Source organism: Pseudomonas graminis (genome assembly GCF_013201545.1).
GTDB lineage: Bacteria > Pseudomonadota > Gammaproteobacteria > Pseudomonadales > Pseudomonadaceae > Aquipseudomonas.
The window spans coordinates 950172-1007842 of the sequence record NZ_CP053746.1 but is presented as its reverse complement, the minus strand read 5'-3'; the positions used below and the strand labels follow the sequence as shown (position 1 = coordinate 1007842).

48 protein-coding genes (2 of these 48 cut by a window edge) are annotated in these 57671 nt (G+C 58.1%); 26 read left to right on the top strand and 22 right to left on the bottom strand.

Annotated features, from left to right (window positions below):
- The 3 genes in view from hemL to FX982_RS04545 are tightly spaced (at most 57 nt apart) and all read right to left on the bottom strand, a layout consistent with a single transcriptional unit that may run on beyond the window.
- Positions 1 to 550, bottom strand: partial view of a glutamate-1-semialdehyde 2,1-aminomutase gene (gene hemL / locus FX982_RS04555; RefSeq protein WP_172609810.1) — the start only. The gene continues 734 nt to the left of window position 1, outside the view; the window shows 550 of its 1284 coding nt (coding positions 1–550); the start codon lies at positions 548 to 550; its stop codon lies off the left edge, out of view.
- A 57-nt stretch (positions 551 to 607) separates the two neighbouring features.
- The gene (gene thiE, locus FX982_RS04550; protein ID WP_065988356.1) at positions 608 to 1234 is read right to left on the bottom strand and encodes a thiamine phosphate synthase; all 627 of its coding nucleotides are present in this window, start codon (positions 1232 to 1234) and stop codon (positions 608 to 610) included.
- Between the two features lie 23 nt (positions 1235 to 1257).
- Positions 1258 to 2055 (bottom strand): hydroxymethylpyrimidine/phosphomethylpyrimidine kinase, encoded by a 798-nt coding sequence (locus FX982_RS04545; protein WP_172609809.1) that lies wholly within the window; start codon positions 2053 to 2055, stop codon positions 1258 to 1260.
- A gap of 518 nt (positions 2056 to 2573) precedes the next feature.
- On the opposite strand from FX982_RS04545, the gene FX982_RS04540 reads away from it, so the two are divergent.
- The 4 genes from FX982_RS04540 to FX982_RS04525 all read left to right on the top strand — a co-directional run bounded on the left by FX982_RS04540 (position 2574) and on the right by FX982_RS04525 (position 8595).
- Positions 2574 to 4541: a sensor histidine kinase gene (locus tag FX982_RS04540; protein ID WP_172609808.1), complete on the top strand. Its 1968-nt coding sequence runs from the start codon at positions 2574 to 2576 to the stop codon at positions 4539 to 4541.
- A 145-nt stretch (positions 4542 to 4686) separates the two neighbouring features.
- Complete coding sequence (locus FX982_RS04535) at positions 4687 to 6333, top strand: acyl-CoA dehydrogenase family protein (protein ID WP_172612981.1); 1647 nt, start codon at positions 4687 to 4689, stop codon at positions 6331 to 6333.
- Between the two features lie 93 nt (positions 6334 to 6426).
- Entirely contained in the window at positions 6427 to 7890 is a 1464-nt protein-coding gene (gene amn / locus FX982_RS04530) for an AMP nucleosidase (protein WP_122536909.1), read from the top strand.
- A gap of 72 nt (positions 7891 to 7962) precedes the next feature.
- Complete coding sequence (locus tag FX982_RS04525; protein WP_254074876.1) at positions 7963 to 8595, top strand: rRNA large subunit pseudouridine synthase E; 633 nt, start codon at positions 7963 to 7965, stop codon at positions 8593 to 8595.
- Between the two features lies 1 nt (position 8596).
- Here the strand turns inward: FX982_RS04525 and FX982_RS04520 are convergent, their stop codons facing one another.
- The 3 genes from FX982_RS04520 to FX982_RS04510 all read right to left on the bottom strand — a co-directional run bounded on the left by FX982_RS04520 (position 8597) and on the right by FX982_RS04510 (position 10153).
- Positions 8597 to 8803 (bottom strand): DUF2788 domain-containing protein, encoded by a 207-nt coding sequence (locus tag FX982_RS04520; protein WP_172609807.1) that lies wholly within the window; start codon positions 8801 to 8803, stop codon positions 8597 to 8599.
- A 23-nt stretch (positions 8804 to 8826) separates the two neighbouring features.
- Entirely contained in the window at positions 8827 to 9306 is a 480-nt protein-coding gene (locus FX982_RS04515; protein ID WP_074893299.1) for an Lrp/AsnC family transcriptional regulator, read from the bottom strand.
- Between the two features lie 409 nt (positions 9307 to 9715).
- A complete protein-coding gene (locus FX982_RS04510) occupies positions 9716 to 10153 on the bottom strand; it encodes a hypothetical protein (protein ID WP_438826316.1) in 438 nt (145 codons plus the stop codon).
- A gap of 75 nt (positions 10154 to 10228) precedes the next feature.
- Between FX982_RS04510 and FX982_RS04505 the strand changes: the two genes are divergently transcribed.
- A complete protein-coding gene (locus tag FX982_RS04505; RefSeq protein WP_172609806.1) occupies positions 10229 to 10912 on the top strand; it encodes a DUF6515 family protein in 684 nt (227 codons plus the stop codon).
- A gap of 740 nt (positions 10913 to 11652) precedes the next feature.
- Here the strand turns inward: FX982_RS04505 and FX982_RS04500 are convergent.
- Together FX982_RS04500 and FX982_RS04495 are read right to left on the bottom strand one after the other, a co-directional pair.
- Complete coding sequence (locus tag FX982_RS04500) at positions 11653 to 12558, bottom strand: cation diffusion facilitator family transporter (protein ID WP_172609805.1); 906 nt, start codon at positions 12556 to 12558, stop codon at positions 11653 to 11655.
- A 25-nt stretch (positions 12559 to 12583) separates the two neighbouring features.
- Positions 12584 to 13009 (bottom strand): polyribonucleotide nucleotidyltransferase, encoded by a 426-nt coding sequence (locus FX982_RS04495; protein ID WP_172609804.1) that lies wholly within the window; start codon positions 13007 to 13009, stop codon positions 12584 to 12586.
- Between the two features lie 144 nt (positions 13010 to 13153).
- Here FX982_RS04495 and hrpB point away from each other — a divergent pair, with 144 nt between their 5' ends.
- On the top strand, positions 13154 to 15685 hold the full coding sequence (hrpB, locus tag FX982_RS04490; protein WP_172609803.1) for an ATP-dependent helicase HrpB: 2532 nt from the start codon (positions 13154 to 13156) through the stop codon (positions 15683 to 15685).
- Between the two features lie 579 nt (positions 15686 to 16264).
- Positions 16265 to 17254, top strand: coding sequence for a hypothetical protein (locus FX982_RS04485; protein WP_172609802.1), 990 nt, complete (start codon positions 16265 to 16267; stop codon positions 17252 to 17254).
- Positions 17255 to 17336: 82 nt separating this feature from the next.
- Here FX982_RS04485 and FX982_RS04480 read toward each other — a convergent pair whose 3' ends face one another.
- The 3 genes from FX982_RS04480 to FX982_RS04470 form a co-directional block, all read right to left on the bottom strand.
- Positions 17337 to 18947, bottom strand: a complete 1611-nt coding sequence (locus FX982_RS04480) for a diguanylate cyclase domain-containing protein (protein ID WP_254074875.1) — start codon at positions 18945 to 18947, stop codon at positions 17337 to 17339.
- A gap of 84 nt (positions 18948 to 19031) precedes the next feature.
- Positions 19032 to 20126, bottom strand: coding sequence for an endonuclease/exonuclease/phosphatase family protein (locus FX982_RS04475; protein ID WP_172609801.1), 1095 nt, complete (start codon positions 20124 to 20126; stop codon positions 19032 to 19034).
- A gap of 4 nt (positions 20127 to 20130) precedes the next feature.
- Positions 20131 to 20784 (bottom strand): YciC family protein, encoded by a 654-nt coding sequence (locus tag FX982_RS04470; protein ID WP_122624023.1) that lies wholly within the window; start codon positions 20782 to 20784, stop codon positions 20131 to 20133.
- 190 nt (positions 20785 to 20974) lie between these two features.
- Between FX982_RS04470 and FX982_RS04465 the strand changes: the two genes are divergently transcribed.
- The 10 genes from FX982_RS04465 (at position 20975) to FX982_RS04420 (ending at position 31712) form a co-directional block, all read left to right on the top strand.
- Entirely contained in the window at positions 20975 to 21784 is an 810-nt protein-coding gene (locus FX982_RS04465; RefSeq protein ID WP_172609800.1) for a DUF2076 domain-containing protein, read from the top strand.
- 286 nt (positions 21785 to 22070) lie between these two features.
- Positions 22071 to 22550 (top strand): NYN domain-containing protein, encoded by a 480-nt coding sequence (locus FX982_RS04460; protein WP_108121635.1) that lies wholly within the window; start codon positions 22071 to 22073, stop codon positions 22548 to 22550.
- Positions 22551 to 22623: 73 nt separating this feature from the next.
- Positions 22624 to 23250, top strand: a complete 627-nt coding sequence (locus tag FX982_RS04455) for a 3'-5' exonuclease (protein WP_172609799.1) — start codon at positions 22624 to 22626, stop codon at positions 23248 to 23250.
- A gap of 618 nt (positions 23251 to 23868) precedes the next feature.
- Positions 23869 to 24759: a drug/metabolite exporter YedA gene (gene yedA / locus FX982_RS04450; RefSeq protein ID WP_172609798.1), complete on the top strand. Its 891-nt coding sequence runs from the start codon at positions 23869 to 23871 to the stop codon at positions 24757 to 24759.
- 69 nt (positions 24760 to 24828) lie between these two features.
- Positions 24829 to 26166, top strand: a complete 1338-nt coding sequence (locus FX982_RS04445) for a DEAD/DEAH box helicase (protein ID WP_172609797.1) — start codon at positions 24829 to 24831, stop codon at positions 26164 to 26166.
- A gap of 196 nt (positions 26167 to 26362) precedes the next feature.
- Positions 26363 to 27439, top strand: coding sequence for a dTDP-glucose 4,6-dehydratase (gene rfbB / locus FX982_RS04440; RefSeq protein ID WP_122536924.1), 1077 nt, complete (start codon positions 26363 to 26365; stop codon positions 27437 to 27439).
- Complete coding sequence (rfbD, locus tag FX982_RS04435) at positions 27436 to 28341, top strand: dTDP-4-dehydrorhamnose reductase (protein ID WP_172609796.1); 906 nt, start codon at positions 27436 to 27438, stop codon at positions 28339 to 28341. Before rfbB ends, rfbD begins: the two co-directional genes overlap by 4 nt.
- The gene (gene rfbA, locus FX982_RS04430; protein ID WP_122536926.1) at positions 28338 to 29228 is read left to right on the top strand and encodes a glucose-1-phosphate thymidylyltransferase RfbA; all 891 of its coding nucleotides are present in this window, start codon (positions 28338 to 28340) and stop codon (positions 29226 to 29228) included. Before rfbD ends, rfbA begins: the two co-directional genes overlap by 4 nt.
- Positions 29229 to 29259: 31 nt before the next feature.
- Entirely contained in the window at positions 29260 to 30168 is a 909-nt protein-coding gene (locus FX982_RS04425; RefSeq protein ID WP_172609795.1) for a glycosyltransferase family 2 protein, read from the top strand.
- A gap of 167 nt (positions 30169 to 30335) precedes the next feature.
- On the top strand, positions 30336 to 31712 hold the full coding sequence (locus FX982_RS04420) for an FAD/NAD(P)-binding protein (protein WP_172609794.1): 1377 nt from the start codon (positions 30336 to 30338) through the stop codon (positions 31710 to 31712).
- Between the two features lie 146 nt (positions 31713 to 31858).
- On the opposite strand, the gene FX982_RS04415 is transcribed toward FX982_RS04420, so the two are convergent.
- Positions 31859 to 32923, bottom strand: a complete 1065-nt coding sequence (locus FX982_RS04415; protein WP_172609793.1) for an acyltransferase family protein — start codon at positions 32921 to 32923, stop codon at positions 31859 to 31861.
- A 529-nt stretch (positions 32924 to 33452) separates the two neighbouring features.
- On the opposite strand from FX982_RS04415, the gene FX982_RS04410 reads away from it, so the two are divergent.
- Together FX982_RS04410 and FX982_RS04405 are read left to right on the top strand one after the other, a co-directional pair.
- The gene (locus FX982_RS04410) at positions 33453 to 34448 is read left to right on the top strand and encodes a glycosyltransferase family 2 protein (protein WP_122536930.1); all 996 of its coding nucleotides are present in this window, start codon (positions 33453 to 33455) and stop codon (positions 34446 to 34448) included.
- Positions 34445 to 34783, top strand: a complete 339-nt coding sequence (locus FX982_RS04405) for an EamA family transporter (RefSeq protein WP_122536931.1) — start codon at positions 34445 to 34447, stop codon at positions 34781 to 34783. The genes FX982_RS04410 and FX982_RS04405 overlap by 4 nt, the downstream gene beginning before the upstream one ends.
- A 142-nt stretch (positions 34784 to 34925) precedes the next feature.
- On the opposite strand, the gene FX982_RS04400 is transcribed toward FX982_RS04405, so the two are convergent.
- The 4 genes from FX982_RS04400 to FX982_RS04385 all read right to left on the bottom strand — a co-directional run bounded on the left by FX982_RS04400 (position 34926) and on the right by FX982_RS04385 (position 40538).
- The gene (locus FX982_RS04400) at positions 34926 to 36212 is read right to left on the bottom strand and encodes a hypothetical protein (RefSeq protein WP_172609792.1); all 1287 of its coding nucleotides are present in this window, start codon (positions 36210 to 36212) and stop codon (positions 34926 to 34928) included.
- Positions 36213 to 36376: 164 nt separating this feature from the next.
- Positions 36377 to 37645, bottom strand: coding sequence for a glycosyl transferase (locus FX982_RS04395; RefSeq protein ID WP_122536933.1), 1269 nt, complete (start codon positions 37643 to 37645; stop codon positions 36377 to 36379).
- Positions 37642 to 39285: a glycosyltransferase gene (locus FX982_RS04390; protein WP_172609791.1), complete on the bottom strand. Its 1644-nt coding sequence runs from the start codon at positions 39283 to 39285 to the stop codon at positions 37642 to 37644. The genes FX982_RS04395 and FX982_RS04390 overlap by 4 nt, the downstream gene beginning before the upstream one ends.
- Entirely contained in the window at positions 39282 to 40538 is a 1257-nt protein-coding gene (locus tag FX982_RS04385) for a sulfotransferase family protein (RefSeq protein WP_172609790.1), read from the bottom strand. Before FX982_RS04385 ends, FX982_RS04390 begins: the two co-directional genes overlap by 4 nt.
- Before the next feature lie 960 nt (positions 40539 to 41498).
- Between FX982_RS04385 and cysC the strand changes: the two genes are divergently transcribed.
- On the top strand, positions 41499 to 42092 hold the full coding sequence (gene cysC, locus FX982_RS04380; RefSeq protein ID WP_172612977.1) for an adenylyl-sulfate kinase: 594 nt from the start codon (positions 41499 to 41501) through the stop codon (positions 42090 to 42092).
- Positions 42093 to 42820: 728 nt separating this feature from the next.
- Here the strand turns inward: cysC and FX982_RS04375 are convergent.
- The 4 genes from FX982_RS04375 to FX982_RS04360 form a co-directional block, all read right to left on the bottom strand.
- Complete coding sequence (locus tag FX982_RS04375; RefSeq protein ID WP_172609789.1) at positions 42821 to 44164, bottom strand: ABC transporter ATP-binding protein; 1344 nt, start codon at positions 44162 to 44164, stop codon at positions 42821 to 42823.
- Entirely contained in the window at positions 44154 to 44972 is an 819-nt protein-coding gene (locus tag FX982_RS04370; protein WP_172609788.1) for an ABC transporter permease, read from the bottom strand. The genes FX982_RS04375 and FX982_RS04370 overlap by 11 nt, the downstream gene beginning before the upstream one ends.
- A 179-nt stretch (positions 44973 to 45151) precedes the next feature.
- Positions 45152 to 45697, bottom strand: coding sequence for a dTDP-4-dehydrorhamnose 3,5-epimerase (rfbC, locus tag FX982_RS04365; RefSeq protein ID WP_172609787.1), 546 nt, complete (start codon positions 45695 to 45697; stop codon positions 45152 to 45154).
- A 298-nt stretch (positions 45698 to 45995) separates the two neighbouring features.
- Positions 45996 to 46973 (bottom strand): glycosyltransferase family 2 protein, encoded by a 978-nt coding sequence (locus FX982_RS04360; RefSeq protein WP_438826315.1) that lies wholly within the window; start codon positions 46971 to 46973, stop codon positions 45996 to 45998.
- A 248-nt stretch (positions 46974 to 47221) separates the two neighbouring features.
- Between FX982_RS04360 and FX982_RS04355 the strand changes: the two genes are divergently transcribed.
- The 6 genes from FX982_RS04355 to FX982_RS04330 all read left to right on the top strand — a co-directional run bounded on the left by FX982_RS04355 (position 47222) and on the right by FX982_RS04330 (position 56547).
- Complete coding sequence (locus tag FX982_RS04355) at positions 47222 to 48997, top strand: type I secretion system permease/ATPase (RefSeq protein WP_172609786.1); 1776 nt, start codon at positions 47222 to 47224, stop codon at positions 48995 to 48997.
- A gap of 13 nt (positions 48998 to 49010) precedes the next feature.
- Positions 49011 to 50336, top strand: coding sequence for an HlyD family type I secretion periplasmic adaptor subunit (locus FX982_RS04350; protein WP_172609785.1), 1326 nt, complete (start codon positions 49011 to 49013; stop codon positions 50334 to 50336).
- Positions 50333 to 51724, top strand: a complete 1392-nt coding sequence (locus FX982_RS04345) for a TolC family outer membrane protein (RefSeq protein ID WP_172609784.1) — start codon at positions 50333 to 50335, stop codon at positions 51722 to 51724. Before FX982_RS04350 ends, FX982_RS04345 begins: the two co-directional genes overlap by 4 nt.
- A gap of 222 nt (positions 51725 to 51946) precedes the next feature.
- A complete protein-coding gene (gene lapG, locus FX982_RS04340; RefSeq protein ID WP_420793034.1) occupies positions 51947 to 52642 on the top strand; it encodes a cysteine protease LapG in 696 nt (231 codons plus the stop codon).
- Between the two features lie 8 nt (positions 52643 to 52650).
- Complete coding sequence (gene lapD, locus FX982_RS04335; protein ID WP_172609783.1) at positions 52651 to 54597, top strand: cyclic di-GMP receptor LapD; 1947 nt, start codon at positions 52651 to 52653, stop codon at positions 54595 to 54597.
- 802 nt (positions 54598 to 55399) lie between these two features.
- Positions 55400 to 56547, top strand: a protein-coding gene (locus FX982_RS04330) for an IS3 family transposase (RefSeq protein ID WP_172609322.1) whose coding sequence is annotated in 2 segments (ribosomal slippage) — positions 55400 to 55655 and positions 55655 to 56547 — 1149 coding nt in all. Because the reading frame shifts where the segments join, the coding sequence is not laid out codon by codon here.
- A 271-nt stretch (positions 56548 to 56818) separates the two neighbouring features.
- Here FX982_RS04330 and FX982_RS04325 read toward each other — a convergent pair.
- Together FX982_RS04325 and FX982_RS04320 are read right to left on the bottom strand one after the other, a co-directional pair.
- The gene (locus FX982_RS04325; RefSeq protein ID WP_122536948.1) at positions 56819 to 57157 is read right to left on the bottom strand and encodes a tryptophan synthase subunit beta; all 339 of its coding nucleotides are present in this window, start codon (positions 57155 to 57157) and stop codon (positions 56819 to 56821) included.
- Between the two features lie 83 nt (positions 57158 to 57240).
- A protein-coding gene (locus FX982_RS04320; protein WP_172609782.1) for a retention module-containing protein crosses the window boundary here: on the bottom strand, positions 57241 to 57671 show its 3' end. It continues 9868 nt past the right edge of the window; 431 of the gene's 10299 nt are visible here — the last part of the coding sequence; the start codon falls outside the window, past its right edge; the stop codon is at positions 57241 to 57243.

Genomic DNA, 57671 nt, shown 5'->3' with positions numbered 1-57671 from the left:
TGTCGTTGAACGGCAGGGTCAGCGTGTGCTTGGCGAACGCCGCCGGTACGCCGGGCGAACTCGGCACGCCAAGGGTCAGCGCGCCCGAGCCGGCTTTCACCAGCAGGCTGTCGGAGTGGCCGTGGTAGCAGCCTTCGAATTTGATAATGCTGTCCCGGCCGGTAAAACCTCGGGCCAGGCGAATCGCGCTCATGGTCGCTTCGGTGCCGGAGCTGACCATGCGCACCATCTCCATCGACGGCACGATCGAGCAGACCAGATCGGCCATCTCGGTTTCCATTGCGGTCGGCGCGCCGTACGACAGCCCGTGCTCCAACTGCTTGCGCACGGCATCCAGCACGTCCGGGTGGCTGTGACCCAGAATCATCGGACCCCACGAGCCGACGTAATCGACATAACGCTTGTCGTCTTCATCGGTGACGTAAGCGCCCACCGCGTGTTTGAAGAACAACGGCGTGCCACCGACGCTTTTGAAAGCGCGGACCGGCGAGTTGACGCCGCCGGGGATGTGTTTCTGGGCGTTGGCGAACAGGGTTTCAGAACGGGACATGATGAGGTCTCTGTTTGAATCGGGAATGAATGAGTGCGTAACCGGCCTGATCAAAAATCAGGCGGGCTTGAACAAATCGTTGAAAGCCCGTGCGCGGCGGGTGACTTCCTGAGTGGTTTCAGCGCCGAACAGCCCGTGCACGACGGCCAACAGATCGGCGCCGTGGGCCACCAGCGGCGCGGCGTTATCCAGGGTAATGCCACCAATCACCGCGATGGGCAGATTGATGCGCTTGCGCGCCTGGCTGAGCAGGTCGAGGCTGCAGGTGGGCGCGCCGGGTTTGGTCTGGGAATTGAAGAAGCGTCCGAAGGCAACATAGGTGGCGCCGTCGGCCTTGGCCTTGTCGGCCAGCTCCAGTTGCGCGTGGCAGGTCGCCCCGACAATGGCTTTGTGACCGAGCAGGGCACGGGCGTCCGGCAGTGAGCCGTCGGTTTGCCCAAGGTGCACGCCAACGCCCAGGCGCGCGGCCACTTCGGCGTCGTCGTTGATGATCAGGCGGGTCTTATAGCGCTCGCACAGCTTGAGCAGCGCCGAGGCCTCACGCAGGCGGCGGGTCTCGTCACCGGATTTGTCGCGGTATTGCAGCAGGGTCACGCCGCCATCGAGGGCGGCTTCGACGTAAGACAGGAATTTGCCGGCCAACAGCTGGCTGTCGGTCACGGCATACAAGCCACGTAATCTCATCAAGGTGCCTCTTTTTCGTGGCGTTACGAGCAGAAATCCAGCGGCAGGCGGCGCGGAACGAATTGTCCCCGGCCCAGCTGTTCGGCATCGCGCAGCGTGCGCCAAGTGTAGTCCAGCGCCATTTGCACAGCACCGATCAGGTCCTGACCCAGCGCCAGTCTTCCCGCCAGCGCGCTGGCCAGTGTGCAGCCGGAGCCGTGATAACTGCCCGGCAGGCGCTGGCAAGTAAAGGTGCGTGAATGCCCGCCGCGGATGTACAGACGGTTGTGAACTTCGTGCTCATCGCCATGACCGCCGGTGATTAACAAGTGCTCACAGAACGGCAGCAGCTTCTCGGCACATTCGTCGGCAGTGCCTTCGGGGAGCTCGGCGAGGATGCGCGCTTCCGGCAGGTTCGGCGTGGCGATGGTGGCGAGGGGCAGCAGACGCTCGCGCATGGCATAACCCACCTCGTCCTTGCCCAGTCGACCGCCGCCACCGGCGCGCAACACCGGATCGCAGACCATGGGCAGATGCGGATGAGCGGCCAGCAGTTCGACGATAGTTTCGACCATCTCCAGCGAACCCAACATCCCCAGCTTCACCGCCGCGACGGTGGAATCGTTGAGCACGGCATTGGCTTGCGCCAGCACCCACTCGCGATCCAGCACCCGAAAGTCAGTGACATTCACGGTGTCCTGAACGGTCAGGGCAGTAACGGCGGGAGCGGCGTGGCAACCCTGGGCGAGCAGGGCTTCGATATCTGCCTGCAAGCCGGCGCCGCCACTGGGGTCGTGGCCGGAGAGACAGAGGACAACAGGGCGGGAGCTATAGATATTCATGGTGCGCGAGCTTACCACTAAAGTTTTTGCCAGTGGGACCAGCTTCAGCCGGGAAGACGCCAGTACAAACACGATCAATTTTGCGGTGAGACATCCGACGCTTTCCCGGCTAAAGCCGGTCCCACTAAGTGAATTGCGTTCAGCCTGTACCACCAAGCAGTTTTCCGGCTAACGCCGTTTCTACTATGTGTATGCGGTATTTTTAGTAGGACCGGCTTCAGCCGGGAAGAGGCCGGTGCAAACACCATTGATTTTGCAGCGAGACATCTGACGCCTTCCCGCCTAAAGCAAGTCCTGCATGTGAAAGAGCCAGTCCCATCCAATGCACAGATTTAGATGGTGTCATCGAGCTATCAGTCGCTATCCTGTGGCGCTTGATCTGTTCCGCCAAAAGAGTAAATGCAAGTGCGTTGCCCGCTGACCCCCTCGACCGATACAACGGTCGCTCGCAGAATTGTGAAGCCGACCCACGATTCCACGGCGGCTCACGCCCTTCATCAGCGACGAGGGGGTGTCCCATGCGTCTGGTGCTGATCACTCTCCTCTGCCTGTTGCCGATGTTCGCCAGCGCCGTCGATTTCAATGAGAACACCCGCAGCCTGGCATTGGGGCGCGACACCCAAGTGTTCGAAGACCCCACCGGCGATGCCACCATCCAGCAAGTCTCGTCCCCCGAGGGCGCCGCGCGTTTCCGCCCCCTCGTCGGTCCGTCGCTCAACGCCGGTTACTCGCGCTCCGCCTTCTGGCTCAAGGTGCGACTGACCTATCGCCCCGCCAACCCAATGGCATCCGCCGACTGGTTACTGGAACTCGCCTATCCGCCCATGGACCACGTCGATCTGTACCTCGGCGACGGCGATGCGCGCCCCAGTCTGGCCTGGCAGACCGGCGACATGCTGCCGTTTGCCAGTCGGCAGATTAAACAGAACAACTACGTGTTCGATCTGAACCTGAACGCCCACGAAACCAAGACCGTTTACCTGCGCGTCGCCAGTCACGGCTCGGTGCAGGCGCCGCTCAATCTGTGGGCCAGTCACGCTTATATAGAAGAGCAGCCGTCGCGCCTGTACATCCTCGGCATGATTTACGGCGTGCTGGCAGTGATGCTGGTCTACAACCTGTTCATCTACCTCAGCGTGCGTGACACCGCGTATTTGCATTACATCCTCTACATCAGCTTCTTCGGCCTGTATCAGGTGTCGGTTAACGGCGCGGCGATCGAGTATTTCTGGCCGAACAATCCGTGGTGGGCCAATACCTCAACGACATTTCTGATTGCCGCCGCGATCCTGTTTGCCAGCCAGTTCACCCGAAGATTTCTGCAGACGCCCAGCCTGGGTCGCTGGCTGGACGTGCCGTTGCTGGTGATGATGGTTTGCGCTGCGGTGATCATGGCGCTCGCATTGAGCACGGATTACGGTGTCGCGCTGCGCCTGGTGACCGGGCTGGTGCTCCTGTTCACGCCGGTCGTGCTGTTGATCGGGGTGGCGGCGTGGTTCAAGGGGCGGCGGGTCGCGCGGTATTTCATTATTGGCTGGTCGGCGTTCCTGGTCGGCGGAGTGGTCAACGCGACCATGCTGCTCGGGCACCTGCCCAACAACTTCTGGACCATGTACGCCAGCCAGATCGGTTCGGTGATTGAGGTGGCGTTGCTCTCGCTGGCATTGGCCGACCGCATCAACGCCATGCGCGAGCGCGAGGCGCAGATCATGGCGGAATCGCAGCAGGGGCTTGAGACCCTCAACCAGCAACTGGCTGTGAGTAACCGATTGAAAGACGAGTTTCTCGCCACGCTGACCCATGAACTGCGCACGCCCATGAACGGCGTGATCGGTTCGCTGGAATTGATGCAGATGGACGCGGCGCAGAGCGAGATCGAGCTGTATCGCCAGACCGCCGCCGATTCCGCGCAAAACATGATGGGCATCGTCAACGGCATCCTCACCCTGACCGAACTGCAAGCCGGGCGGATCACCGTGCGCAACGAGCCGTTCAGCCTGCGTCATGTGCTGTTTCAGCTTCGCAGCGGCTTCGAACCGCTGGCCCGCAACAAGGCGCTGGCGCTGAGTGTTGAGCTGGACGAGACGCTGCCGGACAGCCTCGAAGGTGACGGCGTGAAGTTGCGCCAGTGCCTGGAGTGTCTGCTGGACAACGCGATCAAGTTCACCAAGACCGGGTCCGTTAGAGTCCGCGTCAATGGCCAGCGCGCAGACGCTGAACACGCACGGCTGGTGATCGACGTCATCGACACCGGCATCGGCTTCAGCCGTCTTGATGAAGAAACGCTGTACGCCAATTTCTTCCAGGTGGATGGCTCGACGACGCGGGAATACGGCGGGCTAGGCATCGGTCTGGCGATTTGCCGACAGTTGATTGAATTGCAGGGCGGGCGCCTGAGCCATCAATCCGAGCCGGGCAACGGCAGTCAGTTCCGCTTGAGCCTGGATGTGAAGGTGGAGCGCCACCCCGGTCACTCCTACAGTTGATTTGCGAGGCCATGCGTCGACAAGTCAAAACCGCCGTGATTTCGTCTTCTATGGCGCTGTCGCCGGGGCGGGGTGCGTGATTCACTAGGTCAACTGCACGACCGCCGCGTGCTGCCCGGACCGGAGGCGCCTCATGGACCAGCGCATCAATCTGCATCAGTTTGCCGAGACCCACGAGGTCACCAATCAGCCGCCGTCCCTGGACGGCACCAACCTGTACCGCATCGACCTGCCGCTGCAAGAGTGGTCGCGGCGCTTCGGTGCTGGCTGGGCCCAGGACCGAATCGACGCCTATGGCGCGTTGGCCGGCGGCCCGCTGATGGAAGCGGGCTTCCTCGCCAACCAGAACAAGCCGGTGTTTGCCAGCCATGATCGCTACGGCCATCGGATCGATCTGGTGGAGTTTCATCCGGCGTATCACCAGCTGATGCAGACAGCGGTCGAACACGGCATCCCGTCGCTGCCGTGGACCGCCCCCCGCGAAGGCGCCCATGTTGCCCGCGCGGCGATGAGCTATTTGCACACCCAGGCCGAAGCGGGCAGCGGTTGTCCGCTGACCATGACCTTCGCCAGCGTGCCAGCCCTGCGCCTGCAACCGGACCTGGCCGAGACCTGGCTGCCGAAGATCCTCGCCACCCACTACGACCCGCGCAACGTCGGGATCGCGCACAAGGCCGGCGCCACCATCGGCATGGCCATGACCGAGAAACAGGGCGGCACCGACGTGCGTGCCAACACCACGCGGGCCTATCCGGTGGGCCAGCCCGGGCCCGGTCAGGCCTATGAACTGGTCGGGCACAAATGGTTTTGTTCGGCGCCCATGTGCGACGCCTTCCTCACTCTGGCGCAGACCGACAAGGGCCTGACCTGTTTCCTGCTGCCGCGTCATCGCCCGGACGACACCCGCAACGCGTTCTACATACAGCGACTGAAGAACAAACTGGGCAATTGGTCCAACGCCTCCAGCGAAGTGGAATTCCGCGGCGCCCTGGCGTGGATGGTGGGCGAGGAGGGGCGCGGTGTGCCGACCATCATCGAAATGGTGGCCATGACTCGCTTCGATTGCATGACCGGTTCCAGCGCACTGATGCGTCAGGCCCTGACCCAGGCCGCGCACCATTGCGCCCACCGCAGCGTCAGCGGTCGCTTGCTCAGCGAGCAGCCGCTCATGCAGAACGTGCTCGCCGATTTGGCGCTGGAAAGCGAAGCGGCCCTCGCCTTGAGCCTGCGCATGGGGCGCTCGCTGGAGCGTCTGGATGACGGCCACGAAGCCCGTTTCGCACGGCTGGTGACGGCGGTGGGCAAGTACTGGATCTGCAAGCGTGCGCCGGCAATGATCAACGAGGCGGCGGAATGCATGGGCGGTACAGGGTATGTGGAGGACACGATTCTGCCGCGCCTCTACCGTGAGGCACCGGTCAATTCAACCTGGGAAGGTTCCGGCAACGTGCAGTGCCTGGACGTCTTGCGCGCGCTGTCCAAAGAGCCCGGCGTGCTGGATGCGCTGTTCGACGAGCTTGGCGACGGCCATGGCGACAAGCGTCTGGCCGCGCATATTCACGGTTTGAAAGAGGCGTGTCAGGACACTGGCGACATTCAGTACCGCGCCCGGCAACTGACTGAAGACATCGCCGTGGCGCTGCAGGCGAAGTTGCTGCTGGAAGCGGGCAATGCCGTGGTCAGCGACGGGTTTATCGCCGGGCGCCTGGAACGGCCGGGGCGCGTCTACGGCGCCTTGCCGCGCGGGGTGGACGTTCAGGCGCTGGTCGCGCGGTCATCGCCGCAGGTCTGACGCGTTCATTGCCGCGTCGGCCGCAGGCAACTCGTGCCTTCGTCATCTGTTGCAGGCAAGATACGCGCTTGCAAGATCAGAAGGATATGCATCGTGACCGAAGCTTTCATTGTCGTAGAAACTGCCGAACACGCCGTTGACCGGCTCGCTGAGCTGCACGCACGGGCAACCACCGCCTTGAGCCAGGCGCTCAAGCGCTACCTGAAAGACCGCGTCGAACCGGATGCCGCCGAGCGTCTGACATTCCGCTACCCCGAACTGCGCCTGACCTACCACTGCCAGGGCGAAGTGCCGCTGACCACGCGTGCGTACGCCAAGGTTCAGCTGCCGGGCACCTACAGCGTCACCGTTACCCACCCGGCGGCATTCCGCAAATATTTGCTTGAACAGCTCGTGCCGTTGATGAACGACTTTACCGTGACGGTGGAAGTGGGCGTTAGCGAGCAGAACATCCCTTACCCCTACGTGGTTGAGCAGGGCGATGAACTGGCCGGGACCGGCGTGACCGCCGCGACCCTGGCCCGCGTCTTCCCGAGCACCGATTTGTCGGCGGCCACTGATGGCATCGCCGATGGCCTGTACGACTGGGCCAACACCGATCCGCTGCCGCTCGCGCTGTTCGACGCCGCCCGTGTGGATTTCTCGCTGCGCCGTCTGGTGCATTACACCGGTAGCGACTGGCGCCATGTTCAGCCGTGGATCCTGCTGACCAACTACCACCGCTACGTCGACCAGTTCATCGTGCATGGCCTGGAAAAACTGCGCGACGACCCGCGCTTCGTGAAAATGGTCCTGCCGGGCAACGTCATTGTCGACAAGAGTATGGATTACGGCGAAGCCCAGGCCATTGTCTCTGGCGTGGTCTGGCACCGTTACCAGATGCCGGCGTATCACCTGATCGCCGAAGACGGCCATGGCGTGACCTTGGTCAACATTGGTGTCGGCCCGTCCAACGCCAAGAACATCACCGACCACCTCGCCGTCTTGCGTCCCCATTGCTGGCTGATGATCGGTCACTGCGGTGGCCTGCGTCAGTCGCAGACCATCGGCGACTACGTGCTCGCTCACGCCTACATGCGTCGCGACGGTATCCTTGATCGCGTGCTGCCGCCGAACATCCCGATTCCGGCGTTGGCCGAAGTGCAAATGGCGTTGCAGGAATCAGCCGCGCAAGTCACCGGCGAACGCGGCGACGATTTGAAGAAGCGTCTGCGCACCGGCACGGTCCTGACCTACGACGACCGCAACTGGGAACTGCGCTGGGCTCAGGAACGGCCGCTGATCAACCTGTCCCGCGCCGTGGCGGTGGACATGGAAAGCGGCACCATCGCCGCCCAGGGTTATCGCCTGCGGGTGCCCTACGGGACCTTGCTCTGCGTCTCGGACAAGCCGCTGCACAGCGAGATCAAGCTGCCGGGCTCGGCCAACGCGTTTTATGAGCGGGCGGTCACCCAGCATTTGAAGATCGGCATCGCCGCGCTGGACCTGATGCGCACGCAGCTCAACTCGCTGCATTCGCGCAAGCTGCGCAGCTTCGACGAGCCGCCATTCCGTTAAGGCGCTAGGCGTTCAACGAAAGGGCCACTAAAGTGGCTCTTTCTGTTTCTGTCATTTTTTCACCGGTTTCCCATGCCCCGCAATCAACGTCCCGATTCCCGCCGTCCTTCGCCTGATCGTACGGGCGCGCCCCGGCGTGTCGCCAAAGCCCCGCCCGCCGAGCCTCGGCTGATTCTGTTCAACAAGCCTTTTGATGTGCTGACCCAGTTCAGTGATGGCGAAGGCCGGGCGACGCTCAAGGACTTCATCGACGTCCCCGGCATCTACCCGGCCGGCCGCCTGGACCGCGACAGCGAAGGTTTGCTGCTCCTGACCAACGACGGCCAGTTGCAAGCGCGCATCGCCGACCCCAAGCACAAGCTGGCAAAAACCTACTGGGTGCAAGTAGAGGGCGAGCCCACTGAAGAGCAGTTGACGCAGTTGCGCAATGGTGTCGAGCTTAACGACGGTCCGACCTTGCCCGCTCACGCGCGGCACCTGGACGAGCCGGAACTGTGGCCGCGCAACCCGCCGGTCCGGTTTCGTAAAAGCGTGCCGACGAGCTGGCTGGAGCTGGTCATCAAGGAAGGCCGCAACCGCCAGGTGCGCCGCATGACTGCGGCGGTGGGGCTGCCGACGTTGCGGTTGGTGCGCGTGCGGATTGGCGACTGGACCCTTGACGGGCTCGATCAAGGGCAATGGCGGGAAGTGCCGGCGAAGCTTTGATTTAGAGCGGCTGCTCCAGGTAGGCGATCACCACGCTTTTGATCACAAACGTCAAAATCCCCAGGCCCAGAACGCTGAACAGCAGAATGGTGCCTAAGCGCCCGGCTTTGGATTTTTTTGCCAGATCCCAGACGATGAAACCCATTAACCCGACCAGAGCGGTGATCAACAGGGTCATCATCCATTCTTCAAACAGTGCGGGATCCATGGGCTACTCCTGTCGGATGCAGTTCAGCCGCGCAAATGCACCAGCGGCAATTCGGTGCTCGCCAGTACCTGATTGAGCACGAAGCTGGAGCGCACGCTGGTCACGCCGTCGATGCGGGTCAGATGGCCCAGCAGAAATTTCTGATAGTGATCCATGTCCGGGACGACAACCTTCAACTGGTAATCGGCGTCGATACCGGTCACCAGGCTGCACTCCAGCACCTGCGGCAAGTTGCGAATGTGCTGCTCGAAATTCTCGAAGCGGTCGGGTGTGTGGCGGTCCATCCCGATCAGCACGTAGGCCGTCAGGCTAAGGCCCAGCTTCTTGCGGTCCAGCAGCGCGACCTGACCTACGATATAACCGTCGTCTTCCAGCTGCTTCACGCGGCGCGAGCAGGGTGAAGGCGACAGGCCAATCCGCTCGGCCAGCTCCTGATTGGAGATGCGAGCGTCCTTTTGCAGTTCGGCCAAAATACTCAAGTCATATCTGTCGAGCTTGCTCATGTGAAGCGCCTTAATGGAATCGATTGCGCAGGATTATTCATCTGAAGTGAATTATTGCGCAAGTCATGTTTTCGTCAGCAACATTCGCAATCCTGTGCCGTCTGGCAAAGCCTATTCTTTTAACCAGAATCACTGCCCGGACACAGCGTCCAGCGCGGCCCGCCGAATCAGGCCAGCCGCGGCCTCCAGCCCGACAGGGTTGACCAGGCCACCGGGCTACGCACTGTCCAGAAGACGATGCGAGGTGAGCCGACGTCAAAAGCGTCGAGCCAGGACGAAGCATTCCAGAGAGGGCCGTTGAGCCCTCTTTTTTTGTGCCTGGATTTCCGCATGGGCCGGAGTGCACGCTTCTACAGTTTCATCCGCCACGCTGATAGAGTGCGGCGAACGGCGTATCCGACCCGCAGTCCTATCCCATAGGTATCCGCGCCGTAGTGAGGAAAGCATGAACATGCGCATCTGGCGTTTGGCAGGTGTCAGTCTCTTGGCCTTGAGCATCAGTGCTCAGGTGTTGGCCGACGACAATAATCAGCAGCAACAGCAGCAACAGCAGCAGCGCGGCTTCGAGATGCAGCGCCAGCAGCAAGAGAACCAGCGCGGTTTTGCCGACGATCAGCAGCGTCAGCAGCAGCAACAACGCCAGCAGCAGGCGCAGCAACAACAGCAGCAGCGCCAGCAGGAGCAGCTGCAGCAAAATCGACAGATTCAGCAGAATCAGCAAGAGCGCGCCAATCAGCAGCGCCAGCAGCAGGAACGCGAGCGCAACCTGCGCGACGATCAGCGCCAACAGCAGCAGCAACAGCAGCAACAGCGCCAGCAAGTGCAGGACCAGCAACGCCGCCAGCAAGAGCAGCAGCAACAACAGCGTCAGTTGCAGGATCGTCAGGGTGGCCTGCCCATTCAAGGTCGGCCGGACACGGTCGTGCAGACGCAAGAGCCACGTCAGGGCTTTTACCGCGACCAGCCCCGAGACAACCGCTGGCGCGACGGCGACCGTCGCCCCGATCACGGTAACTGGCAGCCGGGTCGTCCCGGTGGTCATGGCGATGGCTGGGGTTCGGGCCCGCGTTATCGGCCGGGTTACGAGATTGGTCGCATGCCGGGCGGGTATTCGCGGGTGCCTTATCGCGGCGGGGATTACTTCTACTCAGGCGGTTACTGGTATCGCCCACAGGGCCCACGTTATGTGGTCGTCCAGCCCCCACGAGGTGTTCGCGTCCGCTACCTGCCTGACTACGCGCAACAGGTCTGGCTTGGCAGCGCGCTGTTCTTCGTCGCCGCCGGCACTTATTACACCTACGAGCAGAACACCCAGGAGTACGTAGTCGCCGAGCCTCCGCAGAACGTCGAGCCGGTGTATTCACCTCAACAACCGCAGCCCGTTCAGCAGGCCGCGAACCCCTACGACGTTGTCGCCTATCCGCCTGAAGGCAAGCCGCAACAGGAAGTCGAACAGGACCGCTACGACTGCTACCGCTACGCCGTGCAGCAAAGCAATTTCGACCCGGCGGGCGCAGCGTATCAACCAGCACCGGAAGTGCTGGGCGTGTACCGTCAGGCAATGGCCAGTTGTTATGCGGGGCGCGGGTATAGCGTTCAGCAGTAGGGACGGGAGTGTGTAGCGGTAAACGCATGTTGCTTTAGTGGGACCGGCTTCAGCCGGGAAGATGCCGGATTGAGCGCCATCAGATTTGCAGCGTGACGCCTGACGCTTTCCCGGCTAAAGCCGGTCCCACTAGATGCACGCGGTCAGTAGGACCGGCTTCAGCCGGGAGGACGCCGGATTGAGCACCATCAGATTTGCAGCGTAACGCCTGACGCACTAGGTGCACGCGGTCAGTAGGACCGGCTTCAGCCGGGAAGACGCTGGATTGACCACCATCAGATTTGCAGCGTGACGCCTGACGCTTTCCCGGCTAAAGCCAGTCTCACTAGATGCACGCGGTCAGTAGGACCGGCTTCAGCCGGGAAAAGGCCAGATTGAGCACCATCAGATTCGCAGCGTGACGCCTGACGCTTTCCCGGCTAAAGCCTGTTTCACTAGGTGCATGCGGTCAGTAGGACCGGCTTCAGTCGGGAAGACGCTGGATTGAGCACCATCAGATTCGCGGCGTGACATCTGACGTCTTCCCGGCTGAAGCCGGTCCCACTAGATGCACGCGGTCAGTAGGACCGGCTTCAGCCGGGAAGACGCTGGATTGAGCACCATCAGATTTGCGGTGTGACGCCTGACGCTTTCCCGGCTAAACCCAGTCCCACTAGATGCACGCGGTCAGTAGGACCGGCTTTAGCCGGGAAAAGGCCAGGGTGAGCGCCATCAGATTTGCAGCGTGACGCCTGACGCCCTCAATTAAAAACCGGTCCATCCTCACGACCCACCACTTCCTGTGGATCCGCATGCACCAGCACTTCGGCCTTAGGGAATTCGTCCTGAATTGCCGCCTCCACCCGCTCGCACAAGTCGTGCGCCACTGACAGCGTCAGGGTGCCCGGCAGCTCCAGGTGCAGCTGCACAAACCAGTGATTCCCCGAGATTCGCGTGCGCAGGTCGTGGGCGCCCAGTACGCCGGGCACGCCCTCGGCCAGTTCGAGCATTTTGGCGCTGACATCCACAGGCAATTCGGCATCCATCAGCACCGACACCGTCTCCCGGGCAATGGAAATCGCGCTCCACAAAATGTAGAACGCGATCGCCAGACCAAAATAGGCGTCCAGCTGCGGGTAACCGTAATAGGCCAGCCCCAGCGCCAGCATGATGCTGAAGTTGAGCAGCAGGTCAGAACGGTAATGCAGGGAGTCCGCGCGAATCGCCGCCGAACCGGTTGCCTTCACCACGCGGTGCTGCAACATCAGCAAGGCGATCGTCAGGCCAATCGACAACACCATCACCAACAGACCCAGACCCGGATCGCCGAGGGGTTGCGGGTGCTGGATGCGGTCGACCGCCTGAAAACCGATCAGGAACGCGCTCACGGCAATGAACAACGCCTGGGCCATGCCCGACAGCGCTTCTGCCTTGCCGTGGCCGTAGCGATGATCATCGTCCGCAGGACGCAGCGCGTAATGCACGGCCAGCAGATTGAGAAATGAGGCGGCGCCATCGAGCAACGAGTCCGTCAGCCCAGCCAACAGACTCACCGACCCACTGAGCCACCAAGCAACCGCTTTGGCAACGATCAGAGTGCTCGCCACCGCAAGCGATGCGCGGGTTGCCAGACGCAATAAGCGGGCGTGTTCGGGGCTGGTGCTCATGGCGCTTCCTTTAAATCACAAAATCTCAAGCGGACGGTATAAGGCCCAAGGAGGCAAGTTGCTGCGTGCTGCCTTTGTGCTGGATCAGGCGGGGATCATCCAGCGGCAAAGTGCGGCCGAGCTCGGTCTGAATGATGGCTTGCAGCTTGAGGTTGTCGACTGTGCCGTCAGCGCGCACTGCCGGTTCAAGTTTCTGCGGATCGATCTGCGCCTGATTGCCGCTTGGCAGATAGATCGCGCCAGTGGCGAAGTCGACGCCGAACGCGATCACGCCGGGGATGATGTAGAACAACAGGCCGATGGCGTCGAGTATCACAATGGCCGGGTCCATCCGACCGCTGCCCTGAATCTGGCCGCGACGATCCGGGTAGAAAATACTGCCGCACGCGGTCAGTTGCGTCAGCAGCGTGGCAACCAGAACACCGCCAATCAAACGGGATGGAATGCGCATGGGGATCTCCTCATAAGAAGTCGCAACTATACAAGGCAAATGCCTAATCAATAAGAGTATCCGTGGGGGAAGACAGTTCGTTGGCAGGGTGAACAAAGCCGCAGCAGCTCGCCGTATAATCGTCGACCTGTTTCTGGAGCTCTCATGAATTCTCTGCCCATCGATGCCGTTCTCCCCGCCTTGCGCCAGGCCCTTGCCGACCGGGACGAGGCCGTGCTCGAAGCGCCGCCGGGCGCGGGTAAGACCACTCGCGTGCCGCTGGCGCTGTTGGGGGAGTCGTGGCTCGCGGGGCAGACGATCCTGATGCTTGAGCCCCGGCGCCTGGCGGCTCGTGCTGCTGCGGAAAGATTGGCGAGCGAGTTGGGGGAGGGCGTTGGCGAAACGGTGGGTTACCGGATTCGTCTGGACAGCAAGGTCGGCCCTAATACCCGCATTGAAGTGGTCACCGAGGGCATCCTCACCCGGCGCCTGCAGGAAGACCCTTCGCTGGAAGGTGTCGGGCTGCTGATTTTCGACGAATTTCATGAAAGAAGCCTCGACGCTGATCTCGCGTTGGCCTTGAGCCTCAACGGCCGCGCGCTGTTTCGTGACGAGCAGCCGCTGAAGATTCTGCTGATGTCGGCGACGCTTGAAGGTACGCGGCTGTCGAGCTTGCTTAATGATGCGCCGGTTATCAGCAGCGAAGGGCGCATGTTCCCGGTGTCGATGCAGTGGGGGCGGCCGTTTCAGCCGGGGGAGTTCATCGAGCCGCGGGTGGTGCAGACCGTGCTCGATGCGCTGGGCACCGAGTCCGGCAGCGTGCTGGTTTTTCTGCCGGGCCAGGCCGAAATCCGTCGGGTCAATCAGCAGTTAGCCGATGCCATTGGCGATCGCAGCGACGTGCTGCTGTGCCCGCTGCACGGCGAGCTCGACCTGAACGCCCAGCGCGCGGCGATTGAACCTGCGCCCAAGGGCAAACGCAAAGTCGTGCTGGCCACCAATATCGCCGAGACCAGCCTGACCATTGATGGTGTGCGGGTGGTCATCGACGCCGGGCTGGCGCGGGTGCCGCGTTTCGATCCCGGCAGCGGCATGACGCGCCTCGACACGCAACGTATCTCCCGGGCCAGCGCCACTCAGCGGGCGGGTCGGGCAGGGCGGCTTGAGCCGGGCGTGTGTTATCGATTGTGGTCCGAGGCGCAGCACGATCAGTTGGCGGCGTACGGCGCTGCGGAAATCCTTCAGGCTGACCTGGTCGGCCTGGCGCTGCAATTGGCGCGTTGGGGTGTCGAACCAACGCAACTGACCTGGCTGGACCTGCCACCCGCTGCTGCTTATTCCCAGGCCCAGGACCTGCTGGCGCGGCTGGGCGCTCTCACGCGCAAGCCGGGTGAAGACTGGAAACTCACGCCCCACGGCCAGTCGATGGCGGAGGTGCCTGCGCATCCACGCATCGCCCATTTGCTGCTGCGCGGTCATGAATTGGGTCTGGGCGCGCTGGCCTGCGACGTTGCTGCATTGCTCGGCGAGCGCGACATCCTGCGCGGCGCCGGTGCCGACCTCCATAGCCGACTCACGTTGCTGGCTGGGTCAGAACGCGCAGCGAAAGGTTCGCAGGGCGGCGTGCAGCGAGCGCGGCAATTGTCGCGGCAATATCGTGGTTATTTGAGGGGCGCGGCGCGGAAACCGGTCGTCGATCCTGATCACCCGCGCTGGCTTGGCGCGCTGCTGGCGCTGGCCTATCCCGACCGCGTCGCGCAGCAACGCCGTGCTGGCGGCGCGGAGTATCGACTCGCCAACGGTCGCGCTGCCCTGTTCGCCGAGCCAGATGCGTTGATGAAGCAGCCGTGGCTGGTGGTGGCTGATCTGGGCAGCCGTCAGGGCCAGCGCGAAGAGCGGATTTATCTGGCCGCCGAGTTCGATCCCGACCTGTTCGACTCGGTGCTCGCCGAACAGGTGGCCGCGTTCGATCAACTGGACTGGAACGAGCGTGAGGGCGTGTTCCGCGCCGAACGTCAGCGCAAGGCCGGGGAGCTCATCATCAGCCGCGAGCCGCTCACCGGGCTGGACGATTCGGCGCGGGGGCAGGCGCTGCTGGCGCTGGTGCGGCGCAAAGGGCTGGAGTTGCTGCCGTGGACGCCGGAGCTGCGCCAGTGGCAGGCGCGTGTCGGTCTGTTGCGTCAGATGGATCTGCAAACGCAGAGCGAAAGCGAGTGGCCGGATGTGAGCAACGATACGCTGCTGGAGACGCTGGACCACTGGCTGCTGCCGTACCTGGGTAAGGTCACGCGGCTGAGCCACTTCGGCAATCTCGACCTGTCATCGATCCTGCACAACCTGCTGCCCTGGCCATTGCCCCAGCGGCTGGAAGAACTGGCGCCGCACCACCTGACCGTGCCATCGGGTTCATCAGTGCGCCTGGATTACAGCGAGGCCCCGCCCATTCTCGCGGTGCGTTTGCAGGAACTTTTCGGCCTGGCCGACACCCCGCGCATCGCCAACGGCCGGCAGATCGTCAAATTGCACCTGCTGTCCCCCGCACGCCGCCCGGTGCAAGTCACCCAAGACCTCGCCAACTTCTGGCGCAGCACCTATGCCGAGGTGAAGAAGGATTTGAAGGGCCGTTATCCGAAGCACTATTGGCCGGACGATCCTTTGATCGCCGAACCGACTTCGCGGGTGAAGCCGAGGAAGTGATTTCTGGGGTCGAGGCGGCACACACTTTTTTGGTTCATTTGGTTTTAAGCACGAGCGGGGTTACAAGGCTCATGTTCTTTAGCGGATCAACTGGATCAATAAAGGACTGTTATATGCCTGGCATCGATGCAAAGCCTTTCGACAACTCTTTATTAAATTTTTGAATGTGGGGTAATGGCGCCAGGCAACAAAATGGCGTCATGTTTCCGATCACTCATCAAATAACTTCTATGTCAGGCGGTCGGGCCAGTTGATGTTGATCATTGGCGCCAATAAAAAGAAAACTTATATTTACTGTATTGACTGGCAAAGCGCGATTACTCGTATATAACTAGCGGGAGCTCCATTCTGTTGGGAGCTTATAACAGCCAGCATCCGAGGCCCTGGCCTCAGGGCATTCCGATCATTCGTTTGCTGCAACGGCATACGCACTGCACGTTCTCCCCTGATATTGAAGCTGATGCCGCAGCACAGATGTTTCGGGCCATTCTCGATGATCAACGCTCTCCGTTCTTTGGCGACCCAGCCATGGGTCACAACGCGCAAACCATCATAAAGCTGAAATAAAGGTGATTTTCCATGCACGCACGTAAAGCACTTCTGTCCCTCGCAGTCCTCGCTGCACTTTCGGGGTCCGCCATGGCGGACTCCAGCACCGTCAATACCACCCAGGACGGCACAAGTAACAGTTTGAATGCCGAGCAGCAAGGCGCGACCCAATCAACGGTCAACATTGATCAGACGGGAACCCGAAACGGCGCAGGCGCACGCCAGAGCGCGACTTACAGCACGCTGAACATCAAGCAGGACGGTTTTTCAAACGTCGGTTCGGCCAAGCAGGCCGGAAACAACAATACGGCAACCGTGACGCAAAAGGGCGGCGGTAGTTCGCTTCCTCAAGTCGCGACGATAGACCAGTCCGGCAGCTACAGCACCGCCACTATCGCTCAGGATAGCAATAACCGCACAAGCGCCAACATTACTCAAGGCGGGGGGAGTAATAACACTGCGAGTCTTTATCAGGCCTATAACAGCACCATCGTCGGGGGCGGCATTACACAGTCGGGCAGCTACAACGTTGGCAACCTTACCCAACAAAACAACAACAACACGGTGACCGGCTCTGTTACACAGTCGGGCAACAGCAACACCGGTACGGTTTCGCAGCAGTACAACTCGAATCGGGTGTCGGCCATTCTGCAGCAGGACGGCAACAGCAACAGCGGCTCCATTCAGCAGACTAGCAATCAGTTGAGCTCCGCCAGTATGTTGCAGAGCGGTAACTTCAACACCGCCAGCCTGTATCAGACCGGCAGCGGTATGAAAGGTGATTTCCAACAGCGCGGTAACAACAACTATTCGTCCAGCACTCAGACCGGCACCTTTAACGAAGAAACCCTGCTACAGAGCGGCAACAACAACCGCGCTGTGGTCAGCCAGACCGGCCTGGGCGGCGCTTTGTCTGGCACCACCAACCTGGTCGCTGTCACTCAGACCGGCAACAACATGGTCGCCAACGTCAGCCAGACGGGCGGCAGCGGCAACTCGGCCACGATCTACCAGCATTAAGATGCCTTACCCCGCCGATGGACCGGCGGGGGGATTTTCCGCACAGGGGGGAGCAATCAGGAAGGTCAGGTTCGCGGCGAGGTCAAAACTGCGCTTGGGATTTGCCGGCGCGTTTGGCCCGATAGAGGGCTTTGTCAGCCATGCCCAGCGCGTCCGCAAAGTCACCCTCGGTCCACACTGCGCCGCCAATGCTGCAGCCAATCCTGATTTCCTTGCCGGCCAGTATGACCGGCTCGGCGATCTTTTTGATGATGCGCTGAGCTGCGCCTTGCACGTTGGCCAATGATTCGCCGGTCTTCAATCGCAGCAGCAGCACAAACTCGTCACCGCCGTGGCGCACTGCAATGTCGCCATCACGCACGGTACTGGAAAGGCGCAGGCCGACTGAATGGAGCAGGGCGTCACCCACCGCATGACCGAAACGGTCATTCACCGGTTTGAACCCATCGAGGTCCAGGCATAGCACGCCGAAAGCAGGCGGCGGGCCGGGCTCGTCTTGCACACTCTTGACGTAGTTTTCCAACGCAGCACGGTTGGGCAGACCTGTGACCGTATCGCGGTAGGCGACGCCCTTGATAAGCGCCAACTGACCCTTCTTTTGAGTCAGGCTCTCGACCAGATGTCGAATGACCATGCTCAGCTTTTCAACCTCAAGGCTGCCTTTTATGAGCGGAATGGCGACGTCATCGCCTTCGGACAGGCGCATTGCGGCATCGGTGATCTGGTTGAGGGGACGAGTGATAACGCCGGCCACGAACCATCCCAGCACCGCGAAGGCGATGGACAACAAGCTGCCCCACAGCAAGATTTCCGCCCGCAGCCCGTTTGCCTCGGCAAATGCAACCTCTGCTGGCTGACGCGTCACAACGGTCCAGCCCAGCCCGGGGTAACCATCGATACCGACGCTTTCGGCAGCGCCCACCACATATGTTCTGCCGTCCTGCCACTCGCGCACCGTCCACCGGGCCTCGCTTTTATGGTCGATGCCGGCTTCACTGGGGTTGCCGATGAGCTGCTTGGGACCGAGCAAGACGATGCCGTCTTTGCTCACGACCAGAAACTCCAGCCCCGGAAGGCTTTTCTTCAGCGGCTCGAACATGGTCCGCCCAATTTCTGCCGCCCACTGCCATGAGAGGTGGCTGGCCAACACGCCGATGAAGTTTCCAGCCTTGTCCTTTACCGGCATGCTGATATCGACAAACTTCATCGTCTCGCCCGATGGGTTGGGCAATAGCTTGGCGAGCATGACGGCTTCATGCACGTCACCTACAAAGGTTTTATCTTGCCCCTCCATGAATACGGGCCTGTGCGCGATGCTGAGACCCTCAAGCAAACGGCCCGTGGACGCGACCACCGTGCCCTCGGTGTCGGTGAGGCCGATCCATGAATAACTCGGGAACTGAGCGTTGAGGTGATTAAGCAGGCTTCGCGCTTCGGCGACGTTTGCGGGGTTGCGCAGTGCCTCCAGATCACTCAGCACGCTGAGCTCCTTGGCGCGGCTGTGCATGTCACGATCAAGTCGATCGATCATCGAGGCCGCATATTCCGCCAGCTGATGTCCGGTCTGCTCTTTGTGTCTGGATATGGCGGACGCGCCAATCACACTGCCGAAGATGCAAGTGATGACCAGCACGGCGAGCGCGACAACCACTGCGAACTTCGCCCGCAGGCTTTGAAAGGGGAGCAGCTGCATGATAGTTCGCCAGTGGGAGTCAAACGCCTTCGGTCCCTGGCATTCTTGAAAAGCTATCGGCGATCACTAGGGTTTCTTAAGCATTTACTCGCCCGGCATGGTCACCTGCAATCGCGCAATCACCGGCATGTGATCAGAAATCAATAACGTGTCCGCCTGCCTCACCCTCGCCTCGATCCGCTGCAGCTTCGGGCTGTAGAACAGAAAATCCTGCGTCCGGTCCGGGCCGCTGATGCGGGGGTCGTTGGGGAAGCGGGTGTACCACTTGCGACGATCCTCACCGGTCACGTCTTCATTGCTCGGGATCATCGGGAAGCTTTCCCACAAGCCACGCAGCTCGCTCTCTGCCGAATACGGCGCGCGCTGTTCGGCGGGCAGCCGCTGATATTGCCCCTGCGGCAGCAGATTGAAATCCCCGCCACTTATCCACAGCGTGCCGTTCTGTTCGAAGGCTTGCTGCAACTCACGAACCGCCGCCACTTGGCGCTGTTGCACGTCGCCGCCTGATTGGGCATCGCTTAGCTGTGTATTGGTCACCGCCAGCCGTCGGCCATCGCTCAACGGCAGGTAGCTGACGAGCATTGCAGGCCGAGGTTGAAACAGGCGGCTAATGAAGAGTCCGGAAGGCGAGGGCAGTTGCAGGCGTTCGGCGCTGTCCAGTTGATAGCGGCTCAGTGTCGCCAGCTTGCGGCCGACACTGCCGAAGATGTGACGATCCGGCACGAAGTCGGACTTCCAGTAAAACGCTTCGCTGCTGCAGGGGTAGAGGTCGGCGACACGGGCCTGGAGCAGGGCGAGTTGGTTGCCGTAGTCGGTGTTCTTCGCACCGTCGTCGACTTCTTGTAGCAACACGATGTCCGGTTGCTCGTCGCGAATGACCCGAGCCACTTCGTCAAGGTTGAAGGCCAGGTCTTCCGGCGTCGGGCGCTCGTCCGGGCCGCTGCCGTCTGGCAGGTCGTACCAGAAGACATAGCGCTTGCCGGCCAGGTGTTGAATGTTCCAGGTCATCACTTTCAGCGTCTGACCGGGCGCCAATACCGGTGGCTTTCCGTCCTTCGCGTTGCAAGACACCGCCGCCTTCTCGTGTCGGGCAGGGCGCCAGGTCATGTCATGGAGCAATACCGCGAACAGCCCGGCACCCACCGCGAGGTAAAGCAGATACCGCGTCGGGCGTGCCATTTTTTCAGACCGACCGGGCGGGTGGGTCGATGAGCATGAACAACCGGAACATCACCACGCTGATAAACAACTGCAGGAAGCTGGAAACACTGTTCACCGCAATCGACAGCATCGGGCTCTGCTGGTCCGGCAGCACGTAATAACTCAGCGCTTCAAGCAGCGACAGCGGGATGTAAACGCACAGCACGCAGGCGAAAATCCGCATGACGTGGCCCTGAGTCATTCTGAAGCTTTCGCGCATCGCTTCCAGCGGCCCCATCCCGCGCAACACCAGCAGGTATTCGGACAGCACCAGTTTGATCATCACCCACACGCCGGGCAGGATGAACAACGACATGCCGGCCATGATCAGCAGCGTGCTCAGCGCCGTCAGCACCGCGAAGGTGGGCCACAGGCGCAACGCAACGGCCCACAGGTTGGATTTGACCGGCTCTTCGCCACGGGTTTTGGCGTCCATAAAAAGAATGAGCGCGCCGGTGTACAGCGGGTAGAAAAGCAACCCGATCAACAGTGGCGCGGCCCCGGTGCTTTGGCCGAAACCGATGAGCTGTTTAGCCAGGGCCTCCAGCACCACCAGCGGCAGACACAGCGTAAGAATGCTGCCGAAGTTACGTCGGAAGAAGTAAAACGAGTCTTGCAGAATGGTCAGCGGATTCATGAACGGATCACAAGGATAAGCAGGCCGACACTGTAACGTAGAGCTGTAAAACGGGCCAACCGGCGGCGGCAGACCGTCCTTCTTAACTTTTTGTACATCCTATTGAAACGCCCTTGAACAGCCCCATTACCTGGATGTGTCCGGGCAATGGCCCAGAACAGAATTCCTACGGCAATCTAACGAGGTCGCCATGAACAGCGAAGAACAAACCCTGATCGATGGCTTGTTTGGCAAGCTCAAACAAGCAGAAACCGAGTCGGCCCCCCGTGATGCGCAGGCCGAAGCGCTGATCAAGGAGCACCTGACTCGCCAGCCTGCCGCGCCTTATTACATGGCGCAGTCGATTCTGGTGCAGGAAGTCGCGATCAAGCAGCTGGAGGCCCAGAGCCGTCAGCGCGACGAGCAGATTCAACAACTGCGGGCTGAACTGGAGCGGGCCAAATCCGGCGCACCCGCGCAGTCCGGCAATGGCGGTGGCTTTCTGTCGAGCATCTTTGGCGGCGGTTCCCGCGAGCCACAGGCTCAGCAGCCGGCTTCGTCGTTTTCCCGTCCTTCCAGTCCGCAGCCTTCCTCGGGCGGCTGGCGTGAAAGTGGTCCGGCGAGCGCACCGCAGCAAAACTATGCTCAACCACAGCAAAATTATGCCCAGCCGCAACAGGCACCGGCTGCACCGGTCGGCAGTGGTTTCCTCGGCGGCGCGCTGAAAACCGCAGCGGGCGTGGCCGGTGGTGTGATGCTGGCGGAGGGCATCAGCAGCCTGTTCCACCACAACAGCCAACCGCAGGAAATCGTCGAGATCATCCAGGAGCAGCCGGCCCAGCCTGCTGCCGAGCATGATCAGGGCGGCAGCGGCGGTTGGTGGGATGACCAGCAGCGCGTGACGGGTAATGACAGTACCGGCAACGACGCCTGGGGCAGTGATTCCAATGGCTTCGCCGATACCGATTACGGCAGCGACACCGGTGGTGGCTTGTTTGATGAAGACGATTCGTTCATCTGAGACCCGCAGCTAACGCCTCCCTGTGGGAGTGACCAGAGTGGCGCTCCACCTTGCTCACGAAGACGGCGTATCAGACGCTAAATATCCAGCGTGTGTCCCGGCCCCTTCGCGAGCAAGCTCGCTCACAGTTAATTCCATCGTGGCCCGTGCATCTGCAGCGTTGCTAAAGCGTTGCTGGCTAGCGGGCCTCCGCACCCAATCCTTCAATCCCGTCCCCAAACTGGCATACTGAGCGCCGGTCCGGTCTTCGGGCCCTTGTCGCTTGTCAGCGCATCGAGGAATTTGGGTGAGAAGAATCGCGGTCTTCGCCGACGTACAGAATCTGTATTACACAGTGCGTCAGGCTCACGGTTGCCACTTCAATTACGCCGCCCTGTGGGCTGACATCAGCCAGCGCGGGCAGATCGTCGAGGCCTATGCGTATGCCATTGACCGCGGCGACAGCAAGCAGCAGCAATTCCAGCAGATCCTGCGCAACCTCGGTTTCACCGTCAAACTCAAACCCTACATCCAGCGCAGCGACGGCTCGGCTAAAGGCGACTGGGACGTGGGTATCACCATCGACATCATGGACGTCGCGCCGAATGTCGACGAAGTCGTGCTGGCATCCGGCGATGGGGATTTTGACCTGCTGCTGGAGCGCATCATCAGCAAGCACGGCGTCGAAGCGATTGCCTACGGCGTGCCCGGGTTGACCGCCAATTCGCTAATCCGCGCGGCCAGCCGTTATGTGCCGATCGAGGGCGGGTTGCTGCTCAAGACCTGATGCAACACGCGCTTATCAAGCGCCGCAACACACCAAACAAAACGCACCACCCGCTATTTCTGAAGGCCACTCTATGCAAGAACGTATCGCCGTCATCGACTTCGAAACCACTGGCATTTCCCCCAGCAGCTACTGCCGCGCCACGGAAATCGCTGTGGTGATCGTGGAGCAGGGCGTTATCGTCGAGCGCTATCAAAGCCTGATGAACGCTGGCGTGCGCATCCCGTCTTTCATTGAGTCCCTGACCGGCATCAGCAACAGCATGCTGCGCACCGCGCCGCCGGCTGAACGGGTCATGAACGAAGTCGCCGAGTTCGTCGGCCTGACACCCCTGGTGGCGCATAACGCCTCGTTCGACCAGAAGTTCTGGGACTTCGAGCTGTCGCGCATCAAGCGCAATCGCGTGCAAAGCTTCGCCTGCTCGATGCTGCTGGCGCGACGTCTGCTGCCACACGCGCCAAACCACAAACTCGGCACCCTCACCAGTTGGGCCGGCTTGCCCCACACCGGCAAGGCTCACCGGGCCATGGCCGATGCCGAAATGGCCGCCAACCTTACGCTGCACCTGGGCCATCAACTGCGCGACACCCACGGTCTCGCCGGCGTTTCCCACCAGTTGCTGTGCAGCCTGCAAAAAGTCCCGGCGAAGAAAATTGCGGATGCGATCAGCAAGCACCGGGGGCTCGCCGCGGGTCAATAGGGGTGGATGAGCGCGTGCTGTTAGTGGGACCGGCTTTAGCCGGGAAGAGGCCAGCATGTTCGACATCAAATTTGCAGCGTGACAACCGAAGCCATCCCGGCTAAAGCCAGTCCCACTGGATGAACGCGTGCCCTTAGTGGGACCAACTTCAGCCGGGAAGCGGCCAGCGTATTAGACATCAAATTTGCAGCGTGACAACCGACGTCTTCCCGGCTAAAGCCAGTCCCACTGGATGAACGCGTGCTGTTAGTGGGACCGGCTTCAGCCGGGAAGAGGCCAGCGCGTTCGACATCACTTTTGCAGCGCGACAACCGACGTCTTCCCGGCTAAAGCAGTCCCACGGGTGTACGCAATCTGTTAGTGGGACCGGCTTTAGCCGGGAAGAGGCCAGTATGTTCAATATCAAGTTTGCAATGTGACAACCGAAGCCATCCCGGCTAAAGCCAGTCCCACTGGATGAACGCGCTCAGCGGGACTGGCTTCAGCCAGCCGCACTAAACCCCCGCTTCAGCCCCCGAGAAAGTGTACGGGTCGAATAAACCTCATTTGTAACTGACGTCACCCGCTCGGACATTTCTAGAATCAGTCCCACAATAAACGACTGTACTAGAGCCTTTCATGCCTGCCGCCCGCCGTTTTCCCCTGCTGCTCATCGGGGCCTTTTTCGCGCTTTATGTGATCTGGGGCTCAACCTATCTCGCCATCCGCATCGGTATTGAAACCTGGCCTCCACTGATGATGGCCGGGGTGCGTTTCACCATCGCCGGCTCCATCCTTTTCGCCTTCATGCGCTTTCGTGGCGCGCCGATGCCGACCTGGAAGCAGTGGAAATCCGCCGGGATGATCGGCTTTCTGTTGCTCGCCTGCGGCAACGGCGGCGTTACTTTGGCGGAACATGCTGGCGTTGCCTCTGGCGTCGCTGCACTGGCGGTGGCCTCAGTGCCGTTGTTCACCTTGTTGTTCGGCCTGTTCTGGGGCCATCGCAATACCGGGCTTGAATGGGCGGGCATCCTGCTCGGTCTCGTCGGCATCTCCTTGCTCAACCTCGGCTCGAACCTGCAGGCCAGCCCCATGGGCGCCGCGCTGGTGATCTTCGCCGCCGCGACCTGGGCGTTCGGTTCGGTGTGGAGCCGCTACTTGCCATTGCCCGCCGGGCCGATGGCCAGCGCCTGCGAAATGCTGGTGGCCGGCGCGGTGCTGTTGCTCGGCAGCTTCATCAGCGGCGAACGCATGACCCAGTCTCCCGGCCTGTCCGGCTGGCTGGTCATGGCCTATCTGGTGGTGTTCGGCTCCATCGTCGCGTTCAGCTCCTACATGTACCTGCTGAAGAACGTGCGGCCTGCCGCCGCGACCAGCTATTGCTACGTCAACCCGGCGGTGGCGGTGTTGCTGGGCGTGTTGTTCGCCGGCGAACACATCGGCTGGGCGGAAGGTGCGGCGATGGCGGTGATCATCAGCGCCGTCGTGCTCATCGGCCTGCCGCAGTGGCGCAAGCAGAAACCGGTGTAGAAAGGGTAAACTGCGCGCCATTGTCTTCTACAGACTCTTGTGCGCTGACCTTTTTCCAACGGTACTGAAATGACATTCGCCTCCCTCGGCCTGATCGAACCCCTGCTGCGTGCCCTCGAAACACTGGGCTATCAGACTCCCACCCCCGTTCAGGCCCAGGCGATTCCGCCCGTGCTCGAAGGCCGCGACCTCATGGCCGCCGCCCAGACCGGCACCGGCAAGACCGCAGGTTTCGCGCTGCCACTGCTGCAACGCCTGACCATGGAAGGCCCGAAGGTCGCTGCCAATTCCGTCCGTGCGCTGGTGCTGGTGCCGACCCGCGAACTGGCCGAACAGGTTCACGAAGCCATCGCGCAATACGCCGAGCACCTGCCGCTGACCACTTACGCGGCCTACGGCGGCGTCAGCATCAACCCGCAAATGATGAAACTGCGCCGAGGCGTTGATGTGCTGGTCGCCACTCCCGGCCGGCTGCTCGACCTGTATCGCCAGAACGCGGTGAAGTTCTCCCAACTGCAGACCCTGATCCTCGACGAAGCCGATCGCATGCTCGATCTCGGCTTTTCCGAAGAGCTGCGCGACATCTACGCCGCGCTGCCGAAGCGCCGTCAGACGCTGCTGTTCTCCGCGACCTTCTCCGATGCGATTCGCGCGTTGGCCGGGCAGATGCTCGACAACCCGCTGACCATCGAGGTTAGCCCGCGCAACGTGGCGGCGTCGTCGGTCAAGCAGTGGATCGTCACCGTCGACAAGAAGCGCAAGAGCGAGCTGTTCATTCATCTGCTCAAGAAGCATCGCTGGGGTCAGGTGCTGGTGTTCGCGAAAACCCGCGTCGGTGTCGACCAGTTGGTCGAGCGCCTGCAAGGCCTGAGCCTCAACGCAGACGGCATTCACGGCGACAAACCTCAGGCCACTCGCCAGCGTGCGCTGGATCGCTTCAAGAGCGGTGACGTGCAGATCCTGGTCGCCACCGATGTGGCGGCTCGCGGTCTGGACATCGACGACCTGCCGACCGTGGTCAACCTCGACCTGCCGATCGTTGCCGAAGACTACATCCACCGCATCGGCCGCACCGGTCGCGCGGGGCAGACAGGGGAAGCGATCTCTCTGGTGTGCGCCGACGAAGTCGACCTGCTCAGTGCCATCGAAATGCTTACCCGCCAGACCCTGCAGCGCCGTGAAGAACCCGACTTCATTCCGGAACACCGCGTGCCGGCCACCGACGCGACCGGGCAGATTCTGAAAAAGCCGAAGAAGCCAAAGAAACTCAAAACCAGTGGCGGAGGCGGCAAACGCAATCTGGGCAAATGGGTGGATAGCGGCGAAGCGGCGCATGAAGTACCGGCCATCAAGCCAGTGCGCAAAGTACCGGTGTTCAACACCGGGCCGCGTAAGCGCAAGCCTTAAGGCGCCTTGAACACCCTGTAGTAATAATGGACGTTGCCGTTAAAATGCGGTCTGTTCATTTCGTTGATCGTCGGTACCTGTGTTCGGACGTATCCGACAGTTGATTCGCACAAGAGGCTGACCATTTTCTGGCACCCTCGCTTTCCATGGACCCGGCAGCGCGCAAAGTTGCCAACACTCAGGGTATGAATTTCGCGTGAAGATCTTAGTTACTGGCGGCGCAGGCTTCATCGGCTCAGCAGTCGTACGGCACATCATTGCCAACACCACCGATTCGGTCGTCAACGTCGACAAGCTGACTTACGCGGGTAACCTTGAGTCGCTGCAAACAGTTGACCAGAACGGGCGCTATGCCTTCGAACACGTCGACATCTGCAACCGCGAAGACCTTGATCGCGTATTCCGCGAGCATCAGCCGGATGCCGTGATGCACCTGGCGGCCGAGTCCCATGTTGACCGCTCCATCAGCGGGCCGTCCGAGTTCATACAGACCAACATCATCGGCACTTACGTGTTGCTTGAAGCCGCACGCGGTTATTGGTCTGCGCTGGACGAGAGCCGGAAGTCTGCATTCCGCTTTCACCACATTTCAACCGACGAAGTGTACGGCGATCTCCATGGGCCGGAAGATCTCTTCACCGAAACCACCCCGTATCAGCCAAGCTCGCCATATTCAGCGAGCAAGGCAAGCTCCGACCACCTCGTCCGCGCTTGGGCGCGCACCTATGGCCTGCCGACGCTGGTGACGAACTGCTCGAACAACTACGGGCCGTTCCACTTCCCCGAGAAACTGATCCCGTTGGTCATTCTCAACGCGCTGGAAGGCAAGCCGCTGCCGATCTACGGCAAAGGCGACCAGATCCGCGACTGGCTGTTTGTCGAAGACCACGCCCGTGCGCTCTACAAAGTCGTTACTGAAGGCGAAGTGGGCGAGACCTACAACATCGGCGGTCACAACGAGAAACAGAACATCGAAGTCGTGCGCACCGTTTGTGCATTGCTCGACGAATTGCGTCCTGATTCAGCGTTCCGTCCTCACGTTGAGCTGCTGACTTATGTTCAAGACCGTCCGGGCCACGATCTGCGCTATGCGATCGACGCCAGCAAAATTCAGCGTGAGCTAGGCTGGGTTCCCGAAGAAACCTTCGAATCCGGGATCCGCAAGACCGTGCAGTGGTACCTCGATAATCCTGAGTGGGTTTCGCACGTTAAAAGCGGCAGCTACCAACAGTGGATCGACAAGAACTACGCAGAGCGCGAAGACAAAGAATGAAAATCCTCCTGCTCGGTAAAAACGGCCAGGTCGGCTGGGAGCTGCAACGCGCCTTGAGTGTATTGGGCGAAGTGATTGCACTTGATCGCCATCCGGCCGCCACTCCCTACGGCACGCTGGTGGGCGACTTGTCGGACCTCGCCGGTCTGCGCGAAGCCATCCGTAGCGTGTCGCCGCAGGTCATCGTCAATGCGGCTGCTTACACCGCAGTAGACAAAGCCGAAACCGAGCGCGAACTGGCACACACCATCAACGCGTTGGCGAGCCAGGTGATGGCCGAAGAAGCCAAGCGTCTCGACGCGCTGCTGGTGCACTACTCGACCGACTACGTGTTCGACGGCAGTGGCATGAAGCCGTGGAAAGAGACCGACGCCGTCGCGCCGGTCAATTACTACGGCGCCACCAAGCTGGAAGGCGAACAGTTGATTGTCGCTTCGGGCTGCAAGCACCTGATATTCCGCACCAGCTGGGTGTATGCGGCGCGTGGCAACAATTTCGCGAAAACCATGCTGCGCCTGGCCAAAGACCGCGCCTCGTTAAACGTGATCGCCGATCAGATCGGGGTGCCGACTGGCGCTGATCTGCTGGCGGACGTGGCGGTGGCCGCGCTTCAAAAAGCGCTGGTCAACCCTGAGCTGTGCGGCATTTACCACCTCGCTCCTGCCGGCGAGACCTCGTGGCACGCCTACGCGAGCTACGTCATCGATTTCGCTCGCGCTAACGGTGAAGTGCTGGCGGTCGAGACGATAAGCCCGATCGCAACCACCGAATACCCTACACCCGCTAGTCGTCCGCTGAATTCGCGCCTTGCGACGGACAAGCTACGCGAGACCTTTTCTCTACACTTGCCGGATTGGCAAAGTGGCGTAACCCGCATGCTTATGGAAGCTCTGAACAAATGAACACGACCAATCGTAAAGGAATCATTCTGGCCGGCGGTTCGGGCACTCGCCTGCACCCGCTGACACTGGGCGTTTCCAAGCAGATGCTTCCGATCTACGACAAGCCAATGATTTTCTACCCGTTGTCGGTGCTCATGCTGGCTGGCATGCGCGAAATTTTGATCATTTCGACGCCCGACGATTTGCCGAGCTTCCGCAAGTTGCTCGGCGATGGCAGTCAATACGGCATCGAACTGACCTACGCCGAACAGCCTAGCCCGGATGGCCTCGCCCAAGCCTTTATCATTGGCGAAGAGTTCATCGGCAAAGACCCTTGCTGCCTGATCCTGGGCGACAACATCTTTTACGGCCAACACTTCTCGGACAACCTGCGCGCCGCCGGCGAGCAGACCGAAGGCGCGACCGTGTTCGGCTACCACGTCAACGATCCGGAGCGTTTTGGGGTGGTTGAGTTCGACAAGGACGGCCGCGCACTGAGCATCGAAGAAAAGCCAGCAGCGCCGAAATCAAGCTATGCGGTGACCGGTCTGTATTTCTACGACAACCAGGTTGTCGAGATCGCGAAAAACATCAAACCGTCCGAGCGGGGCGAGCTTGAAATTACCGACGTCAATCGTGTCTACCTTGAGCAGAAGAGCCTGACTGTACAAATGCTGGGTCGCGGCTTCGCCTGGCTGGACACCGGTACCCACGAATCGCTGCTGGAAGCCAGCCACTTTGTCCACACCATCGAACAGCGCCAAGGCTGGAAAGTGGCATGCCTCGAAGAGATCGGTTACACCAACGGCTGGATCACCGAAGAGCAGGTCGCTTCCCAAGCTGAAAAGCTGAAGAAAACCGGGTACGGACAGTACTTGCAAAAGATGCTTGACCACGGCAACGCGTGATAGACCTTTGAACGAATAGGCTGCCAACAGCATGTCTTTTGAGTTACCCGAAGTCGCTGTGCTGTTGGCTGCCTATAACGGCATGTCGTGGATAGAGGAGCAGATTGCCTCTATCCTCGCGCAGACCAATGTGCACGTCAGCATCTACATCAGCGTCGACCCGTCGACCGATGGTACCGAAGGCTGGTGCGCCGAGTACGCGGCGACTCACCCTAACGTAACGTTGCTCCCTTCTGCAGGCCCATTCAAGGGCGCCGCACGCAACTTCTTCCGCCTGATACGCGATGTCGATATCGGCGAATACGATTTTGTATCCTTCTCCGACCAAGACGATATCTGGTATCCCGACAAGCTTGAGCGTGCGGTTGCAAAACTGCGTTCGGACGATGTTGACGGTTACTCCAGTAACGTCGTCGCCTTCTGGCCCGATGGCCGAAGAATGCTTGTCGACAAAGCCCAGCCTCAGGTGCAATGGGATCACCTCTTCGAAGCCGCGGGGCCGGGATGCACGTATGTGCTCAAGCCAGCGCTAGCAGCGGGGTTCAAGAGGCTGATCGTGGATGAGTGGGAGAGGGTGCAGGACGTCGCGTTGCATGACTGGTTTTGTTATGCGTACGCGCGCAGCCATGGGTTTACGTGGTTTATCGATCCAGTGCCTGGGATGGATTATCGGCAGCATGCGGATAATCAGGTTGGGGTGAATACTGGATTCAGCACAGCAATCGCACGGGCGAAGAAAGCCCTGAACGGTTGGTGGTTCGCTCAGGTGTCAATAGTTGGATCGCTTCTAGATAGTCACCCTGACGGTGCGCCACATATCAGTTCACGATTATGGCTGGCGTTGACCGCCCGCAAGTGTCGCCGCCGTCGCCGCGACCAGATCGCCTTCACGCTGGCGTGTGTCGGATCAATTGTGGCTGGAAGTAGATTTAAATCCTGAGGTCCTCATCGGAAGAGAAAACCAGGCATGATGATTGATGCGCCCGGAATACGAGTCATTTGTTCATATGGGGCCAGGAGACGTGCGGGGTCCAACCGCGGCAATCGGTACCGAATCTTGTTTTGCCTTTGGTGGAACTTAGCTGCGAATCAGGTAGAGGAATATGTATGAGGCGCGTGGTGATCATCGGCGCGGGATTCAGTGGCACTGTAGCTGCGGTTGAATTCATGAGACATGCTCCCCAAGGAGCAGAATTAATACTGGTAAATCGTTCTGGCAAAATGGCGCGGGGTTTAGCATACGGAACGAGTAGCCCACACCATCTATTAAACGTGCCTGCTGGCAATATGTCCGCACTGCAGGATGATCCAGACTCTTTTGTGCGTTTCTGCCGTCGCTTAGACACTGAAACTCACTCCGGCAGTTTCGTCTCTCGTTCGCTATACGGTGTGTATTTGGAGGAGCTCCTGGCCGTTGCTGAGTCGCAAAGCGCAGGTCGTGTCACCTGTCGGCGCGTAGCGGGTAACGTGCTCTCGGTTGAAAAGAAGGGGAGCGACGTCTTGTTGGAAATGGCTTGCGGAGCAAAAATCCTGGCTGATCATGTCATTCTGGCGCTGGGAAATTTTGCCCCCTCAAATCCACTGGCTGTAAATCCACAATCATTTTCGCCATTTTATATCGCAGACCCGTGGTTGAATCACTTGGAGCTTGCCCATAAGGATGCTCCCAGGGTCCTGCTCATTGGGACGGGACTGACTGCTGTCGATGTATTATTGTCCATCAAACGCTCCCTGCCGTCCGCGCAAGTTTTTATGGTCTCACGCCGCGGGCTGCACCCAAAAGCCCACAGGGACCAGCTCCCAGCTGATGGCTTTACGACGGATGTCCAGAGTTTAATTCTTAATGCTGCGCCTACTGTTCGGACGTATTTAAGGATCGTACGGAACTGTATAAGTATCTCGTCAGAGCATTGGAGGGAGGTAATTACGGCTCTCAGAAATATCACTCCAGAATTGTGGTCGCGTTTGCCGTTAATCGAGCGTAGGCGTTTCCTGCGACACCTCCAGGTATATTGGGACTCACATCGGCACAGAATTGCGCCCGAAACGTCTCGCATTTTCGAAGCTGGTATACAGGATTCTAGTGTTGAACTCATCGCAGGTAGAGTTACCGCAGTGGAGATCAAAGGGGATGTCTGTGAGGTCGACGTGGCGCGGCGTGGCTCTGAGCGCGTTTATCGGGTGGCGGTCAACAAGATAATCAATTGCACTGGACCTTGCACTAGCCTCTCTAGAATAGAAGATGAGTTGATGCGAAATCTTGTCAGCGCCGATATTATTTCCTCAGATAATCTTGGGCTGGGGATTAATGTATCACCTCGCTATGAAGTATTGAGCAGTCAGGACATTGCGACGCCATGGCTTAGTTATGTTGGGCCGATGCTTAAAGCTACATACTGGGAAGCGACAGCCGTACCTGAGTTGCGGGTCCATGCTAAAGCGCTGGTAATTGAAGTCATGCGCAGGTTATCCGCTGCGCCCTAAGAGCAAAGCGACTTCTCAGTCGGCACCTGCTATAGGGCTACTGCCGTCTCTTAAGGAGGCGCCAGGGCCCTAATGCCTGCTTGAACGACAGGCGCCAACTGTAAGCCTTCGGAACTCAAGCGCTGAGCGCGAACTGCCACAAGCGGCTATGGGACTGAAGCTCTATGCCGCGAGGCGTTAAAATACCACTTTTCAAATAGCATGTACGACACATAGGAAGCAAAAAGGGTAAGCACAAAAGTCGTCAAAAATGCAAATACGGCACCCCCAAGCGACGCGGGCCATGGAGTTAGCTTGTATAGCACAAGGGACGCAATGACCGAATGATACAAATATAGCGAATAGGACAGCGTGCCCAGCGTTCTCATAGCGGGAAGCATAAGGAACGAGCCAAGGGCAGAGGTTCGCCATACCAGTCTAACAAACAGCACTGCGGCGCACGCCAGGAATAGGGAATAATAACTTTGGTAGCTAATGACTCCTAAAGCCTTTATGACTCCGCAGCTTAGGTAAGCAATGACCGCAATCGAGAGGGGGATTTTGGATGCGAATGCTTTGAGGGATGATTCAGATAAAATCCCGATGAGTCCCCCCACAAACAGAGCTTCGAACCGGATGAGCGAAGTCGGTATGCAGAACAGAATTGCTAGCAAAATTACGAACTTTATGGAGGCTTTAGCTGTATTGCCTGGTACCAGTGCCAATGCAGGTATTATCACGTAGAAAGCGAATTCGTATCCGAGCGACCAAGATACGTGGTTGTAGGGCATCACCCCCAACGCCGGAAAAGCATTTAAAAAAATCAGGTTGCCCAGGAAGTCCATGATTTTCCACGGCCATCCAAATACTTGCACCACAATTAGGGTGGTGATGAGTAGCGACACGAGAAATGCAGGATAGATGCGCTTAACTCTGGCGAGTACGAAGCTCGAATAAGAGAAGTTTGGTTTCTGGATCAGTCTTGTCATCAAAAAGCCGCTGATGATGAAAAAGATATCTACGCCATGGTTGCCGTCCGCTAAATAATATAGCGCCTTAAGCGTTCTTGAGTCGGAGGAGTAGCTAAACTCAAGTGGACTTATTTTAAAATATTCGAGAACAATTCCGGAGAGGACATGCTCAACGAATACAATGAGCGCAGCGTAAAATCTCACTCCTTCTAAGCAGGGGTATGCTAACGGCCTGACAAGCAAGACAGTGCTTTTTTTCATGCTATATGTGGCCTGTTCTGGGTTGTTTTTATTAGCCATGCTGAAGGAGAGTAGCCGAAGCTACCTAGTTTTTAGGCTTTTTCCCACGACCCCGTATCTGGTAAGTTTTGAAGTGTGATGAGTGTGATTGCTCAAGTCCAGACTTTTGTTAAGCCGTGCCGAGCTGACTTATAGTCGAGCACATCATCCATCGCTAATGGGCACAGTGCCCCAATACCGTGCGCGGACAGGTGGCGAGTGAGGGTTAGCCAAGCCTCTTTTGATCTGAAGGTAGTCGCTGCGGCCCTTGATCGGCCCCAGGCATGGGCGCGACGGTTTTACCAGGCCGTTGGCGCGGTTGGCACCAGGACTGCCAGTACTGCCTTAAAGTGGGTTACCATGGCTGCTTTTCGAGCGGGCGCTGCTGGCCGACAAAACATCATCGAATCCATTTACGAAAGGGCTGCCACTCGGTGGACCCATCCCTGGCTCTGATCTCCATGTCGATTGTGAGTTCTTGATCGATCAAAGGTATGAAACGGCGAAAACCATGACAATGACAGACTTGAAAATTGCGGTAATCATCCCTTGCTACAAGGTCAAGGCACATATCCTCGGTGTTATCGCCGAGATTGGAAGCGAGGTGACTAAAATCTACGCGGTCGACGACTGTTGTCCAGAGCAATCTGGCAGTTTTGTCGAAGAACACTGCACTGATCCTCGAGTAGTCGTCGTACGCAACGAACAAAATCAGGGAGTGGGCGGTGCCGTTATGGCTGGCTATCAGGCTGCCATCGCCGACGGCATGGACATATTTGTGAAAATTGACGGCGATGGGCAAATGGACCCTCGTTTGCTCCCTGAATTTGTCGCCCCCATCATTCACGGTGAGGCAGACTACACCAAGGGGAACCGGTTCTTCGACCTCGAGGAAATCCGTCAGATGCCCAAGATTCGTCTGTTCGGTAACGCCGCGCTGTCGTTTTTAACTAAGCTTTCTTCGGGCTATTGGGATCTTTTTGACCCGACCAATGGCTATACCGCAATCCATCGAGATGTTGCGCGCCATCTACCTTTCAACAAAATCAGCCGGCGTTATTTTTTTGAAACTGACATGCTTTTCCGTCTGAATACATTGCGAGCAGTTGCCGTAGATATTCCGATGGATGCTAAATACGCCGATGAGGTCAGCAACCTCAAGATATCTAAAATCGTTGGCGAGTTTTTCGTCAAGCACATGCGGAATCTGGCCAAGCGCATTTTCTATAGTTATTACCTGCGTGACATGTCGCTCGCATCGTTAGAGCTGCCTTTGGGGTTGATTTTGGTGATCGTAGGTTCTGTGTTCGGGTTCTCTCATTGGGCGTCGTCCCTGAGTTCAGGTGTACCTACGCCAGCCGGAACAGTGATGCTTTCAGCGCTGCCAATTATCTTGGGTACCCAGTTCATCCTCGCATTTATCGGACACGATGTTCAGGCGGTACCTAAGCGAGCATTCCATTTGTTGCGCAAAAACAAATCCGTCAACGAGCTGAAAGTAAAATGATTTATTTCGTAGCGCTTATATGCGTCCTTGGTATTGCTGCTGGGCAGATTCTCTTCAAATTGAGCGCCTCTACTCTGCAACGCACTGGAAGCTTCTTTGATATAGCTACCCTTACCACACTGTTTTCGGCTTTTGCGCTGTATGGTATTACAACGATTGCCTGGGTGTGGGTGCTGCAGAAGATCGAGCTTGGGAAGGTTTATCCGCTAATGGCGTTGGCGTTTGTCATTGTGCCAATTGGGAGTCATCTGTTCTTCGGTGAAAAATTTCAGCCTCAGTACTTCATTGGTGTCGCAGTCATCATCTTAGGCATCATCATCACAGTTAAGGCCTGATAAACACTAAGGCTTTGGTGGGGCGAGATGCTCAAAAGGCTCTATTAAAATTCGCGCCGTTTGACATTAAGAATGTCACTCGGCGCGAATTGATAGCCCCTACTAAAAACGCTTTATTGGGACGCTCACAGGAGCAGGCCCGTCATCGTTTCCAATAAGTTATTCGTCCCCCCATGAGCAATACCATGAAAAGCATCATGACCAGTGGTATTGCACCAAATAGATACCTGAAGTCTGCGGCAATGGCTGTTGGCAGGTAAGATGCGTACATCAAAGCGGTAGCCGCAGCGATGAGTGCACTGATAAGCAGTAGCCGACGTGGCAGGCGGGCATAGACACCAATCACCACCGCTAGGACCAGAGCGCCTAACCAAAAAAAGTGACGGTATATAGGCCAAGTAAAATATTGCACCGCAATATCGTAGATAAGTTGACTCCGCTGATCGCGTCCTTCACCGATACCTACTTGTTTAAGATAGCTCGGGTTTCCTTCCACTCCGATGTGGATAGGAAGCGTGCCCTCCAATCCATATAGACCTATCAGCTTTCCAAAAGCCGACAACCGGTGCTCTGCGTAAGCCCCTGGATTTTGTTTAAGCATCGCCCACCACGCATCACTCAACTCGCTGTTCGGCAGCCGGCCAACCCAAGCTTGAGTAAACGGGGTACGGTCCAAGGTGTCCACCCGTTCCGGTGTGTAGATCTGACGGATGGCTGTCAGCTGCTCTGGACTAATTGGGAATGCGTAATCGCTTGCCTGTCGGTCTGAGTCACTTACCATGCCTGCGAGATCGAAAATCATTAAATTACGAAACCCGACAGAGGTCGCGACCTTCACGGGTGGTTTGATAGCTGCGTCAACTCTTTTTTGGAGTACCGTAACGCTTACTAAGAATGCGGCGATGACCCCGGCAATCACGTAAAACTTCTGGTTCCGAGAATTGCTTGGCCACAAAGCTACAATCACCGCCAGCAAGATGCAGGGGACCATAAAGATACCCTGCTGGCGGGTGATCATTCCCGCTGCCAGAACTGCGATGGCCCCTAGTGCGCAGGCATAGCGTTTGTAAATGCCACCTGTACTCGCTGCAAGCGTTAGAGCACATCCTGAAGTGAGAAGTGACGCGAACAGCACATCCTTCCAGACGATGCCTGCGTACAGGAATATGATCGGGTTCAGCACAATCACTATTGCGAGGATTATTCGCCAGTAAGGGAGGTGGTCCCGCCCTTGGTCTTGGCCCATATTGCCCACCGAAACGGCAGTCAAGGCAAAGCTGCCGTAAAGGAGAACAGCGTTTATCAGCACCAAAAGCGAAGTTGCAACTGAGCCGCCCCCGAGCCACCTCATCAGCGCAGACATGAAGGGCGGGTTGTAGCTGATAGACTGCCCGATTGACGCTTCATAGAGCTGAACGCTGGTGTCCATAGAGACCTGTCCAGGAGCCTGAAGCGCGATGCACGTGCAGGCTGCAACTCCGGCGATAACCGAAATCAATACACCTGCCTGCGACTTCGAGACGACCGGCCATCGATAGCTCTGTTGATCCTCCGACGCTTGGTGGTGTACCGCTGCTGAAGGCACCTCAGGCGTCATTTCGAAACTCGCTTCACGATTCCCGCGACCCCTTCAGTCCGAAGTACTTCCCATGCTCGCTTTGCCAGCTTGACGCCGTGGCGCGGGTCATCAATGGCATTAGCAAAGTGGTCGCGTACTCTGCTTGAGCTGAACACTGCGGCGGTTCCACCCGCTTGATAGCCAGGGGTTAATGCGCTGGTTAAGCGCACCATTTCTGCTGGAGCAGCATTTTTGTCAAACAACAAAGGGAATTCGATACGGCCTTGGGATTCCCACCATCCTTTATAGCCACCTTCCTGAGTCAAGAAAGGGTTCGGGAAAGCCTGCTGTAGATCAAGTCGCTCTCGGTAGATCAACCGGGCTGGCTTCGGAATTACCGTGCCGTCGTCAAATCGCGAAAATGCCCAGACGACTTTGCTCAGCGGGTCTTTGCCCAGCTCGGCGATGGTGCGGGTATACCACTCGATGAGCGCATGTACTGTCTCCTGTCCGCCCGCGTTCTTGCGAGCCATCGTACGATGATCACCGCTATCGAAACCTGTGAAGTGATAGAAACCCAAAGGTTGCCCATCCACCATCACACTATCTGGTAGCTCGCCCGTAATTTTGCGCGTGGTGGCGTTCCATGGTGCAACGTTCAAGCGCGACGTGCGCATAATGCAAACGCCTTCAAAGAAAGCAGGTGCCAAGTCGATCCAGCGTTGATCGGTGAACAAGCCGTTATGAATTTCGGCGCGGCAGAAGTAATACAGACGATCAGACCACCAGCGGGCGAATTGCTTGCCTACCTCTGTTGGCGCTACGGCCAGGAAACCCAAATTATAAATGCCGTGTTTTAGGCTGGAGATCTCATTGTCCATGATCGCTGCCAAGGACGGTTCTGGCTCAATTTGATGGGGGGTGAGGGCGATATTTGAATGGCCCAGTGCCTCAATCACATCGGTCAAAGGCGAAAAGAGAACAGTATCTGGGTCCATGTAAATAACACCCGCGCAGTCCTCGCGGTCCAGCAGCCGAGCTAGCAGAAAAGGCTTAATTGCGGTGGAGAGTTCAACGATTGTGTGACAAAACGCCCATCCTGTTGCGTTTGGAATATCCAGACTGCTCAGTGGGTGAATCTCATCGAAAGGCTCCGCGGACAGATCAAGACCTGCCGGAATTTCATCGGACAAAGCCAAGTGGACGACCCACTCAGGGTGGAATTTTTTGATCGACTCAATCAGCGCGCGAACTTTGGGGATGTAGTTACAAGCGGCGCTCGTGTAAACGTGTATTTTTTTCAAGAGATAACCTTCATTGTTAACGGATGCATGGAGCGATCAAAAGCGATAATTTCTTCAAGTAGCCCTGGTCCATCTTGACGTGCCGAAACGTGTCCTGAAGGTTGGCTACGGACGATGTCAGCCTGGGCACCAAGGTCCAGGCAGATCATTGGTAGATTCATTGAGATGATCTCGTGCGCAACAAACGAGAAAGTTTCGGGGCAAATCGATGGCAGCAGGGCAATATTGATTTTGTGCTTCTCGATGATCTTGGGCAGATCATCTTGCTTGTACGGGCCGGTCTGCGTTACTACCTCTGGCGGACACCATGCGTCCACACTGCCAACAACGACAATGCGTACACCGGCGCCCGAAGCGGCGATCGCCTTGGCGAGGTCTGCAACCACCCCTGCTCCCTTGTGATGGGATATGGATCCGATGACGCCGATTGTAAGAACGGGTTCTTCCGCGCGGCTGTTTCGTACCGTTCGAAGCGGCGGAACTTCATGGGGAATCAGTGTAGCCCTCGCTGCCACTTCCGGGTACGCACGGCCTAAGAGTCGTCTGGTCGAATCTGAAAAACACCGTATCTCGTCCGCAGCGTTGAATAGGTCTCCCCAAACGCTTCGCCAGTTGGTAATTGATCTCTCACCCGTAAGGGAAACAAAGCCGTCACCGTGGTAGGGCAGGCATGACTCGCATTGGCTGATCGACGGGACGCCACAATAAACGCCTGTGCTGTCCAGCAAGAAATTTGAAGGACAGACCAGAAAATAGTCGTGCATCGCAACGATCAGTTCAGACTTGTACCTTGCCTTCACATTCAGAACGAGCTGCTGGATGAGCGCGGGATTCGGGAATGACACTGCGCAATTAAAAAACAGTCTTACCGACTTGGCAGGTTTGAGTAGCGCTATGAGCGACTCTAATGGCTGCAATGCCGAGGCGAAGCTGCCGGCCCCGTCACGGACTTCTATGAATGGCTCCATTGATGCCACCTTGAAGCTAAGAAGCACAACGGTGTCACCTGCCTCTACCCATTGCTTCACCAAGCGCTCGCGAAAAAGGTTAGCCCCCCCTCCCATCGAGTGGTCAATCACAAGACGGCAGTGCTTACCTCTTACCCGCTGTGAGACACTCGGATCATCAGGCTCGCCCAAGCGAGGGTTGCTCTTGCCGTATCTTATGGCTTTCTGCACTAACTGGGTTAGCTTGCCTCGCCTTACGTACCCCCAAGCGCGCCTCAATAGGTAGCGGCTTTCCGCTACCCCTGCCCTTGGAGCGGCTTGGCTGATGGCAGTGTGGAGGTCATTGCGAACCACTCTGCCATCTGTAAGCTGAAATACCAAATCCGCATTTTCGGGAGGTACCCCGCTCCAGCCCGCCATCAACATGAAACCCGACTGGCCAGCTTGGGCATGATGAGGAAAGACAATGGCAACCTCTTCCCTGACTCGGCCAGTTGAAACGTCGACGGATTCAATGCGTCCGTCGGCATATTTAAGTTCCAAGGTGGCATGTGAAATGGTGCCCGCTTTATCAAGCGCCCAGCCATAGCCGAACAAGCCGTATGGATGAAGTGCGATGTGATCGATTTGGCACATCAACGTATCATGCAGATCGCTCTGGTGCTGATCTTGGGCTGCTACTCCGCTAGTCACTTAGATGTCTCGTCCTTATTTGTGTCGCTGTCCGCCTCGTCAGTAGCGGGTACGACGTAGCCTTTGATGACCGCAGCATGGGTGAACTCTTTCTCCAGCCGTTCTATGGTCGCTTGTCGAGTTAACGCAAGGTTTTCTGCAAACGCTAGCCCATCGCTGGTGAGCTTCAATTGCGGTTCCAATTCTCCTATCCGCTCTAATCTTTCGAACGCAAGCTTTTCAGCATAGGCGAGAGCATCAAGTGTCCGCTTTAATTGCGACTCCTGCGAGGTTAGCTCTGCCAAGCGTTTCAGCGCTAGCTCTTCAGTAACCTGTAGTGCATCGCTAAGTTCGATTAAACGGGAGTCCATTACAGTGAGCTGGCGGTCCGTTGCAAAAAAGTTCTGAACAGCTTGCAGCGTTGGTTTGATCTCGACTTCAAACGATCTTTTTATGCTTAGCCATTCCGGACTCTGCAAAGCGATATTAGGAGACATGCCGTTGCTCGCCACAGAGCGCCAAAACGTGTACGCGCTAATGATCAACGGGTGCATTAGCGGTTTCGCGGTGCCCTTACCGTTCGCTAACCCCGGAGAGATGAAATCTGAGGCAAAACTTTCAACCAAGTTTTCGCTGACGGAAATCCCGATCCATTTTGCCAAGCCTCGCATGACCTCGGCAGGAGCATGCAGAAGGTCAGAAAAATCTATTAAATGCGTATCCGAGTGCTCCTGGAGATAATCCAAGCTGCCAAGCAGATGATTGAACCAGAGCCAGCCGGCCCGCTCGACCGCTATCCCATCACGTCTATTCAATGAGAGCGCGACTTCTGCAGGATCGCGTAGCATCAGCAACAGGCAAGGCGTCAGCCCGCGAGACCTGAATGTCTCAGACCAGAAAGCCGAAAGCAGGCACATTCTGGGGTCTTTGAAACCCCAGACGCGAGTATCGCCAAAAACCTCGTCAACCAAGTCGTAGGCTGCAGTCCTTTGGGGGGCCCAGCGCGAGGCAGCGCTATCGGGGAATGGGTAAGCGGAATCCCAGCGGAGCCCGGCCATATCCAACAACCGAGTGTTGAATTCGACGAATTTCTTCTCTTCAAAATAACCTTTCGGGTTCCATTCGTCCCCTCGATAGAGAGAGGTCCCCATCACCACTCCAAGCTGCTGAAGGCCCGCAGCAATGGCACTCGTGCCGCTTCTATGCATGCCCAGCACCAGTACGACTTTGCTGTCCGCTCCGGAATTATCGCTCTTTGTCGAATCGTCTTCCATTTACCAAATCGCTTTCTAAAAAGTCTTTGTGAGATGCCGAGATCTATCGTTGGAGCCATGATGCCCACTGATTGATGACGGCTGAGGGTGCTCCGCGCGGAAAGCCCCTCCATGTTGCCGCGCTCAACAAAGCGCAGACGTCACCATTGCGACATCTTGCCATTCCTAGAAAATCGCCTGAGTGATGAGTTTATGCCACGTTTTGCCGCGACGTCCTAGCTATCCGAGTAGCGGCGCGACACAGAACGTACTCCGCCCGCGGCACCTAACCTCCAACCACGCGCGGTGGCCGGTGCCTGTTCTCTGTAGCGATGAGCTACTTGAAGTTCTGGCCTTTCCTCGTGCGGCACGATACTGGATAGAGCTTGTTGTTGCCACTTGTCAGAGCGCTCTATGCCCTAATCCGTCGCTGCCGGAGCCAAAATCCGGACTGAGTTCGGCACACATCCCGGCGCTTCCTTCTTTAGCGCTTACAGGTGGTACCCCATGAAGCCTGAATATTGAGGGTTGTATTTTTCAAGCTTTACCCCTGCTAAACGTTTGGGGCGGGTTTGGTCAGCGTGCCGTGGCGCTCGCCCCAGGGCTGATCCGGCCACAGCGCCCACGCCTTGGCATCCGGCGTAGCCAGTGCATCCGACTTCTATGTATACAAATGTTGCTAGGCTGCATTGCAAATGATTGGTAAATAAAAAGAGTTGACGCTTTTCATCACCTTCCGGGCAATCGCATACATCTCGTTGTGTTACCGAATGAAGCCCATGCCTCGCCATCCGGGCGATTGTGGTGATTCGATTGCCTCCACCCGCTACGCGAAGGCTCGGCCATCCGCATGGTGATACGAGCAGATGCCTGTGTATGCTAGGATCGGAGTTTGACGGGCTGAAGTTCAGCCCCTTCCACAATGACGCAGCTTTTTCAGCGCACATGTAGGCCACATCGAGCGGACGTTGACGGAGAGAGATTTTGAGTAATACGAGTTTTTATGAGACTGCAGTTAATCAGCAGCTCAGATCTGCGTTGAAAAAGCAGCGTCCAGTTGTAATATGGCTGACTGGGCTTAGCGGGGCTGGTAAATCCACTATTGCGAATGCGTTGGAAACAGAGCTGCTTGCACTTGGCAAACATACCTATCTTCTAGATGGAGATAACGTACGTACCGGATTGTGTGGTGATCTTGGCTTCAGTGACCAGGACCGCAAGGAAAATATCCGTCGCATTGCTCAAGTCGCTAATCTGTTCACGGATGCCGGACTGATAGTCATAGTTGCGTTCATTTCGCCTTTCCGCGACGACAGAAGACTGGCGCGGGAGATCATCGGGTCGGATAAGTTTGTCGAGGTATTCATTGATACGCCCCTCGCTGAATGTGAGCGACGGGATCCCAAGGGGCTGTATGTCAAAGCGCGTTCAGGGTTGATCAAGAACTTCACGGGGCTGGACTCTGTGTACGAACCGCCGGTCGCGCCAGATATAAGGATAAATACAGTTGATTATAGCGTTCAGGACGCGGTCAACGATATCTTGCTCGGCTTGGATCGTTACCTCGCCCCTTAAAAAGTATTATTGGTCCGTGTTGTAAGGAGCAATATTGGAGGTACTTACGAAGGCTCTTATAAGCACCTCATGTTGAGGGGTAGGTAGCCGAGTCAGAAAAAACACGGGTACCAAGCGCTACCAACGGGACAGTGTCTTGTAGATCGGGCTGACCAATCTATAGTGACTTCTTTAATCTGCCTTCAGTTCCAGTTCGGGCATTTCCCTCATCGAATGACGGGTGCCTGACTCGATAACTTCGACTACGATCACATCTGGCTTAAATTGTTCAACGAGGTCTTTTCGAAAAAAAACCGTCTTGTACATGAGCTGTTATGATTGTCTCAAATTGTTCTTTCAGCATTGGCAGTAACTCCGATGCAAACGAGTCTCTGAGTAGTAAAAGCGTTTTACCCGTCTTTGCATCGGTATGGAGTACTTGTGGTGCAACCCAACTATGGTCGTTACTTAGAAAGGTAGTCTTTGTTGAATCATGCGTTATGGCCGTGGCAAAGGTTACCCGATCATGGGCGACAAAGTCATCGATGCCCAGCATCAAAGAAAGGTTTCTGGGTGCGGGCGTCTAGATATCTTCGGCCTGACGCCTCGGGCCTGATAAACACAGCCGAGCGAGGGCGTTCAGGCCTCTCTTCGGTAGGGTAGCCTCATTCATATCGGCAATCTTGCGATGATAGATATCACCAAGCCGGGACTCGATGCTTCGGCTACCTCAACGTACATAGGAATTATTAGAAAATATCCTTTACGGTGGAGACACAGTCAAAATCGACTACTCCCGTCGCAGTATCATTTTCTGTAGGGCTAACCTTGAAAAGGTAGGCGTCGATAATACGGTGCAGATAAGTGTCTTCCTCTCCGATCAAGCCTGTAACGCCTGCGTTCAAAAAATAAGTGCCAATGTTCAGCTTGCAATTGAACTGAAATTCCACGTCTATTTCCTGGCCTGCAGCGGCATGTACTATTCCGCCGCCCACGGGGCTGGATGCAGCTCCTCCCAGCTCGAATCCAGACGTCGTCTTTATCATCATCCCGAATCGGACGTTGCTTACGCTTTTGCTAAACCTGACTTTGTATCGATAAAAGTAATGTTCACCGCGGGTCAGGGTGTTGGCCGGTTTGTTGGCTCGGGTGTAGATTGCCGGCTCCAGGATGAGGGCTCCATTGCTCTCATAGGATACGGTGCTCTGAGGTTTCAAGTTGGGATCAAAGAAGTCATTGCTCGATGCAGCTTCGACAGTTTCCGGTTCTGCCTGAGCGTCGGCCGACTGCTGTTCATCAGATAGATCAGCGAGTTGTAACCGAATTTCGTTTTTGATTTTCTCGCGCTTTTCTGCCGATGCATAGATCAACCTCTGGTACCGGCTCACGATCGCCTTGGGCTGACCTATTGCCAATACCTCGCCACTGTCCAACAGTACTGCTCTGTCGCAGAACTCGATCACCGTTCCGCCGGAATGGGAAACGAACAGTATCGTGGCGCCGAGCTGTTTGAGGGCTTCAATCTTTGCATAGCATTTGCGCTGAAATAGTTCGTCACCAACAGCCAATGCTTCGTCAATTATAAGTATTTGCGCGTCAACGTTAATGGCTACTGCGAACGCCAGTCGCACCATCATCCCGCTCGAGTAAGTTTTAACGGGCTGGTCAATGAAGTCGCCAATCTCGGCAAAGGACTCAATGTCATGAAAACGGCGTTTGGTTTCTTCCTGGCTTAGCCCCAGGACGGCGGCGTTCATGAAGACGTTTTCTCGGCCACTGAACTCAGGATTGAAGCCCGAGCCTAATTCCAGCAGCGCAGCAATTCGCCCGTTGGTAGTGATTGCCCCGGAAGTCGGATTCAACGTTCCGCAGATCAGCTGCAGGAGAGTCGACTTGCCACTCCCGTTGCGCCCGACTATCCCAACGGTTTCTCCTCGTTTGACCGAAAATGAAGCGGCTTTGAGCGCCCAGAACTCGCGGAAGTACTTTTTTTCTCCCATGGAGAACATCTGCAAAAGTCGATCGCGTGGTGTGTCATAAATATGAAAGCATTTAGACAGCGACTCAATTTCAATTGCATGTTCAGAGGACATCGGCGAACCCTTTACGACTTTTTTGGAACCAGGCAAAGCCTAGCCAGAACACGATTATAGAAATGCCATAGGAGATCAGCAGTTGATCTACTTCCGGAGGTGTGCCCATAAACAAAACTCTTCGCACGTCTTCGATGATCGGCGTCAGCGGGTTCAACATCAGATAGCCGCGGTAAGATTCAGGCAGCGCGCTGGCGGGATAGAAGATTGGGCTCATAAACATCAGCACGGAGGTCAGAACGCCCACAATCTGCCCGACATCACGCAGGAATACGCCAAGCGAGGCAAGGAACCAACCGAGCCCCATTGACAGCATCATCAATGGCAACACCACCACAGGCAGGTATAACCCAGTCAAATGCGGTGTGCCGAACAAAAACATGTAAGCAACGAGCCAAACTGTGAGACTCACAACAAAATGAAACAGCGCCGAACCCAGTGTCACCCATGGCAGGATCTCCAGAGGAAACACCACTTTTTTGACATAATTTGAGTTGTTCAGGATCAGACTGGGCGCACGTGTTAAGCATTCTGAGAAAAGCCCGAAGATCATCAGGCCTGCGAAGAGCATGAGGGCGAATTCAGTTTTGGAGGTGCTATCGACGCTCCAGCGTGCTTTGAAAACCACGCTAAACACAAAGGTATAGATGGCGAGCATCACGATCGGATTGAAGAGCGACCAGAGCATTCCGAGCATTGAGCCTTTGTAGCGCCCGATGACTTCGCGCTTGACCATCGCCGTAATCAGGGCCCGGTGCCGCCAGACGCTGGCAATCAGCTCTTTGGGCGTTGGTGAAAAAGTCTGCATTTATTTCAGAGTCCCTTGCACGTGTGTTCCTTCAATGTCGAGATCGGGAAACAGCTCGAGGAGTCTCAGAGGCGTGACCCGATCAGTTACGAGATACGTGCATAGCCCGGCTTAAGCCCGAATATCTTACCTGCGCGCGCTCTGTTGGAAGGCAGTTAGCGGTCCTCGCCAGATTGGCTTTAGGCGAACACCTCAGCCTCTTGCAAGCTTGCTGCCGTCTGATCCTTGGCGGAGAGAGCAGGTTGCTCACTGATCGGCCATTCAATGGCAACGGTGGGATCGTTCCAGGCCAGGCTGCGTTCGTGCTCGGGGGCCCAGTAGTCGGTTGTCTTATAAAGGAATTCGGCGCTCTCCGATAACACGACGAACCCGTGGGCAAACCCCTCCGGTATCCACATTTGTTTCTTGTTCTCGGCGCTCAGATGGGCGCCCACCCATTTGCCGAATGTCGCGGAACTCTTGCGCAGGTCGACAGCGACGTCAAAGACTTCGCCGTGGCTCACGCGTACCAGTTTTCCCTGCGATTGCTGGATCTGGTAGTGCAAGCCGCGGAGGACGCCTTTTACAGAGCGGGAGTGGTTGTCTTGCACGAAGGACACGGAGCGCCCTACCACCTCTTCGAACACCTTTTGATTGAAACTTTCGAAGAAAAAGCCGCGATCATCACCAAAAACTTTAGGCTCGAAAACGATGACGTCGGGAATGGCAAGGCGTGTAGCGTTCATGCGTGTTTGTCTCCGATCACTGTACCGGTTGGCAAAGTACTTCATCAGGTGAAGGACTTGCTCCGTAAAGTTTAAAAAACGCTGTTGATTTGGCTTCGCGAAACACCAGACTGGCGAGGTAGGGCTGGTTTAGCTTCGACTGCGGGCAGTGAAGGCAAAGGCCGACACATTAACATAAGCCGACCTACAGAACATTCTGCCCGGCCGTGCGGGCAAACATTTGCGAGTGAGGGGCTTGCCTGCTGTTTATTCGTCCGCCTACTGGCGAAAGGGCACTGTTTAATGCCTCAACGCTGATTCATATTCTTCCGAGGGACGCAGCGAGGAGCAGGCTCACGCGACCTGCAAACGTCTGCCGATAAACCCCTGAACGATGCAGTTCGCAAAGCCTCTTCGCCAGATTCGTGCAGCGGCCCGCATCGAAATGCTGAAGCACGTTACGAGCGTCATCGGTCATCTGAGCAGACATGGCTTTCAGAATCTGAAGGTTGATGTCATTCCACTCGACGAAGCGGCCCGACAGCATCTTGCTAATGCGGGTAACACGGTCCGTGAGGCTCGCATTCGCCCCAATCAGATTGCCGCCATGCTGGCGGTAGTCGAGCGTAGGTTCAGCGTCGTAGATCGCCTGCCCACCACACGCGGTGACGATGATGTAAGTCAACCAGTCATGAGCGATGATCGTCGCGTCGTCTGGCACGCGAAGCAACAGGTCACGCGCAGCGTTGTTGACTAGCATGGTGTTGGCGCCCGCGAGGCTCTGAACCAGTGCATTCCTGAACGAAGGCGGTCGCGAGAACAGAGGAGAAAAACCGATGATCTTGCCAGTCGCGTCGATGAGTCGAGTTCTTGAGCAATACAGGGCTGGGGTCTGCTCGGCAAATACATCGAGGCGCTCCACACTTCTTTCCAGCTTGTCGCTGAGCCAGACATCGTCTTGATCGCTAAAGGCGTAGTAGCGTGACTGGACCTCCGGCCGTTTCAGCAAGGATATGAAATTTTTGCCGAACCCCTGGCAAGGCCCATTGAAGATCACCAGCTTGTGCTCGCCCCATTGACGCTGGTATTCAGCAAGGATGCCGAGCGTCGTGTCAGTGGAGGAATCGTCGGATACGTAAAGCGTCCAGCTTTGCAAGGACTGGCTTGCAATGGATTCGAGTTGCCCACGTAGGTACTCTGCACCATTGTAGGTACACATCAGAATCGCGACATCGGCACGGTCAGAGCCTAGCCCTGCGCACTGACCCTCGTCCTTATCCGTAAGCTGACTAATCAAGAATTTCTTCACCGCTAAAAGCTCGGCATATTAACGTCTGAGGCCCTCTGCGTCAGCCTCGAATCACGGTCGACAGCTCGTCGGATCGACAGCCCGGCAACGAATAACACCGGTAGTCCAGTGTCGAGATACCAGGAAAAGAATCTGAACGCGGAACGCAACGTCGGTTGACGGCTCTTATGCTGCCGGCCTTAACCGTTGCCGCACGTCCACGGCTTCGCCGCCCCCTATCTTCAGCCATGGATTCTATGAATCGCTCACACGAAAATAACCTGCAAGCGGCGCTCAAGGCTTGTCGAGGGAGTTTCCTCTCGGTCGGGTTCTTCAGTCTGTTCGTCAACACCTTGATGCTGGTTCCGACCTTTTACATGATCCAGGTCTCGGGACGGGTGGTGCCGAGCAGCAGCACGTCCACGCTGATCATGCTCACCCTTATTCTCACCATCCTGATGCTGACGCTCGGGTCGCTGGAGTGGGTGCGGTCGCGCATCATGGTGCGCATCAGCAACCGGCTGGATGTGCTGCTCAGTCGCGACGTGTACCGCGCCAGTTTCCGGAAAGCGCTGAACAGCGGCGGCATGGACGCGTCGGCGCAGTCCCTCAATGACCTGACCTCGCTGCGGCAATTTCTCACCGGCAACGGGCTGTTTGCGTTCTTCGATGCGCCCTGGCTTCCGGTGTACACCGCGGTGATGTTTCTGTTTCACCCCTGGTTTGGCTGGATGACGGTGATCTCGGCGGTGGTGCTGGTGACGCTGGCGTACGTCAATCATCGCTACACCGGCGGCGCACTGGCAGAGGCCAACAAGCAAAGCCTTACCGCCAACCTGCACACCACCAAAAGCCTGCGCAACGCTGAAGTCATCGAGTCGATGGGCATGCTCGACACCCTGATGGGTCGGTGGGCGGTTCGGCAGCGGCGCGTGCTGGTGCTGCAGTCCGGGGCCAGCGACAAGAGCGGCGTGATCACTTCGATTTCCAAGACATTCCGGGCCTGGGCCCAGTCGATGATGCTGGCGGCGGGCGCGTACCTGGTGATTACCCATGAGATCAATCCTGGCTTGATGATGGCGGGTTCTATCCTGCTGGGCCGTGCACTCGCGCCGATCGATCAGATGATCGGCAGCTGGAAAGGCTTCGTCTCAGCGCGCGTGCAGTACCAGCGTTTGAATGAAACCCTGGACAAGCTCAACGCCGAGCCCGAGCGCATGTCGTTGCCGGATCCGGAAGGGCACTTGCAGGTCGAAGGCCTGTTCGTCGCGCCGCCGGGTGCGAAAGCGGCGGTGATCAAAAACATCAGTTTCGTGACGCCCGCTGGCAGCATCGTAGGCATCGTCGGGCCCAGTGCGGCAGGCAAGTCGACGCTGGCGCGGGCGTTGCTTGGGATCTGGCCGCCTCAGCATGGTGTGGTCAGGCTCGACGGCGCTGACATCAGTGCGTGGGACAAGCAAAAGCTCGGTCCGCACCTGGGCTATCTGCCTCAGGACATCGAGCTGTTCGAAGGCAGCATCAGCGATAACATCGCCCGCTTCGGCAAGATCGAGCCCGATAAAGTCGTGCTGGCGGCGCGCACGGCTGGCGTCCACGAAATGATCCTGCAGTTGCCCGACGGCTACGACACGGTGATCGGCAGCGAGGGCCTCAACCTCTCGGGCGGGCAGCGCCAGCGTATCGGTCTGGCGCGTGCGGTGTACGGCAGCCCTCGGTTGATCGTGCTGGATGAGCCCAACTCCAACCTCGATGAGGTCGGTGAGCGTGCGCTGGGTGTTGCGCTGCAGAAGATGAAAGAGACGGGCGCGACGGTGTTCATCATTTCCCACCGCCCTAACGTGCTGTCACGGCTTGACCGGATCATGGTCCTGAACAGCGGCACCCTGACGATGTACGGCCCGCGTGATCAAGTGATCGCCGAACTGGCTCAGCAACAGGCCAAAGCTCAAGCCCAGGCACAGGCCCAGGCGCAGGGTCAGAACCCGCCCCGGGTTGCTCCGGCATCGACCGGCGCCATTCAGCCCAGCGCCTGACAGGAATTCGTGAATGACCAGTAACGCGATAACCGTGCTCGACGAGCATTCTGAAGACATGCCCACTTCCGACCGTGGCATCCGCCGGGTCGGGATGGCGATTGTCCTGGTGACCTTCGGGTTGTTTGGCACCTGGGCAGCGTTCGCCCCGCTGGCCAACGCCGTCTACGGTTCCGGGGTTGTCACCGTGCAGAGCTACCGCAAAACCGTCCAGCACCTCGAGGGCGGCATCGTCAAAGAACTGCTCGCCCGTGAGGGCGACACGGTGCACAAGGGCGATCCGTTGATCATCCTTGACGATGGTCAGCTCAGCTCGGAGTACGAATCCACCCGCAACCAGCTCATCACCGCCCGCGCCAAAGAAGCGCGTCTTCGCGCCGAGCGTGACGATCAGCCGGCGATTCCGGCGTTGAAAATCGATGGCGTTGAAAGCGATCGCGCCCGTGAGGCCATCGATGGTGAGGCTCAGGTTTTCCGGTCGCGGCACGACGCGCGTCTGGGTGAAATCTCCGTGCAGAAAGAGCGCATCGGCCAGTTGAAGCAGCAGATCATTGGCCTCAACGACATGATCGCCACCAAGGTCAGTCTCGAAAAGTCCTACACCGGTGAAATCACCGAGCTGAAGGACCTGCTGCGTCAGGGCTTCGTTGACAAGCAGCGCCTGCTTGAGCAGGAACGAAAGCTGGACATGCTCAAGTCTGAGGTCGCTGACCACCAGTCGACCATCACCAAGACGCGTCTGCAGATCAACGAAACCGAGATGCAGATCGTCCAGACCAATCAGAAATTCAGCTCCGACGTGGCCAAGGATCTGAGTGATGTACAAGCCCAGGTCTTCGACCTGCAAGAGAAGGCCAGCGCGCTCAAGGACAGGCTGTCGCGCATCGTCATCCGCGCGCCGGAGGACGGCATGGTGCTGGACATGAAAGTACACACGATCGGTGGGGTCGTCAGCGCCGGGACACCGTTGCTGGACATCGTGCCGGAGTCTTCGGACCTGGTGGTCGAGGCCCATGTGTCGACCAACGACATCGACCGCATCACCCTCGGCAAGCTCACCGACATCCGCTTCAGCGCCTTCAACGCTGCGACCACGCCGGTGATTCAGGGGCAGGTCACGCGCATCTCGGCTGACCGACTGACGGACGAGAAAACCAACGAGGGCTATTACCTGGTGCGTGTGAAGGTGACTGACGAAGGCTTGAAGCGGTTGGGTGATCGCAAGTTGCAGGCGGGCATGCCCGCCGAGGTGCTGATCAATGCCGGCGAACGCACCATGCTGCAGTACCTGCTCAAGCCTGCGCGCAACATGTTCGCCAAATCGATGATCGAGGAATGACCGTGGTCCGTATGCTTCCCGGTCTGCTTTTCGGTTTGTTCGCGCTAAACGCCAGTGCCGCGCAGCCCGCAGCGCCGCAGCAGGTGAGCGCTTCGACCTATTCGCTGGACCTGATGACGCTGTACAAAGAGTCGCGGCTTGAAGATCCACGCATTCTTTCGGCCTACGCCCATGCAAGGTCTGCCAAGCAGCAGGAGCGTGAAGCGTTTGGTGGTTTGCTGCCGCAGGTTTCGGCGAGCAGCAACATCAACCGGATTCTGCGCAAGGATGAGCAATCCCGGGACATCTATGACAACAAAAGCTATTCGCTGAACCTGAGCCAGTTCATCTACAACAAGGAAGCGTGGGAGCGTTATCAGAAGGCCAAGAGCGTCACGCTGCAGAAGAGCTCGCAGTCCGAAGACTCTCAGGCGGAAGCGACGGTGGATCTGGCCAAGCGCTATTTTGCTGCGCTGGCCGCCGACGATGCGCTTGAGCTGGTCTCGGCCGAGCGTCGCGCCACTCAGGGCAGCCTTGATCGCGTCAACGCCTTGTACGCCAGGCAGATGGCCAAAATCACCGATATGCTGGACCTCAAAGCCCGGGTCGATTTGCTGATTGCCCAGGAAATTGAAGCGCGCAATCAGGTGCGTCTGTCTCGGGAAGGGTTGTCGGAAATCGTCGGCCGGCCGATCAATGATCGCTTGAGCCGAATCCGTAACGACATCGCGCTGGAAGCGCCGACGCTGCCGCTGGACGCCTGGATTGCCCAGGCGCTCGACAGCAACCCTCGACTCAAAGCCTATGAAAGCAATCTCGCCGCGGCCGATGCGGCAGTGCGTGAAGGGAAGGGCGGGCATTACCCCTCGCTGAGTTTCAACCTCGGTGCTTCGCAAAGTGATGTCGGTTACGACAACACCCTGACCCCGCGAAGTGACAGCTACGTCGCCACCATTGGCCTGAAAGTGCCGATCTACAGCGGCGGCTCGACGTCCGCGCGGGTGAGCGGGCTGTATGACGAGCAGTACGCGGCCGAGCAGGACCTTGAAGGCGTTCGCCGGCAAGTGGTGAAGGAAACAACCAACGCGTATCTCACGGCTCAATCCGCTGTGGACAAGATTCGCGCGGGGCAGAATGCGTTGTCCTCGGCCAAGCAGTCGAGCATCGCGGCGCAGAAGGCGTTCACCTATGGCGTGGTCAACGCCGTCGACGTGCTGACCGCTGTGCAGAATGAGTTCAAGGCCAGGGGCGACTTGCTGAAATCCCAGTACGACTTCATCACCAACCTGTTCATTCTGAATCGCTGGGCCGGCAAGCTCTCGCAAGAAAGCGTTGCCAGTGTGAACGTCTGGCTGGGCGGGGATGATTCAGAAGCACTGAAAGACTTGAATAACTCAGGCCCCAAGTAAACGGGGAAAACACGCCCCTATTGGTGTGGCACAGGCACTTTTCAGCCTACCGCCAGCGTTTGGCTGGCAACCTGGCAGCCATGAAATCAAGGGGCGCGAGTCTGTCATGAGTCGCGTTTGCGGGCATTTGCTTCTGCGCATGATCTCACCGCGCCATTGCGTTTCCGTCCCCAACCCCTCACCATCGCTTTCCGTTATCCATGGCCTGATGGACTAGACAAATTGGCAGCACGCTCGGCTCAAAAGCGCCCTGGATTATGGTTGCTTCTGGCGCTTGCACTGACGTGCACGGCGTGTGTCGGCTATCTGCGCGCGGACTGGGATTTTTCGCTGATCAGCCGTCGTGCCGAAGCGTTGTATGGGCCCTTGGGCGCCGGCAAGCAGCGCATCGATGCCTGGCAGAACCTGCTGGCGACCGAGAAGCAGGTCAGCGAGCTCGACAAGTTGAAGGTCGTGAACCTGTTCTTCAACAAGCAGATGCGCTACGCCGAGGACATCGACCTGTGGCACGAGGTCGATTACTGGGCGACCCCGGTCGAGTCGCTGATCAAGGGCGCGGGGGATTGTGAGGATTATGCGATCGCCAAGTATTTCAGCCTGCGCCGCTTGGGTGTGCCCAGCGAGAAGCTGCTGATCACCTACGTCAAGGCGCTGCGCCTGAACCGCGCACACATGGTGCTGACCTATTATTCGAGCCCGAACGCGATGCCGCTGGTGCTCGACAGCCTGATCGACGACATCAAACCTGCCAGCCAACGAACGGACCTGTTGCCGGTGTATGCCTTCAACGCTGAAGGACTGTGGCTGCCTGGCGCGCAGGGCAACAAGAAAGTGAGCGACACCAAACGTCTGTCCCGGTGGCAGGACGTGCTGAAAAAAATGACTGCAGAAGGCTTCCCCACCGAGCCCGAGAATTAGGAGTACTGATGTCTCTGTTCAAACAGCTGTTGATCGCGATCTGTCTGTTCATGGTGGTTGCCTTTGCGGGGAGTTTTGTCGTCAGCCTGGAAAGCTCGCGGGCGCAGTACGTCAATCAGTTGCGTTCCCACGCCCAGGACGCCGCAACCTCGCTGGCGCTGTCGCTGACGTCCAACATCGACGACCCGGCGATGGTCGAGCTGATGGTGGCGTCGATCTTCGACAGCGGTTACTACGCGAGCATCCGGGTGGTGGACCTGGCCAGTGGCGACGCGATCGTCGAGCGTAGTGCAACGCCGGACAATCAGGGCGTGCCGCAGTGGTTCATCAACGCCATCGGGCTTGAGCCCGCAGGCGGCGAGGCGATTGTCAGCCGTGGCTGGCAGCAGACGGCGCGGGTCGAGGTGGTCAGCCACCCGATGTTCGCGCTGGCCAAGTTGTGGCAGAGCGCGCTGGGCAGCTTGGGTTGGTTGCTGGTGTGCGGCGTGGTCAGTGCGATTCTGGGCGCGATGTTGCTGCGCCGGCAGCTCAAGCCGCTGGATTACATGGTGGCGCAGTCCCAGGCGATTGGTCGTCGCGAGTTTCTCGTTCTGCCTGAACTGCCGCGCACGCCGGAGCTGCGCCGGGTGGTGCAGGCGATGAACCAGATGGTCGAGAAGCTCAAGGCGCTGTTTCAGGAAAGCACCGAGCGCAGTGAGAAGCTGCGTATCGAGTCGTATCAGGACAGCCTGACCGGGCTGTCCAACCGCCGTTATTTCGACATGCAGCTCAACGCCCACGTCAGCCATCTGGAAGACGGTCGGGCGGGGTATTTGATGATGTTGCGCGTCAACGACCTGGCCGGCTTGAACCAGCGTCTGGGCGGCAAGCGCACCGATGCCTTGCTGGTGGCGGTGGCCGAGCAGTTGGTGCGCCACTGCGAAAAGTACCCGGAAACCCGCAACCTCATCAGCCGCAGCCGTGGCGGCGAGTTCGCCGTGCTGGCGCCGGGCATGGTTCACGATGAAGCCGTGCAGCTGGTGCAGAACCTTGACGCGGCGCTGCAGAGCCTGGAGGCCACTGGCGCCTCCGATGTCTCGCCGGTCGCGCACATGGGGCTGGCGCCGTACAGCCCGGGCGATGCGTCGATGACCCTTCTGGGGTTGGCGGATCAGGCGCTGTCCCAGGCTGAAAGTGGCGGCGAGCAATCGTGGTATTGCATCGAGCGTGGCGCGATTGGCGATCTGGGTGAAGATCAGCATGAGTGGCACAGGACGCTGGACCGGGCGCTGGCCCATGGGCGTTTTCAGTTGTTCTTTCAGCCGGTGGTCGCGTCGGGCGATGGCTCGACCGTGATGCACTACAAGGTCCTGTCGCGGCTGGTCGATGCCGACGGTGTGACGATTCCGGCGGGGCGTTTTCTGCCCTGGCTGGAACGCTTTGGCTGGTCGAGTCGCCTGGATTTGCTGATGCTGCGGGAGGTGCTGGCGCATCTGGGCACTCACAACGAGCGGTTGGCGCTGAACCTGTCGGCGGCCACGCTCAATGATCCGTCGGCGCTGAATGAAGTGTTCAACGCCCTGCGCCAGCATCCGAAACTGGGCCCGCGCCTGACCTTCGAGATCGGCGAGGAGCAAGTGCCCGAGCAATCGGTATTGGAGAAGTTGACCCGCCGTCTGCAGGAAGCCGGCTATTCCCTGGCGCTGCAGCGCTTTGGTGGGCGTTTCAGCATGATCGGCAACCTGGCGCATCTGGGGCTGGCGTATCTGAAAATCGATGGCAGCTACATCCGCACCATCGACCAGGAAAGCCACAAGCGTTTGTTCATCGAAGCGGTCCAGCGCGCGGCCCACAGCATCGACCTGCCGCTGATCGCCGAGCGCGTCGAGACCGAAGGCGAACACCGGGTGATTCTGGAGATGGGGATCGAAGGGGTGCAAGGGCGGCTGTTCGGGGATCCCGCGCCGTGGAAGTAATCGATTAAACAACTCGCCCGCTGTTTTAACTCAATATCGATGGCTGACGCGCCATGTGTAGGCCTGCTGGCCCGCGAACGTGGTGTGTCAGACGGCATCGATGTCACAGACCCGCCGCTTCGCGTCCGTCGTAACCTCCGATTGCTCCCACAGTGGATTTGCGTTCGACGCGGATTTGGATGCTGATACGAAAATTGTAGGAGTGAGCTTGCTCGCGAAGGCGGTGGGTCAGACGACAGTGATGCCACAGACCCGCCGCTTCGCGACCGTCGTAACCTCCGATTGCTCCCACAGGGATTTGCGTTCGACGCGGATTTGGATGCGGATACGAAAATTGTAGGAGTGAGCTTGCTCGCGAAGCGGTGTGTCAGACGGCATTGATGTCACAGACCCGCCGCTTTCGCGACCGTCTCAACCTCCGATTGCTCCCACAGGGGATTTGCGTGCGACGCAGATTTGGGTGCGGATACGAAAATTGTAGGAGTGAGCTTGCTCGCGAAGGCGGTGGGTCAGACGACAGTGATGCCACAGACCCGCCGCTTCGCGACCGTCGTAACCTCCGATTGCTCCCACAGGGATTTGCGTTCGACGCGGATTTGGATGCGGATACGAAAATTGTAGGAGTGAGCTTGCTCGCGAACGTGGTGTGTCAGACGGCATCGATGTCACAGACACGCCGCTTCGCGACCGTCGTAACCTCCGATTGCTCCCACAGTGGATTTGCGTGCGACGCGGATTTTTGAGCTGGCCTAATGACCCCGGACACCTCAATGGGGGAAACTGTACCCATTGAGGAACGATCATGACCAAGAAATACAGAAAATTCGATGCAGCCTTCAAGCTTGATGTCTGCAAGCTCATCGTCGATCAGGGCCAGAGCGTGAACTCGGTCTGTCTTGACATGAATCTGAGTGATACGGCAGTGCGTCGTTGGGTTGAGCAATACAAGGCCGAGCTGTTGGGCGGGCCGGGTATTGGTAATCCATTGACCAGTGAGCAGCAGCGAATTCGTCAGTTGGAGCAGCAGATTCGGCAGCTAAAAATGGACAACGACATCCTAAAAAAAGCCACGGCCTTCTTTGCCCGCGAATTGAAGTGATCCATCAACTGGTTCACCAATTACATCGCAAGGCCTACCCGGTGGCTCATATCTGCCGGGTTTTGCGGATCAGTCGTTCCGGGTTCTATGAAGCTCGCCAACGTTGCCAGAAACCCAAGCCCATCTGCAATGCAGCGGCCATGGTCAAGGCGACATTCGAGTCCAAAGAACACTGCTACGGTAGCCGCCGCGTGCTGGGCGCGCTGCGTGATGAAGGTGTTTCCATCGGTCGTTTCAAGGTTCGTCGCCTCATGAAACAGCAGGGTCTGCGCCCGATCTGGAAGCGCAAGTTTATCCACACAACCGACAGTAACCACAACTTGCCGGTTGCTGAAAACCTGCTTAATCGCCAGTTCAACCCCAAGGCAATCAATCAGTCATGGGTCGCAGACATCACCTATATACGCACACGAAGCGGTTGGGTCTATCTGGCTGCGGTTATGGACCTGTTTTCACGCAAAATCGTCGGCTGGGCCATGGCACCCCATATGCGCGCCGAACTGGTGACCAGCGCGATGCAACTGGCCATTGCTCAAAGGCAGCCTGAACCGGGCCTGATTGCCCACTCGGACAGAGGCAGCCAGTACGCGGGAGCTGCTTATCAATCGCTGCTGACTCGCAACGGGATGCGTTGCAGCATGAGCCGAAAAGGTAATTGCTGGGACAATGCAGTGATGGAGCGCTTCTTCCTGAACCTAAAGATGGAGCGCACCTGGAGAAAGGATTACGCCAACCACGGCGAAGCAATAAAGGACATCACTGATTACATCGTGCGGTTCTATAACGAGGGGCGATTGCACTCGACGTTGGGCAACATGACGCCCAATCAGTACGAGCGGCAAGCGGTCTGACAATCACCGATTGAGGTGTCCGGAAAAAGTTGACCACTTCATTTGGATGCGGGTGTGAATGGTGGGAGCGAGCTTGCTCGCGAAGAGGCCAATACATCCGCCACATCTTCAGCGGCTGAAATATCGTCTTCGTGAGCAAGGTGGGGCGCCACTCCGGTCACCCCCCAGACGTGCACTGTTAGCTGTGCGGCAGCATGCCGTCACAACCACAGGGATTGAGGTCGCGGTCCGCCAGTAAGTCGTTGCAGGAAGGTGTGTACGAAAAACGGCTTCAGATCAGCCGTTGTTCATCATCATTGATCAAGTCGCTCAGGCCGCCCAGTGTTTCCCGGGCCTGGGTACGATCCATCAATTTCGCCTGTGCGGCGGGGGGGAGGTCGGTGATGTTGAGGATACCCTTACTGGTCAGGACCTGAATCAAGTCGTCCAGTACCCGGATCATGTCCATGTCGCTGGACTTAAGCTGGATCAGGCTCTTCTCGACCACTTCGTTGGCAAACCAGGCTTGCACCTGATGGTCATCGGGCGGCAGTTGCTCGCTCGCTTCGGCAAAAGCCGTCGCTTCCACGCGAACTAGCGTGCCATCGGCATCGCGCTGAACGTAAAACATGGCTCATTCCTCAGGGAGTAACCGGGCTGGCAACCGTCAGGGACGGCTGCCAGCACAGTACAACAGCTCTCGCGACTCAGCTATCAGTGGTGATCGACTTTGATGGTCGGATCCGCACCGCTCACCAGCGAGTTGACCATGGCATTGCTCCAGGTCACGCCTTCTACCTTGATGTGCACATCGGCCGTGGTTGCCGCAGCCGCCGCAGTGGCGTTGGTTGCAAACTGCCCGGTGGTGCTGACCTGCAGAATGGTGTCATGGCCATCGTTGCTGACCTGCAGGTACTTGCTGAGGGTGTCGGTGTCTTCACCTTGCAGCAGGTCACGCAGATCAATGCGGTCGCCAGCGTCCTTGTTGAAGTCCTTGATCACGTCAACGCCACCGCTGTTGGTGTCGCCGGCTTTCCAGGTAAACGTGTCCGCACCGGCGCCGCCGAAGAGGATGTCGTTGCCTTTGCCGCCGACGAGCACGTCATTGCCACCCTGACCGAACAGGATGTCATTGCCATTGCCGC

Bases quoted from the DNA above. Each gene is read 5' to 3' on its own strand.
- thiE (WP_065988356.1), bottom strand. From the start codon at position 1,234: ATGAGATTACGTGGCTTGTATGCCGTGACCGACAGCCAGCTGTTGGCC.
- FX982_RS04545 (WP_172609809.1), bottom strand. From the start codon at position 2,055: ATGAATATCTATAGCTCCCGCCCTGTTGTCCTCTGTCTCTCCGGCCAC.
- FX982_RS04540 (WP_172609808.1), top strand. From the start codon at position 2,574: ATGCGTCTGGTGCTGATCACTCTCCTCTGCCTGTTGCCGATGTTCGCC.
- FX982_RS04525 (WP_254074876.1), top strand. From the start codon at position 7,963: ATGCCCCGCAATCAACGTCCCGATTCCCGCCGTCCTTCGCCTGATCGT.
- FX982_RS04520 (WP_172609807.1), bottom strand. From the start codon at position 8,803: ATGGATCCCGCACTGTTTGAAGAATGGATGATGACCCTGTTGATCACC.
- FX982_RS04515 (WP_074893299.1), bottom strand. From the start codon at position 9,306: ATGAGCAAGCTCGACAGATATGACTTGAGTATTTTGGCCGAACTGCAA.
- FX982_RS04500 (WP_172609805.1), bottom strand. From the start codon at position 12,558: ATGAGCACCAGCCCCGAACACGCCCGCTTATTGCGTCTGGCAACCCGC.
- FX982_RS04495 (WP_172609804.1), bottom strand. From the start codon at position 13,009: ATGCGCATTCCATCCCGTTTGATTGGCGGTGTTCTGGTTGCCACGCTG.
- hrpB (WP_172609803.1), top strand. From the start codon at position 13,154: ATGAATTCTCTGCCCATCGATGCCGTTCTCCCCGCCTTGCGCCAGGCC.
- FX982_RS04485 (WP_172609802.1), top strand. From the start codon at position 16,265: ATGCACGCACGTAAAGCACTTCTGTCCCTCGCAGTCCTCGCTGCACTT.
- FX982_RS04480 (WP_254074875.1), bottom strand. From the start codon at position 18,947: ATGCAGCTGCTCCCCTTTCAAAGCCTGCGGGCGAAGTTCGCAGTGGTT.
- FX982_RS04475 (WP_172609801.1), bottom strand. From the start codon at position 20,126: ATGGCACGCCCGACGCGGTATCTGCTTTACCTCGCGGTGGGTGCCGGG.
- FX982_RS04470 (WP_122624023.1), bottom strand. From the start codon at position 20,784: ATGAATCCGCTGACCATTCTGCAAGACTCGTTTTACTTCTTCCGACGT.
- FX982_RS04465 (WP_172609800.1), top strand. From the start codon at position 20,975: ATGAACAGCGAAGAACAAACCCTGATCGATGGCTTGTTTGGCAAGCTC.
- FX982_RS04455 (WP_172609799.1), top strand. From the start codon at position 22,624: ATGCAAGAACGTATCGCCGTCATCGACTTCGAAACCACTGGCATTTCC.
- yedA (WP_172609798.1), top strand. From the start codon at position 23,869: ATGCCTGCCGCCCGCCGTTTTCCCCTGCTGCTCATCGGGGCCTTTTTC.
- FX982_RS04445 (WP_172609797.1), top strand. From the start codon at position 24,829: ATGACATTCGCCTCCCTCGGCCTGATCGAACCCCTGCTGCGTGCCCTC.
- rfbD (WP_172609796.1), top strand. From the start codon at position 27,436: ATGAAAATCCTCCTGCTCGGTAAAAACGGCCAGGTCGGCTGGGAGCTG.
- rfbA (WP_122536926.1), top strand. From the start codon at position 28,338: ATGAACACGACCAATCGTAAAGGAATCATTCTGGCCGGCGGTTCGGGC.
- FX982_RS04425 (WP_172609795.1), top strand. From the start codon at position 29,260: ATGTCTTTTGAGTTACCCGAAGTCGCTGTGCTGTTGGCTGCCTATAAC.
- FX982_RS04420 (WP_172609794.1), top strand. From the start codon at position 30,336: ATGAGGCGCGTGGTGATCATCGGCGCGGGATTCAGTGGCACTGTAGCT.
- FX982_RS04415 (WP_172609793.1), bottom strand. From the start codon at position 32,923: ATGAAAAAAAGCACTGTCTTGCTTGTCAGGCCGTTAGCATACCCCTGC.
- FX982_RS04410 (WP_122536930.1), top strand. From the start codon at position 33,453: ATGACAATGACAGACTTGAAAATTGCGGTAATCATCCCTTGCTACAAG.
- FX982_RS04405 (WP_122536931.1), top strand. From the start codon at position 34,445: ATGATTTATTTCGTAGCGCTTATATGCGTCCTTGGTATTGCTGCTGGG.
- FX982_RS04400 (WP_172609792.1), bottom strand. From the start codon at position 36,212: ATGGACACCAGCGTTCAGCTCTATGAAGCGTCAATCGGGCAGTCTATC.
- FX982_RS04385 (WP_172609790.1), bottom strand. From the start codon at position 40,538: ATGGAAGACGATTCGACAAAGAGCGATAATTCCGGAGCGGACAGCAAA.
- FX982_RS04375 (WP_172609789.1), bottom strand. From the start codon at position 44,164: ATGTCCTCTGAACATGCAATTGAAATTGAGTCGCTGTCTAAATGCTTT.
- FX982_RS04370 (WP_172609788.1), bottom strand. From the start codon at position 44,972: ATGCAGACTTTTTCACCAACGCCCAAAGAGCTGATTGCCAGCGTCTGG.
- rfbC (WP_172609787.1), bottom strand. From the start codon at position 45,697: ATGAACGCTACACGCCTTGCCATTCCCGACGTCATCGTTTTCGAGCCT.
- FX982_RS04355 (WP_172609786.1), top strand. From the start codon at position 47,222: ATGAATCGCTCACACGAAAATAACCTGCAAGCGGCGCTCAAGGCTTGT.
- FX982_RS04350 (WP_172609785.1), top strand. From the start codon at position 49,011: ATGACCAGTAACGCGATAACCGTGCTCGACGAGCATTCTGAAGACATG.
- FX982_RS04345 (WP_172609784.1), top strand. From the start codon at position 50,333: ATGACCGTGGTCCGTATGCTTCCCGGTCTGCTTTTCGGTTTGTTCGCG.
- lapD (WP_172609783.1), top strand. From the start codon at position 52,651: ATGTCTCTGTTCAAACAGCTGTTGATCGCGATCTGTCTGTTCATGGTG.
- FX982_RS04325 (WP_122536948.1), bottom strand. From the start codon at position 57,157: ATGTTTTACGTTCAGCGCGATGCCGATGGCACGCTAGTTCGCGTGGAA.